General features: G+C 68.5%; 53 protein-coding genes. 33 read left to right on the plus strand and 20 right to left on the minus strand.

Annotated features, from left to right (window positions below; translation table 11 throughout):
• Nucleotides 1–138: 138 nt before the first annotated feature.
• The 5 genes from GV792_RS17620 to GV792_RS17640 all read right to left on the minus strand — a co-directional run bounded on the left by GV792_RS17620 (nucleotide 139) and on the right by GV792_RS17640 (nucleotide 5,086).
• The gene (locus GV792_RS17620) at nucleotides 139–591 is read right to left on the minus strand and encodes a hypothetical protein (protein WP_163825219.1); all 453 of its coding nucleotides are present in this window, start codon (nucleotides 589–591) and stop codon (nucleotides 139–141) included.
• A gap of 195 nt (nucleotides 592–786) precedes the next feature.
• Nucleotides 787–1,914, minus strand: coding sequence for a glycosyltransferase family 4 protein (locus GV792_RS17625; RefSeq protein ID WP_163825220.1), 1,128 nt, complete (start codon nucleotides 1,912–1,914; stop codon nucleotides 787–789).
• A gap of 346 nt (nucleotides 1,915–2,260) precedes the next feature.
• Entirely contained in the window at nucleotides 2,261–3,268 is a 1,008-nt protein-coding gene (locus GV792_RS17630; RefSeq protein WP_163825221.1) for a peptidase MA family metallohydrolase, read from the minus strand.
• A 6-nt stretch (nucleotides 3,269–3,274) separates the two neighbouring features.
• Nucleotides 3,275–4,339: an NlpC/P60 family protein gene (locus GV792_RS17635; protein WP_163825222.1), complete on the minus strand. Its 1,065-nt coding sequence runs from the start codon at nucleotides 4,337–4,339 to the stop codon at nucleotides 3,275–3,277.
• Between the two features lie 159 nt (nucleotides 4,340–4,498).
• Nucleotides 4,499–5,086 (minus strand): C40 family peptidase, encoded by a 588-nt coding sequence (locus GV792_RS17640; RefSeq protein ID WP_163825223.1) that lies wholly within the window; start codon nucleotides 5,084–5,086, stop codon nucleotides 4,499–4,501.
• A gap of 594 nt (nucleotides 5,087–5,680) precedes the next feature.
• Between GV792_RS17640 and GV792_RS17645 the strand changes: the two genes are divergently transcribed.
• Together GV792_RS17645 and GV792_RS17650 are read left to right on the plus strand one after the other, a co-directional pair.
• Nucleotides 5,681–7,432 (plus strand): DEDD exonuclease domain-containing protein, encoded by a 1,752-nt coding sequence (locus tag GV792_RS17645; RefSeq protein ID WP_163825224.1) that lies wholly within the window; start codon nucleotides 5,681–5,683, stop codon nucleotides 7,430–7,432.
• A 40-nt stretch (nucleotides 7,433–7,472) separates the two neighbouring features.
• Nucleotides 7,473–7,748, plus strand: a complete 276-nt coding sequence (locus GV792_RS17650) for an Lrp/AsnC family transcriptional regulator (protein WP_163825225.1) — start codon at nucleotides 7,473–7,475, stop codon at nucleotides 7,746–7,748.
• Between the two features lie 3 nt (nucleotides 7,749–7,751).
• Here the strand turns inward: GV792_RS17650 and GV792_RS17655 are convergent, their stop codons facing one another.
• Together GV792_RS17655 and trpD are read right to left on the minus strand one after the other, a co-directional pair.
• On the minus strand, nucleotides 7,752–8,051 hold the full coding sequence (locus GV792_RS17655; protein ID WP_163825226.1) for a hypothetical protein: 300 nt from the start codon (nucleotides 8,049–8,051) through the stop codon (nucleotides 7,752–7,754).
• A gap of 73 nt (nucleotides 8,052–8,124) precedes the next feature.
• On the minus strand, nucleotides 8,125–9,186 hold the full coding sequence (gene trpD / locus GV792_RS17660; protein WP_163825227.1) for an anthranilate phosphoribosyltransferase: 1,062 nt from the start codon (nucleotides 9,184–9,186) through the stop codon (nucleotides 8,125–8,127).
• A gap of 239 nt (nucleotides 9,187–9,425) precedes the next feature.
• Between trpD and ctaE the strand changes: the two genes are divergently transcribed.
• The 4 genes from ctaE to qcrB are packed head-to-tail and all read left to right on the plus strand — an operon-like array spanning nucleotide 9,426 to nucleotide 13,798.
• A complete protein-coding gene (gene ctaE / locus GV792_RS17665; protein ID WP_138446638.1) occupies nucleotides 9,426–10,034 on the plus strand; it encodes an aa3-type cytochrome oxidase subunit III in 609 nt (202 codons plus the stop codon).
• Nucleotides 10,035–10,092: 58 nt separating this feature from the next.
• Entirely contained in the window at nucleotides 10,093–10,956 is an 864-nt protein-coding gene (qcrC, locus tag GV792_RS17670) for a cytochrome bc1 complex diheme cytochrome c subunit (RefSeq protein WP_163825228.1), read from the plus strand.
• A gap of 20 nt (nucleotides 10,957–10,976) precedes the next feature.
• Nucleotides 10,977–12,158 (plus strand): cytochrome bc1 complex Rieske iron-sulfur subunit, encoded by a 1,182-nt coding sequence (qcrA, locus tag GV792_RS17675; RefSeq protein WP_375154468.1) that lies wholly within the window; start codon nucleotides 10,977–10,979, stop codon nucleotides 12,156–12,158.
• Nucleotides 12,155–13,798, plus strand: a complete 1,644-nt coding sequence (gene qcrB, locus GV792_RS17680) for a cytochrome bc1 complex cytochrome b subunit (protein ID WP_163825229.1) — start codon at nucleotides 12,155–12,157, stop codon at nucleotides 13,796–13,798. Before qcrA ends, qcrB begins: the two co-directional genes overlap by 4 nt.
• A gap of 103 nt (nucleotides 13,799–13,901) precedes the next feature.
• On the opposite strand, the gene GV792_RS17685 is transcribed toward qcrB, so the two are convergent.
• The gene (locus GV792_RS17685; protein ID WP_163825230.1) at nucleotides 13,902–14,390 is read right to left on the minus strand and encodes a polyadenylate-specific 3'-exoribonuclease AS; all 489 of its coding nucleotides are present in this window, start codon (nucleotides 14,388–14,390) and stop codon (nucleotides 13,902–13,904) included.
• A 159-nt stretch (nucleotides 14,391–14,549) separates the two neighbouring features.
• Between GV792_RS17685 and GV792_RS17690 the strand changes: the two genes are divergently transcribed.
• Nucleotides 14,550–15,938, plus strand: a complete 1,389-nt coding sequence (locus GV792_RS17690; RefSeq protein ID WP_163825231.1) for a class II 3-deoxy-7-phosphoheptulonate synthase — start codon at nucleotides 14,550–14,552, stop codon at nucleotides 15,936–15,938.
• A gap of 88 nt (nucleotides 15,939–16,026) precedes the next feature.
• On the opposite strand, the gene GV792_RS17695 is transcribed toward GV792_RS17690, so the two are convergent.
• Nucleotides 16,027–16,395 (minus strand): Rv2175c family DNA-binding protein, encoded by a 369-nt coding sequence (locus GV792_RS17695; RefSeq protein ID WP_163825232.1) that lies wholly within the window; start codon nucleotides 16,393–16,395, stop codon nucleotides 16,027–16,029.
• 158 nt (nucleotides 16,396–16,553) lie between these two features.
• Between GV792_RS17695 and pknB the strand changes: the two genes are divergently transcribed.
• A complete protein-coding gene (pknB, locus tag GV792_RS17700) occupies nucleotides 16,554–18,491 on the plus strand; it encodes a Stk1 family PASTA domain-containing Ser/Thr kinase (RefSeq protein WP_175584509.1) in 1,938 nt (645 codons plus the stop codon).
• Nucleotides 18,492–18,603: 112 nt separating this feature from the next.
• Complete coding sequence (locus GV792_RS17705) at nucleotides 18,604–18,804, plus strand: cold-shock protein (protein ID WP_163825234.1); 201 nt, start codon at nucleotides 18,604–18,606, stop codon at nucleotides 18,802–18,804.
• A 7-nt stretch (nucleotides 18,805–18,811) separates the two neighbouring features.
• Here GV792_RS17705 and GV792_RS17710 read toward each other — a convergent pair whose 3' ends face one another.
• From GV792_RS17710 to GV792_RS17725, 4 genes are all read right to left on the minus strand, one after another.
• On the minus strand, nucleotides 18,812–19,888 hold the full coding sequence (locus GV792_RS17710) for a phytoene/squalene synthase family protein (protein ID WP_163825235.1): 1,077 nt from the start codon (nucleotides 19,886–19,888) through the stop codon (nucleotides 18,812–18,814).
• Nucleotides 19,875–21,551, minus strand: a complete 1,677-nt coding sequence (locus GV792_RS17715) for an alpha-(1->6)-mannopyranosyltransferase A (RefSeq protein ID WP_256668105.1) — start codon at nucleotides 21,549–21,551, stop codon at nucleotides 19,875–19,877. Before GV792_RS17715 ends, GV792_RS17710 begins: the two co-directional genes overlap by 14 nt.
• Nucleotides 21,552–21,610: 59 nt before the next feature.
• Nucleotides 21,611–23,197, minus strand: coding sequence for a phytoene desaturase family protein (gene crtI / locus GV792_RS17720; protein ID WP_163825236.1), 1,587 nt, complete (start codon nucleotides 23,195–23,197; stop codon nucleotides 21,611–21,613).
• Between the two features lie 130 nt (nucleotides 23,198–23,327).
• Nucleotides 23,328–24,464, minus strand: coding sequence for a polyprenyl synthetase family protein (locus tag GV792_RS17725; RefSeq protein ID WP_163825289.1), 1,137 nt, complete (start codon nucleotides 24,462–24,464; stop codon nucleotides 23,328–23,330).
• 150 nt (nucleotides 24,465–24,614) lie between these two features.
• On the opposite strand from GV792_RS17725, the gene GV792_RS17730 reads away from it, so the two are divergent.
• The gene (locus tag GV792_RS17730) at nucleotides 24,615–25,616 is read left to right on the plus strand and encodes a methylenetetrahydrofolate reductase (protein ID WP_163825237.1); all 1,002 of its coding nucleotides are present in this window, start codon (nucleotides 24,615–24,617) and stop codon (nucleotides 25,614–25,616) included.
• A gap of 21 nt (nucleotides 25,617–25,637) precedes the next feature.
• Here GV792_RS17730 and GV792_RS17735 read toward each other — a convergent pair whose 3' ends face one another.
• Complete coding sequence (locus GV792_RS17735; RefSeq protein ID WP_175583173.1) at nucleotides 25,638–26,018, minus strand: hypothetical protein; 381 nt, start codon at nucleotides 26,016–26,018, stop codon at nucleotides 25,638–25,640.
• Nucleotides 26,019–26,349: 331 nt separating this feature from the next.
• Here GV792_RS17735 and GV792_RS17740 point away from each other — a divergent pair, with 331 nt between their 5' ends.
• The gene (locus GV792_RS17740) at nucleotides 26,350–27,063 is read left to right on the plus strand and encodes a hypothetical protein (protein ID WP_163825238.1); all 714 of its coding nucleotides are present in this window, start codon (nucleotides 26,350–26,352) and stop codon (nucleotides 27,061–27,063) included.
• An 88-nt stretch (nucleotides 27,064–27,151) separates the two neighbouring features.
• Here the strand turns inward: GV792_RS17740 and GV792_RS17745 are convergent, their stop codons facing one another.
• From GV792_RS17745 to GV792_RS17770, 6 genes are all read right to left on the minus strand, one after another.
• Complete coding sequence (locus tag GV792_RS17745) at nucleotides 27,152–28,213, minus strand: glycosyltransferase (RefSeq protein ID WP_375154467.1); 1,062 nt, start codon at nucleotides 28,211–28,213, stop codon at nucleotides 27,152–27,154.
• A 181-nt stretch (nucleotides 28,214–28,394) separates the two neighbouring features.
• Entirely contained in the window at nucleotides 28,395–29,144 is a 750-nt protein-coding gene (locus GV792_RS17750; protein ID WP_175584512.1) for an LppM family (lipo)protein, read from the minus strand.
• Nucleotides 29,145–29,246: 102 nt separating this feature from the next.
• The gene (locus tag GV792_RS17755; protein ID WP_163825240.1) at nucleotides 29,247–30,440 is read right to left on the minus strand and encodes a TerC family protein; all 1,194 of its coding nucleotides are present in this window, start codon (nucleotides 30,438–30,440) and stop codon (nucleotides 29,247–29,249) included.
• Between the two features lie 172 nt (nucleotides 30,441–30,612).
• Nucleotides 30,613–31,488, minus strand: a complete 876-nt coding sequence (locus GV792_RS17760; RefSeq protein WP_163825241.1) for a carotenoid biosynthesis protein — start codon at nucleotides 31,486–31,488, stop codon at nucleotides 30,613–30,615.
• Nucleotides 31,485–33,047 carry a phytoene desaturase family protein gene (locus GV792_RS17765; protein ID WP_163825242.1) on the minus strand — a complete coding sequence of 521 codons (1,563 nt, stop codon included), beginning with the start codon at nucleotides 33,045–33,047 and terminating at the stop codon, nucleotides 31,485–31,487. Before GV792_RS17765 ends, GV792_RS17760 begins: the two co-directional genes overlap by 4 nt.
• A gap of 7 nt (nucleotides 33,048–33,054) precedes the next feature.
• On the minus strand, nucleotides 33,055–33,666 hold the full coding sequence (locus tag GV792_RS17770) for a GNAT family N-acetyltransferase (protein WP_163825243.1): 612 nt from the start codon (nucleotides 33,664–33,666) through the stop codon (nucleotides 33,055–33,057).
• A 170-nt stretch (nucleotides 33,667–33,836) separates the two neighbouring features.
• Here GV792_RS17770 and GV792_RS17775 point away from each other — a divergent pair, with 170 nt between their 5' ends.
• From GV792_RS17775 to GV792_RS17885, 22 genes are all read left to right on the plus strand, one after another.
• A complete protein-coding gene (locus tag GV792_RS17775; RefSeq protein WP_256670692.1) occupies nucleotides 33,837–34,292 on the plus strand; it encodes an SAV_6107 family HEPN domain-containing protein in 456 nt (151 codons plus the stop codon).
• A gap of 111 nt (nucleotides 34,293–34,403) precedes the next feature.
• Entirely contained in the window at nucleotides 34,404–34,835 is a 432-nt protein-coding gene (locus GV792_RS17780; protein ID WP_163825244.1) for a DUF3040 domain-containing protein, read from the plus strand.
• A gap of 472 nt (nucleotides 34,836–35,307) precedes the next feature.
• On the plus strand, nucleotides 35,308–35,739 hold the full coding sequence (gene mraZ, locus GV792_RS17785; RefSeq protein WP_163825245.1) for a division/cell wall cluster transcriptional repressor MraZ: 432 nt from the start codon (nucleotides 35,308–35,310) through the stop codon (nucleotides 35,737–35,739).
• A 270-nt stretch (nucleotides 35,740–36,009) separates the two neighbouring features.
• Nucleotides 36,010–36,984, plus strand: coding sequence for a 16S rRNA (cytosine(1402)-N(4))-methyltransferase RsmH (rsmH, locus tag GV792_RS17790; protein ID WP_163825246.1), 975 nt, complete (start codon nucleotides 36,010–36,012; stop codon nucleotides 36,982–36,984).
• A gap of 130 nt (nucleotides 36,985–37,114) precedes the next feature.
• Entirely contained in the window at nucleotides 37,115–38,647 is a 1,533-nt protein-coding gene (locus GV792_RS29100) for a hypothetical protein (RefSeq protein ID WP_175584491.1), read from the plus strand.
• Nucleotides 38,644–40,518, plus strand: coding sequence for a peptidoglycan D,D-transpeptidase FtsI family protein (locus GV792_RS17805; protein WP_175584492.1), 1,875 nt, complete (start codon nucleotides 38,644–38,646; stop codon nucleotides 40,516–40,518). Before GV792_RS29100 ends, GV792_RS17805 begins: the two co-directional genes overlap by 4 nt.
• A 168-nt stretch (nucleotides 40,519–40,686) precedes the next feature.
• Complete coding sequence (locus GV792_RS17810; RefSeq protein ID WP_163825247.1) at nucleotides 40,687–42,273, plus strand: UDP-N-acetylmuramoyl-L-alanyl-D-glutamate--2,6-diaminopimelate ligase; 1,587 nt, start codon at nucleotides 40,687–40,689, stop codon at nucleotides 42,271–42,273.
• Nucleotides 42,270–43,784, plus strand: coding sequence for a UDP-N-acetylmuramoyl-tripeptide--D-alanyl-D-alanine ligase (locus GV792_RS17815; RefSeq protein WP_163825248.1), 1,515 nt, complete (start codon nucleotides 42,270–42,272; stop codon nucleotides 43,782–43,784). Before GV792_RS17810 ends, GV792_RS17815 begins: the two co-directional genes overlap by 4 nt.
• Nucleotides 43,781–44,857 carry a phospho-N-acetylmuramoyl-pentapeptide-transferase gene (gene mraY, locus GV792_RS17820; protein ID WP_014350122.1) on the plus strand — a complete coding sequence of 359 codons (1,077 nt, stop codon included), beginning with the start codon at nucleotides 43,781–43,783 and terminating at the stop codon, nucleotides 44,855–44,857. The genes GV792_RS17815 and mraY overlap by 4 nt, the downstream gene beginning before the upstream one ends.
• 49 nt (nucleotides 44,858–44,906) lie before the next feature.
• Nucleotides 44,907–46,349, plus strand: coding sequence for a UDP-N-acetylmuramoyl-L-alanine--D-glutamate ligase (gene murD, locus GV792_RS17825; protein WP_163825293.1), 1,443 nt, complete (start codon nucleotides 44,907–44,909; stop codon nucleotides 46,347–46,349).
• Complete coding sequence (ftsW, locus tag GV792_RS17830; RefSeq protein WP_163825249.1) at nucleotides 46,346–47,812, plus strand: putative lipid II flippase FtsW; 1,467 nt, start codon at nucleotides 46,346–46,348, stop codon at nucleotides 47,810–47,812. The genes murD and ftsW overlap by 4 nt, the downstream gene beginning before the upstream one ends.
• A gap of 125 nt (nucleotides 47,813–47,937) precedes the next feature.
• Entirely contained in the window at nucleotides 47,938–48,984 is a 1,047-nt protein-coding gene (gene murG, locus GV792_RS17835; protein WP_375154359.1) for an undecaprenyldiphospho-muramoylpentapeptide beta-N-acetylglucosaminyltransferase, read from the plus strand.
• Entirely contained in the window at nucleotides 48,981–50,483 is a 1,503-nt protein-coding gene (gene murC / locus GV792_RS17840; protein ID WP_163825250.1) for a UDP-N-acetylmuramate--L-alanine ligase, read from the plus strand. The genes murG and murC overlap by 4 nt, the downstream gene beginning before the upstream one ends.
• A 6-nt stretch (nucleotides 50,484–50,489) precedes the next feature.
• Nucleotides 50,490–51,182 carry a cell division protein FtsQ/DivIB gene (locus GV792_RS17845; RefSeq protein ID WP_163825251.1) on the plus strand — a complete coding sequence of 231 codons (693 nt, stop codon included), beginning with the start codon at nucleotides 50,490–50,492 and terminating at the stop codon, nucleotides 51,180–51,182.
• Nucleotides 51,183–51,546: 364 nt separating this feature from the next.
• A complete protein-coding gene (ftsZ, locus tag GV792_RS17850) occupies nucleotides 51,547–52,791 on the plus strand; it encodes a cell division protein FtsZ (protein WP_163825252.1) in 1,245 nt (414 codons plus the stop codon).
• Nucleotides 52,792–52,850: 59 nt separating this feature from the next.
• Nucleotides 52,851–53,588, plus strand: a complete 738-nt coding sequence (pgeF, locus tag GV792_RS17855) for a peptidoglycan editing factor PgeF (RefSeq protein WP_163825253.1) — start codon at nucleotides 52,851–52,853, stop codon at nucleotides 53,586–53,588.
• A 5-nt stretch (nucleotides 53,589–53,593) separates the two neighbouring features.
• Nucleotides 53,594–54,331 carry a YggS family pyridoxal phosphate-dependent enzyme gene (locus tag GV792_RS17860; protein ID WP_163825254.1) on the plus strand — a complete coding sequence of 246 codons (738 nt, stop codon included), beginning with the start codon at nucleotides 53,594–53,596 and terminating at the stop codon, nucleotides 54,329–54,331.
• 108 nt (nucleotides 54,332–54,439) lie between these two features.
• On the plus strand, nucleotides 54,440–54,589 hold the full coding sequence (locus GV792_RS17865; protein WP_163825255.1) for a hypothetical protein: 150 nt from the start codon (nucleotides 54,440–54,442) through the stop codon (nucleotides 54,587–54,589).
• A gap of 76 nt (nucleotides 54,590–54,665) precedes the next feature.
• Nucleotides 54,666–55,430: a cell division protein SepF gene (locus tag GV792_RS17870; RefSeq protein WP_163825256.1), complete on the plus strand. Its 765-nt coding sequence runs from the start codon at nucleotides 54,666–54,668 to the stop codon at nucleotides 55,428–55,430.
• Between the two features lie 89 nt (nucleotides 55,431–55,519).
• A complete protein-coding gene (locus tag GV792_RS17875; protein WP_163825257.1) occupies nucleotides 55,520–55,822 on the plus strand; it encodes a YggT family protein in 303 nt (100 codons plus the stop codon).
• 69 nt (nucleotides 55,823–55,891) lie between these two features.
• Nucleotides 55,892–56,740, plus strand: coding sequence for a DivIVA-like cell division protein Wag31 (gene wag31, locus GV792_RS17880; RefSeq protein ID WP_163825258.1), 849 nt, complete (start codon nucleotides 55,892–55,894; stop codon nucleotides 56,738–56,740).
• A 48-nt stretch (nucleotides 56,741–56,788) separates the two neighbouring features.
• On the plus strand, nucleotides 56,789–56,989 hold the full coding sequence (locus GV792_RS17885) for a hypothetical protein (protein ID WP_163825259.1): 201 nt from the start codon (nucleotides 56,789–56,791) through the stop codon (nucleotides 56,987–56,989).
• The last annotated feature ends 163 nt before the right edge of the window (nucleotides 56,990–57,152 follow it).

Here is a 57,152-nt window from a genome sequence, read left to right on the forward strand (position 1 = left end):
GCCGCTGCTTGCCTTCGGCTTGCGCAGCGGCAGCGGAGACGCGAGACGGCCCGCGAACTGTGGTGTTCGGTCTCGCTTCGCTCGAACCTTGTCGGTTATCGGCCCTTGTACCAGGGCATTTGCCTGGCTGCTATTCGGCTAGACGACGGTGTACTCGGCCGAGCAGTCCAGGGTGGAGACGTGCTGCCCGTCATCGGCGACGTTGTGCACCTGTGCCACGATCGCCAGCAGTCCGGGCTTGGTCTCCGTTGGCGGCAACGTCAACGTGGTGGTACCGGCATCGATGCGGGCCTCGGCCGAGGTCGAACCGTTGCGTCCGGTGTCGATATTGGCCCAGATGACCGTGGCGGTCTGGGTGTAGGCCTGCTCGGTGTTCGATGTCGTATCGAACCGGAAGGTCACGGTTCCCGGTGCGGTGACATCCGCCGATACCTTGCTGGTCTCCACGCGGGTGGGGACATTCGGGTCCGGATAGTCGACCGTGCACACGCCGGTGAACTCAGCCTGTGCCGGGCCCGCCGTGGCGATGAGCGAGGCTGCCGACACGGCACAGAGCGCGGCGGTGGTCACGGTACGAAGAGCGCTGGGCATGCGAGGTCCATTTCTTTCGAGGGGTGGTGGCCACAAATGACGCTGGACCGGGACATCCGTCGTGCCGATGTCGCCGGCCTCGCCCTCGCGCCCCGCCGGTGTCGTCCGGCAGGGCGCGAGCGCGACACCTACGTCGTACCTCGACCGGGAATCGTTACCGCCGTGGGTAATTCGCGCGCCGTGGGAACCGGGAGATCAGCGCAGCAGGTGGCGCAGGCGAGCGCCGAGGGTATCCCAGCGCCACTGCTGTTCGACCCAGTCGCGGCCCGCGGCGCCCATGCGGGCGGCGGCTTCGGGATCAGCGAGGATACCGACAAGGGCATCGACGATCTGATCGATCTTGCGGCCGTCGACCACACGCCCGGTCTTGCCCTCGATCACGGTTTCCGGTGCGCCGCCGGAACGTCCGGCGACCACCGGAACACCGGAGGCCGAAGCCTCCAGATAGACGATGCCGAGCCCCTCGACGTCCAGGCCCGCGCCACGGGTGCGGGACGGCATGGCGAAGACGTCGGCGAGGGTGTGGTGGGCGGCCAGTTCATCCGAGCGCACCCGTCCAGTGAACACGACATCGTCGGTGACGCCGAGCGCCTCGGCCAGCCCGCGCAGCTTCTCCTCATACGGCCCGCCACCCGCGATGACCAGCACGGCGCCGTCGACACGCTCACGGATATCGCGCATTGCCACGATCAGCGCGTCCTGACCTTTGCGCGGCACCAGCCGCGACAGGCACAGAATGGTCGGCCGGTCACCGAGCCCGTAGCGTTGCCGCAGCTCGGCCCGCGCGGCGGGATCGGGGCGGAACACGTCCGGATCGACGCCCGGCGGCAGGTATTCGAGTGCCGCGTTCGGCCCGAATGCCGACGAGAACCGCGCCCGCGTGTACTTGCTGACATAGGTGACCACATCGGTGTGGTCGCCGATGACCCGCAGCGCCTGCCGAGCGCCCGGCAGCATCGACCAACCCACCTCGTGCCCGTGCGTGCTGGCAAGAATGCGTTCGGCGCCCGCACGACGCAACACCGGCGACATCACCGCCAGCGGGGCGGCCGCCCCGAACCAGACGGTGTCGCAGTTCTCGCTGCGCAACAACTTCGCCGCCCGCCGCATCACCAACGGGGTGGGCAGCATCAACGTCGTGGGGTGGCGCACCACCTGGAACTTCTGTTCGGCATCGAACTTCACATGACTGTCGCCCCGCCACCGCGGTGCATAGACGACGAGGTCGTCGGGCGGCAGCTGCCCGGCCATTGCTTGCAGATAGGACTGGATACCCCCGGGACGCGGCGGGAAATCATTGGTAACCAGCAGAGTTCGAGCCATGCCACCAACCTACTGTGTTGAATTTGCGGTGCCTGCGGCACCGCGTGTTCGCGGCCCCTTTGTGTCTCGCGTCTCCGCTGCCGCTGCTTGCCTTCGGCTTGCGCAGCGGCAGCGGCAGCGGAGACGCGAGACGGGCCGCGAACCTTATGCTCGGTCTCGCTTCGCTCGAAAACGGGGTTTACCTACCGCTGTATCGGGTTGCGTCCAGTGATCGGCAAAACCGGGCATATCGGGCCGCCTTGATGAGGCGGCTCGCCGCTGGGGGGAGATCGCTCGGTGACGCGCGAAGTCATGTCAACAGCGGTCGGGCCGCTCGGCGCAGGTGGAAGCCGGCGCCGTTTGCGCCTCACGCAGTCTGAGTACGCAACCAGCCCTGCCAGGCGGTGATGACGTCGGTGCGGGAGGTGCCGAGAACTTCGCGCATGGCCGCATCTTCGGTGGTGGAGGATTGGGGGCCGGTGGCGAGGCGGCGGTAGAGGGCTACCAAGCGGTCGTCGCCGTAGGTGTCGGCGAGGTAGGCGCAGGTCGACCAGGCCAACTCGTAGGCGGTGGCGGCGTCGGGTCCGGTGAACTCGGCGTCGGTGGGCAGGTCGGCGGGGACGGTGCCGGTGGCCAGCCGGGTGGCCAGGGTGGGGGCTATAGCGGTGAAGGAACGGTCGCGGCCGCGGTGGGCGGCGTATTCGGCGAAGCCTTCCAACAGCCACTGCGGGGAGCCGTCGACCGTTGCGGACCTGGTGGCGACGTGGGTGAGTTCGTGACGTAGCAGCGCGCGCATGCCCTCGGGATCCAGACGGCGCCCGGCGTCGGGTCCGAACACCACGCGCTGGCCGGTCGGCTGAGTGCCCGGAGTGAACGGATCCGACACTGTCGCGGCGGCGATCTCGCCCGGCAGGTCGGTGCTCGCCCGGACCAGGGCGGCGAACTCGGCAGGTGCGGTGGACACCACGACGACGGCGGCACGCGACCAGTCCGGCCCCCACAGCTCGGTGACGGCCGTGCTCGCCTCGGCGAGTTCGTCGGCGAGGATATCGACCTCACGCTGCTGCCGGGGGTGTCCGACGACCAGCGCCGGTCGGGCACCGCCGGTGACGACCTGCCGGGTCACCATCGGACCGAACGGTTCCGCGATGCGCTGGATCTCGGTCAACCGCGAATCGGTGAGTGGCAGCTGTCCGGCGACAGGCGCGGTTGTGCTGCCCGCCTTGGCGGCTCGCAACGGGGCCATCACCGAATCGGGTAGGAGGAGCAGCGCGGCACAGGTGCCGGTCAGCAGGACCACCATGAGGGTGGTGAGGCAGAACTCGAAGCGCCGTCGCTCCGACAGCCAGTTACGGACGCGCCGCACACCGCTCATGGGTGCTCAGTATCGCCTGGCCGAGTGATAAGGCGTGGAACCCATGGGCGCAACGGCGACCGGCACACCGAACGTGGAGGCGTGCAGCATCAGCCCGTTGCCCGCGTAGATGCCGACGTGGGTGATGTCCGGATAGAAGAACACGACGTCACCGGGGCGCAGATCGTCCTTGGGGACCGGCGTGCCATAGGAGGCCTGCGCGGAACTTGTGCGCGGCACATCCTTGCCGACCTGCTTGAACGCCCACTGGACCAGGCCGGAGCAGTCGAACTGGTCGGGGCCGGTGGCGCCCCAGACGTAGGGATCGCCGACGCGGGTGAGCCCGGCAGCCAACGCGCTGGTGCCGCTGCCGGGGACGAGCCCGCGCAGCAAAGTGTCGCGATCGAATCCGGGTGGGAAGGGAGAACCTGCCAGCGCCGACTTGTCCGTGGCGGACAGGGTGCCCCACGCCTCGATGACCTGCACGATCGCGCCCTGCAGGTCGGCGCGCTTACGCTCGAGGTCGCCGCGGACGCTGTTGGCCTTGTCGGCGGCGGTGCGGGCGTCGTCGGCGGCGGTGCGTGCGGTGGTTTCGGCAGCGGTCGCGGCGTCGGTGGCCTTCTTGTACTGCTGCAGCTGAATCGAGGTCTGGGTGGCCACCACGTCGAGGGTGGACATCTGGTCGAGCAGTTGCTGTGGCGAATCGCTGACGAGGACGGAGAACAGGCGGTTGGTGCGCGCGCCCTGATAGGCGGCGATCGCGGTGCGGTCGATGACCGGCTGATATTTGCGGACCTCGTCGCGGGCGGCGGTGACGGCGGCGGTGGCGGTGCCGAGCTTGGCTTCGGCGTCGCGCTGGAGGGCGAACTTGGCGTCGAAGTCGGCCTGTGCGCCGAGGGCCTGCTGGTTGAGCTGCTCGGATTCGCGGGACAGGTCGATCATCCGCTGCACCGCGTCGCTCGCTGTGGTGGGCAGCGTGGCCGGATCGGCCCCGGCGGGACCGGCCCCGTACAGCGCCACGGCGAGAAGTCCTGCCGTGATCGTCGCGCCTGACAGGCGTTTCGTCCCTCGACTGCGGTGATGTGCTGCCACTGCCTGCCGTGCCCCGTTCTCGTGTGAAGCCGCGGAAAGGTCTCGATTAGGTTACGGAACGGCGACCGTCGGTGTCCAGTGGAGCACGAACCGATCACAGTCGCCGGACCGGCCGGGGCCCGCACCGTGCGCAACGGTGCGGGCCCCGAGGGGTGCGGATCAGAAACGAACCGCGCCGGCGACCGGCATGGAGGAGATCGGTGCGAGCTGCACCGGGGTGCCAGCGGTGGAAGCGTGCACGACGTTGCCGTCACCGGCGTAGAGGCCGGAGTGGCCGCCGCCGTAGAACGAGATCACGTCGCCGGGCTGCAGCTGATCCATCGACACCGGAGCGCCCGAAGCCAGCTGGGCGCCACTGGTGCGCGGCACGTCGCGGCCGGCCTGGCGGTAGGACCACTGCACGAGGCCCGAGCAGTCGAAGGCGTTCGGGCCAGCGGCGCCGTAGACGTAGGGCGAGCCGACCTTGCTCATCGCGGCGTCGAGGGCCGACTGGCCGAGGGTCTTGGTGGGTGCGGTGAAAGGCAGCGGCGCGGGGGCGGGGATCTGCAGACCCGGCACGGCGGGCAGGCCGCCGGGGATCTGGTTCACGATGTGGTCCGGAACGTCGAAGGTGCCGACGCCGGGGACGGTGACCGGTGCCGCCGCCGCGGGAGCGGCGGGAAGCAGGAACGCGCCGATGGTGGCAGCGCCGACGGCTCCGGCCGCAACGGCACGCTTGGCCTGTCGTTTGACGGTGGTGGACGCCATGATGCGGTACTCCCAATCTGCCTCACGACGCCGCACCGGGGTGGTGGGTCGGACTCCGTGAGGTCTCGATGAGGTTACGAACCGATCACGGTGGTTTGTAAAGCCGCGAACAAGCGAAACGGCAATGGTCAACAATTCCGCCCCCGCCGCCTGCGATATGCGTCACAACAATCACGAAACGATAACGACGCGCTGTTTTTCGGTTGAGCGCGAACCGCGAACAGGCGTTACTGTAAGTAACGGTAACTCATGCCGTCTCTCGATCGACGGGGATTCCTTGCAGTTCGCGGGACATTTTCACGGGCTAGCGGTGTGGTCGCGGCGGGGCGGGCGGCCCGATCGGTGCGCGATGGGGGTGCGGCGGGTCCGCAGCGGTATGGCTGGAATCCGACACGCCCGGTGATTGATACCAACGCGGTTTCTCTGTGAGCTACGCCGCTTTTCCGCATTGAAGATCATTTCGGGGGTACCAGAACGAAAATCTCACGCGTGCAATTCGAGCATTCCGTGCCGAAACCGCGCGCCCTTGTCGGCCGAAACCACTGCTCGCCGACCGGGCCGAACGTGTCGGACCCCGGTCGTACGCTGCACGCCGTGTCCGACTCCGTCCCGCGCCGCCGCGCCGCCGCGCAATTGGCCTTCGACGAGCTCGACACCCCGCTCTATGACACCGTCTTCGTCGTCGTCGACTTGGAGACCACCGGCACCAGCCCGGAATCGGACGCCATCACCGAGATCGGTGCGGTCAAGGTGCGCGGTGGTGAGGTGCTCGGCGAATTCGCCACCCTGGTCGATCCCGGCCGCGCCATCCCGCCCGCGGTCGTCCACGTCACCGGCATCACCACCGCCATGGTGTGCGCCGCACCGCCCATCGAGGCGGTGCTGCCCGGCTTCCTCGAGTTCGCCAAGGGTGCGGTGCTCGTCGCCCACAACGCGCGGTTCGATATGGCGTTCCTGCGCGCCGCGGCGGCCCGGTGTGAGACGCCGTGGCCCGCCGCCCAGGTGGTGTGCACGGTCCGGCTCGCCCGGCGGGTGCTGGCCCGCGACGAGGCGCCGTCGGTGCGGTTGAGCGCGCTGGCCCGGCTGCTCGGCGCGAGCACTCAGCCGACCCACCGCGCCCTCGCCGACGCCAGGGCCACCGTCGATGTGCTGCACGCGCTGATGGCGCGGGTGGGCAATCAAGGCGTGCACAGCCTCACCGAGCTGATCGACTACCTGCCCGACGTCACCTCGGGTCAACGCGCCAAACGAGGGCTGGCGGCGGACCTGCCCGCGCGTCCTGGCGTCTATCTGTTCCGCGGTCCGTCCGATGAAGTCCTCTATATAGGGACGGCGGTGAATCTGCGCCGCCGCGTCCGCACCTACTTCACAGGTTCGGAGACTCGCGGGCGGATGAAGGAGATGGTCTCGCTGGCCACCCGCATCGACCATGTCGAATGCGCGCACGGACTCGAGGCGGGGGTGCGGGAGCTGCGGTTGCTGGTCGCGCACGCACCGCCCTACAACCGGCGGTCCAAATTTCCCAAGCGCGGCTGGTGGATCACCCTCACCGACGAACCGTTTCCGCGCTTCGCCATCGTCCGCAATCCGACCGTCGATGCCCTCGGCCCGTTCGGCGGCCGGGCCGACGCGGCCGATGTGGCGGCGACGATCGCCGAGTTCAGTGGGCTCCGCACCTGCACAACTCGCTTGTCGCGCACGGCAATTCACGACTGCCCGCCCGCAGTGGTCGGCGGCTGTCCGGCCGCGGCCGGCGGGATACCCCTTAATAATAAGGAATACGCGCGGGCGCCGGACTCGGTACGCACGCTGTTCGCGGGCACCGATGACGCAGGCCTTCGAGCGATGCTCGAACGGATCCGAACCCACTCCCGCGCAGAGCATTTCGAGGCAGCGGCGCGCTCACGTGACCGTGCGGTGACGGTGATCCGCGCGCTGTATCGCACCCAGCGGCTGGCCGCGGTTGCCCGCATCGCCGAACTCGTCGCCGCCCACCCCGATGGGGGCGGCGGCTGGGAGTTCGCGGTGATCCGCCATGGGCGCCTGGCGGGCGCGGGGACGGCGCTCAGGGGAGTGGCGCCCATGCCGGTGGTGGAACGGATCGTGGCGGCCGCGGAGACGGTCGTCTGTGACGACGATCTGTCACCATTGCGTGGCGGGTCACCGGAGGAGATCGGTCTGGTGGCGCGCTGGCTGGCCCGGCCGGGTGTGCGCATCGTCCGTACCAGTGCCGGCTACTGGGAGCCGCTACACGGTGCGGGCCGTCGGCTCGCCTGGGCGGCAGCGGCCGAGGCGGCGGCAGCGTCGGAATCGGAGGCCGAGGACTACGCGCGAGTCTCCGGCTGACCGCGACTGTGCCGTGGCCCGAACGCTTAGGGTTGATCCCATGATTACCGCCATCGTCATGATCCACGCCGCCAACGCCCGGATTCCCGAAACCGCTCAGGCGGTCGCCGACATCGAGGGCGTCAGCGAGGTCTACTCGTGCGCGGGCGATGTCGACCTCATCGCGGTGGTCCGCGTGCGCGACCACGAGCAGATCGCCGAGGTGGTGACCGGCCGGATCGATAAGACCGACGGTGTCGTGCGCACGACCACGCACATCGCGTTCAAGTCGTACTCGCGCGCCGATGTCGAGGCGGGGTTCTCGCTGGGCGAATGAGGCTCAGGGGACCTGGATGGACGCGCCGGTGACCGTGCGGACCTCACGTGAGGCCAGGGTGGCGGTTATCTCGCCGCGGCAGCCGCGCCCGTAGTAGATGGTCACCGGGACGTCGGTGTGGTTCTCCAGCCTCAGCGTGCGGGCACCACCGCCGACCTCGACGCAGCCCGACGGATTGTGATGCACGGTGCCGTCGACCACCAGCCCGCCGCGCGCGGCCCCTGCGGGCCCGGCGCCGAGGACCGTCGCCGCCGCGAGTGTGGCGAGCAGAGCGCCGGAAACCACGGGCACACCGGGACTCATGCCTACCTCCAGACGACGATCGGACCGCGCAACTGTATAGCCCCGGCCGAAAGTTTGCTGGATAGGCCGCCGATCAGGAGTCGCCGAGCGTGTTGGTGAGCTTCGCCCACCGATCCAGCAGCGCCGCCGCTTGTCCGCTGTCGATCGCGGCGGCGGCCCGCTCGATCCCCGCGGCGAGCTGACCGTCCAGGTCGGCCTCCGGGTTCCCCGTTCCCTGGGACAGGTCGTAGGCCACGATGGCCGCCGCGGAGTTGATCAGCACCGCGTCGCGTACCGCGCCGGGCGTCCCTGCCAGCACATCACGTGCCACACCGGCGTTGACCTGCGCGTCTCCGCCGCGCAGTGCATCCAGGTCGACGCGCGGGAAGCCGAAGCGGGTCGGGTCGATGGTCGCCTCACGCATCCGGCCGTCCGAGACGATCCAGGCATCGGTGGTGTCGGAGGTGGTGATCTCATCGAGTCCGTCGTTACCGCGCACCACCAGCGCGCTGCTGCCGCGCCCGGCGAATACACCGGCGATCGTCGGAAGCAGATCGGCGAAGGCACAACCCACCAGGCCCGCGCGCGGCTGTGCCGGGTTGGTGAGCGGTCCGAGCACGTTGAACACGGTCGGAATGCCGATCTCTTTACGCGCGGGCCCCGCGAACCGCAGGGCGGGATGGAACAGCGGTGCGAAACAGAACCCGATGCCGACCTCGCGCACACAGCGGGCCACCGATTCCGGGCCGAGGGCCAGCCGCACACCGAGCGCCTCGAGCACGTCGGCGCCGCCGCTCTTGGAGGTGGCCGCCCGGTTGCCGTGCTTGATGACCGGGACACCCGCCGCCGCGACCACGATCGAGGACATGGTGGAGATATTCACCGAGCCCGAACGGTCACCGCCGGTACCGACGATGTCCACCGCGTCGCCGTCGATGTGAACGAGCCTGGCGTGCCCGAGCATGCCGGTGGCGAGCCCGGTCAGCTCCGGCGAGGTGGGGCCCTTGATCTTCATCGCGACACCGAATGCGGCGATCTGCGCCTGCGTCGCATTGTCGGAGAAGATTTCGTTGATCACCCATTCGGTGTCGTCCGCGGTCAGGTCGCCACCGTCGGCAAGGGTGCCGAGCACCTGGGGCCAGCTGCGCACGCTCATCAACATCTCCCATCACACTGGTACGCCCACCAGTCTCGTAGGCAACAACCCTAATGCGCCCACCCGGACGCGGTCTCCCGATATCCGCCCGCGACCCCCCGCACACGTCCCCTGAACTTGATCTTCGCGACCGATTTCCCGGCGTTGTCCCTGGAAGGGGCACCACGAAATCCGACACGCACGGGCAAGTTTCGTACCCGGGTACTCCTGTCGTACTACGACGAGTCATACTTACCCCCGTGACGACCGCAGTAGGCACCCCAGGATCGGCCATTACCCAGCGTGTGCATTCGCTGAACCGGCCCAACATGGTCAGTGTCGGCACCATCATCTGGCTGTCCAGTGAGCTGATGTTCTTCGCCGGCCTGTTCGCGATGTACTTCGTCGCGCGTGCTCAGTCGACCGAATGGCCGCCGGAGCCGACCGAGCTGAACATGAAGCTGGCCGTTCCGGTCACCGCCGTGCTGATCGCGTCGTCGTTCACCTGCCAGCTGGGTGTCTTCGCCGCGGAGCGCGGTGACGTCTTCGGCCTGCGCCGTTGGTACGTCCTCACCCTCGCTATGGGCACCTTCTTCGTGCTCGGCCAGGGTTACGAGTACTACAACCTCGTCCACGAGGGCACCTCGATCTCGAGCAGCTCCTACGGCTCGGTGTTCTACATCACCACCGGGTTCCACGGCCTGCACGTCATCGGTGGTCTGATCGCGTTCGTGTTCCTGCTGGTGCGCACCAAGCTGAGTAAGTTCACTCCGGCGCAGGCCACCGCCGCGATCGTCGTGTCCTACTACTGGCACTTCGTCGACATCGTCTGGATCGGGCTGTTCGCCACGATCTACTTCGTCCGCTGACCCGGGCTCAGTGGAAGCTTTTGCACAAGTCGGTTCCGTCTACTCCAAAGGGACACAGATGAGTTCATCTCCCCCATCAGCGCCAGAGCCCGCCAGCCCCGGGCACGGCCAGGCCAGCAAGACGCGCAGGCAGCGCCGCGTCCGCCGCCGCATCGCGGGCGGGCTCGCGCTTCTGGTGGGTCTCGTCGGAGCCGGCTTCCTCGCCTCGGCCCTCACCCCCGAGCCGCAGATCGCGACGGCGAACGAGGACAAGTCGGCACTGATCCGCGAGGGCCAGCAGCTGTACGACACCTCGTGCATCACCTGCCACGGCGCGAACCTGCAGGGTGTGCAGGATCGCGGACCAAGCCTGATCGGCGTCGGCGAGGCCGCGGTGTACTTCCAGGTGTCCTCCGGTCGTATGCCGATGACGCGCAACGAGGCACAGGCCGAGCGCAAGCCCGCCAAGTTCGACGCCCACCAGACCGACGCCATCGGCGCCTACGTGGCCGCCAACGGTGGCGGCCCGACGGTCATCCGCAACGCCGACGGCACGGTCGCCCAGGAATCGCTGCGTGGCGCGGACATCGCCCGCGGTAGCGAGCTGTTCCGCATGAACTGCGCCTCCTGCCACAACTTCACCGGCCGCGGTGGCGCGCTGTCGTCCGGTAAGTACGCGCCGCCGCTCGAGCCCGCGTCCGAGCAGCAGATCTACGCCGCGATGCTGACCGGCCCGCAGAACATGCCGAAGTTCTCCGACCGGCAGCTGAGCCCGGAGGAGAAGCGCGACATCGTCGCCTACGTCAAGGACTCGGTGGAGGCCAATTCGCCCGGCGGCTACGGCCTCGGCGGTTTCGGCCCCGCGACCGAAGGCCTGGCCATCTGGGTGGTCGGCATCGTGCTGACCGTCGGCGCCGCGATGTGGATCGGATCGAGGTCATGACAGACAAGGAGCGAGACGACATGGGGCGCCCGGATGAGGGATCCAGTGCCGAGCTGTCGAAGGAGACGGTGAAGCCCACCGGTCACGCCGCCGCGGAGCCCACCGAGGCCGAGCTGGACGCGATGTCGCGGGACGACCTGGTCAAACTCGGCACCGAAATGGACGGCGTCGACGTCGCCTACCGGCGTGAGCGGTTCCCGGTTCCGGGTACCCGCGCCGAGAAGCGCGCCGAGCGTCAGGTGGCGCTGTGGTTCGCCATCTCGGGTCTGGCCGCGGCCGCACTGGTCGGTGTCTTCCTGTTCTGGCCGTGGGAGTACAAGGGCAAAGAGTCCGAAGGACACGACCTGTACTCGCTGGCCACGCCGCTGTACGGCATCACCTTCGGTGTCTCGATCCTCGCGATCGGCATCGCGGTCGTGTTGATCCGCAAGAAGTTCATCCCGGCCGAGCTATCGATCCAGGAGCGCCACGACGGCCGTTCCAGTGAGGTCGACCGCAGGACGCTGGTCGCCCAGCTGTCGGATGCCGGGGATACCTCCACGCTGGGTCGTCGCAAGCTGATCACCCGCACCGCGGGCGCCGGTCTCGGCGTCGTCGGTCTCGGATCGGCCGCGCTGTTCGTCGGCGGCATGATCAAGAACCCGTGGGCCAAGGGCGACAAGTCGCCGCTGTGGGTGTCGGGCTGGACCCCGGACTGGGAGGGCCAGACCATCTACCTGCGTCGCGACACCGGCCGTCCCGAGGACATCGTGCTGGTGCGCCCGGAGGATCTGGACGCGGGCGGCATGGAGACGGTCTTCCCGTGGAAGGAAGCCTGGCGGGGCGACGAGCACGAGACCCTGCAGTCGCTGCGTGGCATCCGCAACGCCGTCATGCTGATCCGCCTGCGCACCGAAGATGCGCAGAAGGCCATCAAGCGTAAGGGCCAGGAGAGCTTCAACTTCGGCGACTACTTCGCCTACTCGAAGATCTGCACCCACCTCGGCTGCCCGACCTCGCTCTACGAGCAGCAGACCAACCGGATCCTGTGCCCCTGCCACCAGTCGCAGTTCTCGGCGACCGAGTGGGGTAAGCCAGTCTTCGGTCCTGCCGCGCGGGCGCTGCCGCAGCTGCCGATCACCGTCAACTCCGAGGGCTTCCTGGTCGCCGCGAGCGACTTCATCGAGCCGCTCGGCCCGGCCTTCTGGGAGCGTCGTTCATGAGTTCTGGAACAGCAATCGGCCGGAAGGTCGGTGCCCACGCCGACGCCGTGGACGAGCGGTACCGCGCTGCCGCGTTCATGCGCCGGTCGATCAACAAGGTCTTTCCGACCCACTGGTCATTCCTGCTCGGTGAGATCGCGCTGTACGCGTTCATCATCCTGCTGCTGTCGGGTGTGTACCTGACGCTGTACTTCGACCCGTCGATGAGCCACGTCGTCTACGACGGTGCCTACCAGCCGTTGCGCGGTGTTGGCATGTCGCGGGCCTATGAGACGGCGCTGAACATCTCCTTCGAGGTGCGTGGCGGTCTGTTCGTACGCCAGGTGCATCACTGGGCGGCGCTGCTGTTCGCGGCCTCGATCATCGTGCACCTGCTGCGCATCTTCTTCACCGGCGCGTTCCGCAAACCGCGTGAGGCGAACTGGGTGATCGGTTCGCTGCTGCTGATCCTGGCGATGTTCGAGGGCTTCTTCGGCTACTCGCTGCCCGACGACCTGCTCTCGGGTACCGGCCTGCGGGCCGCGTTCTCCGGTATCACCATCGGTGTGCCGGTGGTGGGTACCTGGTTGCACTGGTTGATGTTCGGCGGCGACTTCCCCGGTGAGATCATCATCCCGCGTCTGTACATCGCGCACGTGCTGCTGTTCCCCGGCATCATGCTCGCGCTGATCGCGGCGCACGTGGCCATCGTCTGGTACCAGAAGCACACCCAGTTCCCCGGCCCCGGCCGGACCGAGAACAACGTCGTCGGTGCTCGCATCGTCCCGGTGTTCGCGGCGGATCAGGGCGCGTTCTTCGCCTTCACCCTCGGCTTCGTCGGCATCATGGGTGGTGTCCTGCAGATCAACCCGATCTGGAACCTCGGCCCGTACAACCCGTCGCAGGTGTCGGCCGGTTCGCAGCCCGACTTCTACATGATGTGGACCGACGGTTTGGCACGTCTGATGCCGCCGTGGGAGCTCTACCTGGGTCGCTACACGGTCCCGGCCGTGTTCTGGGTCGCGTTGGTCATGGGCCTGGTGTTCACGCTGCTGATCGCCTACCCGTGGATCGAGAAGCGGCTGACCAAGGACACCGCGAACCACAACCTGTTGCAGCGTCCGCGTGACGTGCCGGTGCGTACCGCGATCGGTGCCATGGCGATCACCTTCTACGTGATCTTGACCCTGGCCTGCGTCAACGACATCATCGCGCTGAAGTTCAACATCTCGCTGAACGCGACCACCTGGGTCGGTCGTATCGGTCTGCTGCTCGGGCCGCCGATCGCGTACTTCCTGACCTACCGGTTCTGCCTCGGTCTGCAGCGCAGCGACCGAGCAGTGCTCGAGCACGGCATCGAGACCGGCGTGATCAAGCGGCTGCCGCACGGTGAGTACATCGAGGTGCACCAGCCACTGGGTCCGGTCGACGAGCACGGCCACCCGATCCCGCTGGAGTACCAGGGTGCTCCGGTGCCCAAGAAGATGAACCAGCTCGGTTCGGCCGGCCAGCCGGGTACCGGCAGTTTCATGCGGGCCGACCCGTGGCAGGAAAGCGAGCAGCACTTCGCCACCGAGTTGGAGGAGGAGCACAAGCAGCTCGCCGTCCTGAAGAAGGCACAGGACAACGCCAACGGCAATGGTGGCAAGCACAGCCACTGATCGCTGAACGCGAAGCAGGCCCCGAGTCGATGCGACTCGGGGCCTGCTGTTCGTTATGCGCACTATGGCCGTAGCGCAACTCGTAAGGGGCGGCGTACGGCCCTCAGCGGCGGCGCGCAGCCTCGATCGCCTCGTACTTGGCCAAGTTGTGGCGGGCATCGGCGAGCGCGTCGTGGGCGTCGGCGGGGATCGGCGGCAGTTCCGGCCGTCCGTGGGCATCCCAGTGCTGACGCAGTTCGTTGGTGTAGCGGGGCAGCGCGGGCGGCAGATCCACCATCGACCCCCACAGCTGGCACAACACCACATGGTCGTAGGCCCCCACCCAGGCCCACAGCTCGGGTCGCACCGTCGGGCGCGGCACCAGGAACTTGTAGAGCTCGTCGCGGATCTGCCTGCGGCTGCGCCACAGCGGTGACGACGGCGACGGCAGCTTGGGTAGCACGTTCTTACGCACCCACGGCCCGGCGCGCTCGGCATCGAATTCGGTGGATACGGCGTAATATTCGCGGCCGTCCTCGCTGACCACCGCGATCGATACCAAGTCGATCACCTTCCCGTCCTCGATGAATTCCGCATCGTAGAAGTACTTCACAAAGCCGGTCTCCTCCCGAAAATTGGTCCGCCCGAGGGTACGGCCTGGTGGTATGCCGACCGAACGACGGCCCGCCCGAACACCGGGTGCGGCACCACCCGGAAGCGAAGTTGGCCGCGCGGATGCCCGGTGCCGGGAGTAAGTCCGTATTCTGAACGGGTGAACTGGACCGTCGACGTACCCATCGATCGTTTGCCCGAGCTGCCGCCGCTGCCCGCGCAGCTGCGCAAGCGGCTGGACGACGCGCTGGCTCGGCCCGCGTTGCAGCAGCCGTCCTGGGATGCCGGGCAGGCGGCGTCGATGCGGACCGTGCTGGAGAGCGTCCCGCCGATCTGCGTACCGGCCGAGGTGGAGGAGCTGCGCGAGCGGCTGGCCGAGGTGGCGCGTGGTGAGGCCTTCCTGCTCCAGGGCGGTGACTGCGCGGAGACCTTCGCCGACAACACCGAGCCGCATATCCGCGGCAATATCCGCACCCTGTTGCAGATGGCGGTGGTGCTCACCTACGGAGCGAGCCTGCCGGTGGTGAAGGTGGCGCGGATCGCGGGCCAGTACGCGAAGCCACGCTCTTCCGATACCGATTCTCTCGGCCTCAAGTCCTACCGTGGCGACATGGTCAACTCGCTGGCCGCCGACGCCGCGCTGCGTGAGCACGACCCGTCGCGGCTGGTGCGCGCCTACGCCAACGCCAGCGCCGCGATGAATCTGGTGCGCGCCCTGACCGACGCGGGCATGGCCGATCTGCACCGGGTGCACGACTGGAACCGCGACTTCGTCGCCCAGTCCCCGGCGGGCGCCCGCTATGAGGCGCTGGCCGAGGAGATCGACCGCGGCCTGCGGTTCATGACCGCCTGCCGGGTCAACGATCCGAGCTTGCAGTCGGCGCGCATCTACGCCAGCCACGAGGCCCTTGTCCTCGATTACGAACGCGCCATGCTGCGCCTGGGGGAGAGCCCCGCGACCGGTGAACCGGTGCTCTACGACCTGTCGGCGCACTTCCTGTGGATCGGTGAGCGCACCCGTCAGCTCGAAGGGGCGCATATCGCGTTCGCGGAACTGCTGGCGAACCCGATCGGCCTCAAGATCGGGCCGACCACAACGCCCGATCAGGCCGTGGAGTACGTCGAGCGGCTCGACCCGAACAACGAGCCAGGCCGGTTGACCATCGTCTCGCGGATGGGCAACGGCAAGGTCCGCGAGGTGCTGCCGCCGATCATCGAGAAGGTTCAGGCCACCGGTCACCAGGTGATCTGGCAGTGCGACCCGATGCACGGCAACACCCACGAATCGTCCACCGGTTTCAAGACCCGCCACTTCGACCGTGTCGTCGACGAGGTGCAGGGCTTCTTCGAGGTGCACCACGCTCTCGGCACCCATCCCGGTGGTCTGCACATCGAGCTGACCGGCGAGGACGTCACCGAATGCCTCGGTGGCGCTCAGGACATCTCCGATCTGGATCTGTCCGGACGCTACGAAACCGCCTGCGACCCGCGCTTGAACACCCAGCAGTCGTTGGAGCTGGCGTTCCTGGTCGCGGAGATGCTGCGCTGAGTTCGGTTCCGGTGCGCCTCGCCCTCAGGTGAGGCGCACCGTGCCAGGACAGATTGCTCGAACGGTAGACGGGGCTGTACCGGGTCGGTCAGAACGGGTCGGCCGCCGCGCGACGCAGCACCTCGCGGGCCAAAGGCCCGTGCAGCGCCTCGACCGGCTTACCGGGCAGGCTGTCGTCGTCGGTGAAGATCCACTCCAGGATCTCCTCGTCGGTGTACTTCGAATCACGCATGACGGTGATCAACCCGGGAAGGAACCTGGTCACGGTGCCGTCCTGGTCGAAGAAGAGTTCCGGCACACCGGCGACTCCGTCGCGGCGGACGGCCAGGAGTTGATGGTCGCGCAGCATCTGATGCACCCTGGTCACCACGATGCCGAGCCGTTCTGCCACATCGGGTAGTGGCACCAGGGTCACCGAGGCGGGCAGAACATCGTCACTGCAGGGAAATGCGCTCACCCGGATAACGGTAGACGCTGCACTCACCACGTCGTGAGACACCCGGGGGCGTTCGGTCGATACCATCGTGGGGGCCGCAGGGCGCGGCTGCTCTTGTCGCGCGCAGCGAGGGGTGGAGAGGGTTTGTGAAAGCCGGAGGACATCAATTGATCGGCCACATGCTGGAAGGGCGCTACCGCATCGATGCGCCGATCGCTCGGGGTGGGATGTCCATGGTGTTCCGGGGCGAGGACACGCGTCTGGATCGCCCGGTCGCCATCAAGGTGATGGATCCCAAATTCGCCGGTGATCCACAGTTCCTGTCCCGGTTCGAGTTCGAGGCCCGCGCGGTCGCCAAGCTGAAACACCCGTCGCTGGTCGCGGTGTACGACCAGGGGGTCGACGGCGATCATCCATTCCTGATCATGGAGTTGGTCGAGGGCGGCACCCTGCGTGAGCTGCTGCGCGAACGCGGCCCCATGCCACCACATGCGGTGCGGGCGGTGGCCGAGCCGGTGCTGGCGGCGATCGGTGTCGCCCACGCGGCCGGGTTGGTGCATCGCGACATCAAACCGGAGAACGTGCTGATCTCCGATTCCGGCGAGGTCAAGATCGCCGACTTCGGGCTGGTGCGCGCTGTCGCGGCGGCCAACACCACCTCGGCGAGCGTCATCCTCGGAACCGCCGCCTACCTGTCGCCGGAACAGGTCACCTCCGGCACCGCCGATGCACGCAGCGATGTGTACTCCTTCGGCATCTTGATCTTCGAACTGCTCACCGGGCAGGTCCCGTTCACCGGTGACACCTCGCTGTCGGTGGCCTATCAGCGCATCGAGAAAGATGTGCCGAGCCCGAGCCAGTTCATCGCCGGTGTGCCGCCGGAATTCGACGCGTTCATCGCGCGCGCCACCGCCCGCGAGCCCTCGCACCGGTTCGCCGACGCCAACGAGATGGTCGCCGAACTGCGTGCGATCAGCGCGCTGCTGGACCTGCCCGCCTATCGGGTGCCCGCGCCGCAGGAGTCCGCCGAACATCTCAGTTCCTCGTACCGGGCGGTCCCGCCGCCGGACAGCCCTCGTCCTCCCGAGCAGCGCCCGCATCCGGTGCCCGCCCCGCCACAGCACACCAAGGTGGTGACCGCGCAACGGCCGCGCACCGATTTCGAGGCGCCACCGCCACCGCAGCAGCTGCGGCCGCACCCGCACTCGGCGCCGGCGCCGGCCTTCATCGATGACCGGCAGCGGTCCAGGCGTACCGCGGCGGTGTGGATCGCCATTGTCGCCGTGCTGACGCTGCTGGTCGGTCTCGGCGGCTGGTGGCTCGGTGTCGGCCGGTACGAGGCGGTGCCGAGTATCGCGGGTATGGACGTCGACCGCGCGACCTCAGTGCTCAGCGGCGCCGGATTCGAGACCACGACCCGGCAGAAGGCCTCCGACACCATCCCGGTGGGCGGCGTGGTCGGCAGCGATCCGTCGGCGGGCTCACGGGTCACCAAGGGATCGACGGTCGCCGTGCTGATCTCCAGCGGTAAACCGCGGGTCCCCGAGCTGGCGCCCGGCGCCGATATCTCCGAGGTCAACCAGCTGATCCGGGACCAGGGGTTGCAGCCGGTGAACGCCGGTGACGCGCCGAGTGCCGCTCCGGAGGGCACCCTCGCCAAGGTCGAGCCCGCGCCCGGCACAGTGCTGCCGATGGGCGCGCAGGTGAAGGTGTACAGCAGTAAGGGCTCGCGGCCGGTGCAGCTGCCCGACCTGCGTGGGAAGACCACCGCCGAGGCCGAGCAGATGCTCACCGATCTCGGTATCACCGTCGGCGAGCACCGCCCGCGGTTCGACCGCGGCGTTGCCGCGGGCCAGGTCGTCGGCACCGATCCCGAGGCGGGCACCACGGTCGATGCGGGGACGTCGGTGGTTCTGCTCGTCTCCGATGCGGTGAAGATGCCCGAGGTGCTCGGGAAGTCGGTCGCCGAGGCTCGCGAGGTGCTCGAGGAGCTCGGCCTGACGGTTCAGGTCCGTCAGCTGGCTCCGTTGGACTCCTCGGTGGTCGTCTCGCAGACTCCGTCGGTGAACGCCAACGTGCAAGAGGGCGCCACCGTCACCATCGTCGCTCTTCCATGACCGGCCGACTCGCCCGGAACGCCGCCGGTCCGAGCCTCGTCCGAAACGATGCGCGGGCGCATGGTGATGTACCGGGTAGGGCTGGGGATGGTGTTCGAGGAGGAAATGTCTGATGGTGCGAGGCACCGTGCGATGGTTCGACCGAGAAAAAGGATTCGGGTTCATTGCCCGCGCCGGTGGGGATGACGTGTTCGTCGAGTACTCGGTAATCCTTGGGGAGGGCTTCCGGTCCTTGGAGGCCGGCCAGCAGGTCGAGTTCGATGTGGAGGAGGCACGGCGAGGGCCGGAGGCTCGGGCGGTCCGGCCGGTCTGACGCCCGCTCAGCGTCCCGACAGATAGGCGCCTGCGGCGACACGCAGCCTGCGATGGACGGGCACGACGGCGCGCTGTTCGAAGACGGCGAAGTCGCAGTCCTCGATGCGGTCGAGAATCGCGGCGTACAGGGTGGCCGCGGTACGAATGGCCGGGCGCACCCGCGGTTGCAGCAACTCGATGCCGGGTGTTGCGGTGCGGTAGAGGTCCCGATTGACCGCGATCAGGTGGGCGAGCGCACGGCGGACCCGTCGATCGGTGTGGCCGCGGCGGCGGCAGTGGCGCAGTAGCTCGTCATCGACCCCGAACGCGGCGAGGTCGTCGGCGGGCAGATAGATCCGGCCGCGATCCAGATCCTCGCCGACATCGCGCAGGAAGTTCGTGAGCTGAAAGGCGTTGCCGAGCGCGGCTGCCGCAGGCTCGGCCTCGGCCACCGGAACGACCGTGCCGAGCACCGGCAGCAGTTGCAGTCCGATCGCGGCGGCCGAACCACGCATATACCGGTGCAGTTCCGCCATATCGGCATACCGGTCGCGGAACTCCGGCGTGCCGGGGATGTCCATGCGCATGGAATCCAGGAATGTCCAGAAATGGCCGGGCGCGATCCGGTAGCGCCGGATGGTGTCGGTGAGGGCGAGCAGTATCGCGCCTCGTCGGCGGTTGTCGGCGTCGGGCGCGGGGCCATCGTTCGGTCTGTTCGAGTTCAGCGCCGATCGCAGCTGCCGCTCGATCAGGTCGATCCGCGCGGCGAGCGGGACAGCGGTCGTGCCCCGGTCCATGCCCGCCCCAGCGGTCGGCGACACCGGGCGCAGGGCGAGGTGTGGGGCCGAGCCATGAGGAACCCCATGGTCGTCGACGATGTCGTCCACCATGCGTGCGAACGCGTACAGCGCGTGCACCGCAGGCCGCTGTGGTGCCGACAGCAGCCGGGTGGCCAGGAAGTAGGTACGGCCGTGCTCGGCTGCGATACGGCCACAGAGCCGGTAGGCGTCGGCAAGCTCCGTCGGACTCGACCGCCTGACGTGATCGGTGCGGTCCGGAGGTGCGGCGGTGTCGTGCTCGAGGGCGATCTCAGTGCCGGTCATGGGTGGTGGGCTCGGCCGGTGCGGCGACCGTGCGGGTACTGCGCAGACGCAGCGGATCGACCGTTCGCAGCGACAGTGCCGCCACCACCGCCGCGAACGTCGCGGCCGCCACATGCCAGAAGTTGTACAACCCGATCGAGCCGCCGGGCTGGAATACCAGCATCAACCAGGTGCACAAACCCACCAGCACCATGAGCGTCCTGGTGGACAACGCGAACGCGGCGGCCAGCGCCAGCGGCCACGAGTAATACCAGGGCAGGGCGGCAGGGGACAGGATGACGATGGCGACGAAGGCGATCAGGATGCCGAGCACGGCCTCTCGCTCGCTGTGCCGGAAACGCCACCAGGTCCAGGCCAGAATCGCAACCAGCGCGAAGGCACACAATGCGCGCGTCACCGTGAGGACCGGATCGAACGGTAGCGGGCCGATCCAGGTCATGCCGTGCGCCATGATCGTCGGCAGCGACAGCCAGTTGATGATCTTCTTCGACCCGGACAGGGCCGTCAGCCAGCCGATGCCGACACCTGCGGCCGCGGAGGCGAGCACGAAGACCGCGGCGAACACGCACAGGCCGAGTCCGGCGATCTTGGCGAACAGCAGGGTGGGGTGGGGCAGCGTCGCCCCGGATTCCTTCGGCGCCTGTTCGGCACGCCGTTCGCGTTCGTGCAGCATCCAGATCCACACCAGGAACGGCAGGGCGATACCGGCCGTGGCCTTGATGGCGACCGCGATCGCGACGACGACGATGCCGAGCACATGCCTGCGCTCGAGCACGAGTGCGATACCGGCGCACATCAGCCCGACCATCAGCAGCTCGTTGTGCACGCCGCCGATGAGGTGGATCAGCACCAGCGGATTGAGTACCGCCAGCCACAGCGCAACGGTGGGCTTGCCGCCGAGATGTTTGGTCAGATACGGGATGGCCCACATCATCAGCGCCAGGCCCGGCAACATGACCAGCCGCAGAGCGATGGTGCCCGTGACGACATTGTCGTCGGTGATCGAGGTGATCGCCCGGCCGATCAGCAGGAAGATCGGGCCGTACGGGGCGGTGGTGGTGGTCCAGACGGTGCTGACATTGTCCAGCAGCACACCGGGATTGGCGACCGGGCCGACCTTGTACGGGTCGAAACCGTCGCGCAGCAGCGCACCCTGTGCCAGATAGGAGTACGCGTCCTGGCTGAACATCGGCACGGCGAACAGCATCGGGAAAACCCAGATGCCGACGATCGCGCGCAGCTCGTTCAATGTGACGCCCGCGCCCGAGTAGTTGCCCCGGCCGAGCGTGGCCCGGCCGAGACGCACCCAGGCGGTGATCATCAGCAGCACGCCGATCCAGATGAAGATCGTCGACAGCGCGTAGCCGTGCCCGAAGCGCAACCAGGACAGGTGCATCGCTTCCAGCAGCGGATCGCGTTTGCGCACCGCGCCCGCGCCGAAACCGCCGAAGGTGATCATGATCGCGCCGACGAGGCCGAGCAGCGCCGCATGTCCCTCGGGACTGCGGGCGAAATCGGCCGTGGTGCGCAGCCAGGACCGCAGCGTCTGCGGGCTACCCGCGGCCGGCGCGGTGGTGGTTGTGGTGGGTCGTGTCGCGGGTGTCGGGGACACGGCGGCCGGTACCGGGGAAGTCACTTGGGCAGTCGTTTCCGGGGGTGGCATGTGGTGTCGTTCCCCCCGGTGTGGTCGGCGGTCGCAACCGCGAGCTGATAGGTCGGCGCTTAGTTTACGGCTTGTTCGCGCGGGGCTGTCCCGATGGTGCGCGGGGTTTCGCTTCGGCGGGGTTTCTGCGTGCCGATGATCCGGTTTGCCGCGAGTTTTCCGGATAGTAGCGCGGTCGGCACGCCGACGCCCGGCGTCGTGCCGCAACCGGCGATAACCACGTTGTCGCTGCCGCGCGGCAGGTTGCGTGGCCGGAACGGCCCGGTTTGGCGGAAAAGATGGGCTGCGGAGAACGGCGTGCCGCTCAACATGCCCTGCTCGAGCCAGGTCTGCGGGGTGTCGAGGTGGTCGAGCCGGAAGTGCTCGGCGATGCCGTGGTAGCCACGTTGCTCCAGGACCGCGAGCAGCTCCCGTAGATAGGCGGGGCCGAGTGCGGGCCAGTCCAGTGACGCCGAATCCAGGTTCGGGCAGGGGGCCAGCAGCGAGAACGGCTCGTAGCGGCCGTCGGCGCGGTCCAGATACAGGCCGGGGTCCGACAGTGCGGGCCTGGTCAGCAGCAACGACGGGTCGCTCATCAACCGGCCGCCGCGGGGTGCGGCGATCTCGGCGAACGTGCGTTCCCAGGCCGCACCGAAGTCGATGGTGTGATGCGCCTGGATCGGCCAGGTCGCGGCGACGGCCGCCGGAATGGTGCCATGGGCGACCACTGCCGACGGCGAGGCCCGCAGACCCCGCCTGCGTCGCAGGCCGAAACGTTCGATGCCACCGAGGTCGGCGGTGACGACGACCGCGTCGCAGTCCACCGTCGCACCGCCGGCCAGCCGGACCCGGCTGGCTCGTTTCGCGGCGTATTCGATGCCGGTGACCTCAACGCCGAGCTCCAGCCGCCCGCCCGCCGCGACCAGCGCCTCCGCCATGGTCTCTGCGACTGCGCGCATCCCACCTTCTGGGAAATACACCCCGAGCGAGGTATCCATGTGGGGGATTGCGCCGTAGACCGCCAATGCCTTGGCCGGTGGCACACCCGCGTAGAGCGCCTGGAAGGTGAACAGCCTGGTCAGCCGGGGATCGCGCAGGTAGTGCCGCACACGCGGACCGAGCCTGCCGAACCCGCCGAGGCGCACCAGTTCCAGCAGGGCGGCGCGTTTGCGCGGCAACCGCACCATATCCAGCGGCGAGTCGAAGTTGGTGTCCATGAACTCGCCGAACTCGGCCCGGTAGATCCGGGCGAGCCACGTACGCAGCCGTCGATAGTTGCGGGCTTCGCCGGGACCGCAGGTCCGCTCCACTTCGGTGGCCATCTCGTCCGGGTCGGCGAAGACGCGAATATCGGAGCCGTCGGCGAAACGTGCGTGATAGGAGGGCGCGAGCTGGTGGATGCGCAACGGCCGCGCACCGGATTCACGGTCGTGGCCGACGGCGGCAAGCGCATCGTCGATCAGCTCGGGCAGCGTCAAGACCGTTGCACCGGAATCGATCTCGTAGTCGTCGAAGCGGTATCGGCCGACCCGCCCGCCGATATGGTCGGCCCGCTCCAGCACAGTGACGGCGCGGCCGGCACCGGCCAGGTACAGCGCGGCGGCGAGACCGGACAGTCCCGCACCGACGACGACGACACTGTCGGTGACCCCGTTGACGGTCTTCATCGGGCATTCCCCGTCGGAGGGTATGACACAGGGACGACCGATGCCACGGCCGCGGCAAGTCCGGCTGGTGCGAGGTACACCGGCAGCTGGGAGGACCGCTGTGTCCGGAGACGGCCCAACATCGACCCGATCATGCCGTGCGGCGGGTGGCAGCCAGCGCCATGGCGTGCAGATGGTCCTTGGCGGCGGCGGTAGCCGAGCTGCTGTCGATGGCGGCCAGCGCGCGCTCGGTCAGCTCGCTGATGCGGGCTTCGACCGCCTCGACGGCGCCGAGCTCCACCAGCACCTCGCGTAGCCGGTCGACCTCGGCGACGCCGAGGTCGGTGCCGACGCTGGTGCGCAGCAACTCGGCCGCGGCCGGATCGGATGTGTCACCGCGCTGCAACGCCTCGGCGATCAGTACGGTGCGTTTGCCCTCGCGCAGATCGTCACCGGAGGGTTTACCGGTCACCGACGGGTCACCGAACACGCCGAGCAGGTCGTCGCGCAGCTGGAAGGCGATCCCGATGTCGGTGCCGAAATCACGGTAGGACCGGATCAGCTCGGGTCCGGCGTCGGCGAGCGCCGCTCCGAGGTGCAGCGGACGCTCCACGGTGTAGGCGGCCGTTTTGTACCGATTGATCCGCAGCGCCGCCGCCACCGATTCGTCACCGCTGGCTTCGCCGTGGATATCGAGCAACTGCCCGCCGAGCACCTCGGTGCGCATTTTCGCCCAGACGGTCGCGAATCGCGCGACGGCCCGCGGGGCGAGTCCGGAGGCGTGCACCATGTCATCGGCCCAGGCCAGGGCCAGATCACCGATGAGGATGGCCACACCGGTGCCGAAGCGGGGCGCGTCACCCGCCCAGCCGCGGTCGCGATGACGCTGCTCGAAGTCGACGTGCACGGTGGGGAAGCGGCGCCGGGTGCGCGAGGCATCGATGATGTCGTCGTGGATGAGGGCGCACGCCTGCACCAGCTCCAGCGCGGCACACGCGTTGAGCACGGCGGGCGCGTCGGGGCCGTGGGGGTCGCCACCCGCGCCGAGCCAACCGGTCCACGCGAAACCGGGTCTGGTGCGTTTGCCGCCGCGCAGCACGAACGACTCCAGTGCTTCGGCCGCATCGACGAAGATCGGTCCGAGCTCGCCGACCGTGTCACGCCGGGTGGCGAAGAAAGCGGTCAACGCCTGTTCCACGGCGGCGGCGAAGGCGGGCGTCCCTGGGGTCGCCGAGGTCGGGCTCGGCCTGGTCGGGGTACCGGGTCCGGCGGACAGGATGGCCTCCAAGGATGTCCGGGGAAAGGGGTCGGCTCGGCGGATGGCGGCCCACGCGCCGGTGGCGGCGCGGACGGCGGTGCACCCGCTCATGGCTCGAACAATACGCGTCCGTCCCCATGACGCTCAGGGCCGGAGGCCGCTCACCTCTACACTGAACCGGTGACTTTCGACAACGTGCGGGGACGCTCGACCCCTGGCCGGCCGTCCTCGACACCACCGATCGTCTCGGGGACGCCATCGGTAGTGCAGAGTTTGCGGCTGCACTCCAGCAGGGCGGTGCCGTTCTCCGTCGAGTTCAACCCGCCCCGTGACGCCGCCGGGGAGGCCAGGCTCTGGCGTGCGGTGCGGACCTTCGAACGTATGCATCCGGCGTTCGTGTCGATGACCTACGGTGCGGGCGGGTCGACCAAGGACCGTACCGTGCGGGTGACCGGTGAACTGGCCGGTGAGACCACTCTGCTGCCGGTGGCGCATCTGACGGCCGTCGGGCACAGCGTGGCCGAGCTGCGCTCGCTCGTTGGCGCCTATGCCGACTCGGGTATCCGCAATATCCTCGTGCTGCGCGGCGACCCGCCGGGCGATCCGCTCGGCGAATGGCACAAGCACCCCGACGGCGTCGAGTACGCCGAGGAGCTGGTGCGCATCGTGCGCGATCTCGGCGATTTCCATGTCGGCGTCGCCTCGTTCCCGCAGGGTCATCACCGCTCGCCCGATCTCGACCACGACACCGAGTTCCTGGCGGCGAAACTGCGTGCGGGCGCGGAGTATTCGATCACGCAGATGTTCTTCGACGTGGAGCACTATCTGCGGTTGCGGGACCGGATCGTCGCTCTCGACCCGGTCGAGGGCGCCAAGCCGATCATTCCCGAGCTGATGCCGATCACCTCGCTGCGCACGGTCAAACGAGCCGAGGAACTCTGTGGCCGCGCGCTGCCGCGGTCGGTGGTCGAGCGGTTGGAACGGGCTGCAGGCAGCGGCCCGGAGGAAGACACGGCAGCGGTGCGCGCCGCCGGCATCGAGATCGCCACCGAAATGGCCCAGCGTCTCATCGACGAGGGCGCGCCGTGCCTGCACTTCATCACCCTGAACTTCGCCAAGGCGACCGGCGAGGTGCTCACCAACCTCGGCTACGGAGTCACCGCGGCGCCGATCAGCGCCTGATCGGCCGGTAGCCGAACGACGCTAGCTCGCGCGGTGGCTGTTGACGGCAGCTGCCGATTCGTGCACGCGTACCGCAACCCGCCCGCTCCGCTGGATCACTTCGAGAACACGGTCCTCATGTCTGATGAGTACACCGGGCGCACCGTCGACGAGGGCACGGATGTGCACACCGGCGATCCGATCGCCGTCGTGGTCGAGCCGGTCACCGGGTTTGGCGGTGACGAAGACGCGGTCGTCGACGACCCACCAGGTACCCGGTACGCCCGCCAGCTGTTCGGGCTGGTCGGTGAGCCAGTGCACCGCTGTGGGGCCGATCGAGGCGAGCGACTCGCGCAGGGTTTCCACTGGCGCCCCGGGCCGTGCGAACCGGGCGGCGACGGAGTGAGTCGTGGCGGCGGTCATCGAGTGAGTCCTCCTGCATGTCCAGGTGTTTCCGGATGAGCATCCGCAGCGGCGGTCGGGCAGTGGGTGCTGTCCGGGCCGGGCGTGGTGGCGCATCGGCCGGGTCGGCTCATCTTGCTCCGCAGCGAAACAGCAGCACAACGGTAGGAATCAGGGTGAGTTCAGAGCTTGTCCGAAGCCGCGCCGGCGACGCGCCCGACTCGAGCGGGAGCGAATTCGCCGGTGCCGCGCGGTAGCGGGAGTACCGTGAGCTTCCGCCTGTGCGCGCGGCGTCTACCGACACACGGGCAGGCATAACCACACCGTGGGCCGAGGATGAGGAGTCTTCGCTGTGACCGTGTTGCGCCGTCTGACCACCTGTACCGCCATCGTGTCGTGCACGCTCGGGTTCGCCCTGGCCGCGCCTGTGCTCGCGACGGCCGCACCCGACCCCGCTCCCGCGGCGGCCGTCGATCTGCCGGGCACCGTCCGTACCGCCACGCCGGGCGATCTGCTCGGTGCCTATCAGTCGGCGGTCGAGGCGCTGCGCGCCCTCGGCGTCGAGCCGTTCCTGTATCCGACCGCCGCCGCGTTCTGTCACGACACCAACGCCCTTGGCCTGGTTCCCGCGGTAGCAGGCGCTGTACCGGGTCCGTGGCCGACGATGCCGTTCACCGTGCCCGGTGTCGACCTCAGCGCCGTCAAGGCCGGGCAGACCATGTTCGCGTTCGTGCCCTACGGCATCACCGAGGACGGTACGAACACCACCGGAATGCAGGTCGCCTGGCTGAATATCAGCAATGGCCGCGGCGGGTCGGCCGCGATGGGCCCGATGGCCGAGGTCGTCACCGGCATGATCCCGCCGCAGATCCCGGTCGAACTGCGGCCGACGGTCGAACGCATCATCAGTGACTTCTTCCTCGCGGCACTGCCCGCCGGCGGCGTCCGCGCCGTCCCCGTCGACACCGGTTCCGGCACCGTCCTCGCCGCCGTCTTCGGCACCGTCCAGAACGGTGACCGCTCGTGCTTCTTCCTGCCGACGGTCGGTATCACCGAGGTGCCATGAGCGGCAGACGTTTCGGCGTGGCCAGGTGGCTGGTAGCGCTGTTCGGCGAGGGCCGTCCGGTGCGGCGAGCGCGGTGTAGTTCGGGCGACTACGGCGTTAGCCGGCGGCCCTTCCAGGCAAGCGTCCTGTGCCGTCGGGCGCGGCGCGACCTCGCCCACAGATAGAGGTAGGCCGCGACCGACAGCGGATGCGCCAGCGACGCGACCACGTCGTCGCCGCGCGGCGCCCCGCCGGTTTCCAGGCAGCGGGTCAGCACGCGGCCCGTCACTGCCGCCGTATAGCCGACCAGACCGATCCGGCGGATATCACCACGCCCGGCGACGGCGGCCAGTGGCGGCAGCCAATAGGCCAGGGCGGCAACGGCTCCCACTGCGAGACCGCCCGCCGCCGACCCGCCGTACGCGGACCAGAGCCACCGCGTGTAGCCGGCCTCGAGCTCGGCGGCGTCGCGGTACATGCGGGTGCTCGCCAGTCGTCCTGACGCGACCACGGCGGTGCGCATGCCGTATCGGCGCAATGTCCGGGCGATATCGAGATCTTCGGTGACACTGCCCGCCACCGCCGCATGACCGCCGATGGCCCGGTAGGACCGGGCGTCGAAGACCAGGAACTGCCCGCACGCCACCGCCATCGACGGCCGAGTTCCCCGGTCGGCCACCGACACCGGCAGCGTGGTGGCCCACGACCAGCACAGCAGCGGCTGGACCAAGCGTTCGGCGGATGAGACCGCGCGCTGCCGCGGCCACGGCGACACCAAAGCCATCTGACGCGCCCGCAGCTCGGTCACCGCCGCCGCGATCGCGGTGGGCGCCAGTCGCACATCGGCGTCGACGAATACCAGCACCTCAGCGTCCGCTGCTGCGGCAAGCCGGTCACATGTGGCCGCCTTACCGGTCCATCCCGGTGCGGGTTCGTCATGGCAGCGCAGCACCGTGAACCGCGGGTCGCCATCGGTCGCGTGCAGTGCGGCTTCGTAGGTTCCGTCGGTTGACCCATCGTCCAGAATCAACACTCGCAGACCCGGAACCCCCGTCTGCGCACGCAGATCCGCGATCAACTCCGGTAGCCGCTGCGCCTCATCGCGCGCCGGAACACAGACGGCGACCACCTCGTCGACCACTGTGCCGGGAACCAGCCGCCGAACGGTCACCAGATTCCACACCGCGACAGCGCATCCCGCGGCTGCGATCGCCGTGCCCGCCCGAATAGCGGTATCGGCCGCCGACCTCCACCGTCTCGGATCGCGCGGTGCCCAAGGCCCGGCGTCAGCGGATCGGCGCCGCATCACGGCCACCGCGTTCGGCCCGCCGCCGCGCTCGCGGCACCAGAGATCACCTCACCTTGCTGCGTACTTCGCGCCACCAACGCGCGATATCGAAGCTGGGAGCCGGCGCGTTCGGCGGGGCCGGGTTGCGGTTGACGTAGGCGAGGGCCGCGACGACGGCGGCGACGGCGAGGGTGATGCCGCCGACGATCCCTGCCCAGCCCGCGAAGGATCGGGTGTTGGGGTCGGCGTAACTGACCTCGGCGCGCATATTCGTCACATCGCCGGGCGGCAGCTTCCACGACACCACCGAATCACCCTCGCGGGTGCCGTTGGTCTTGGCGATCCTGGCCGGGAACGCGATGCTGAACTGCACGTCCGAGCCGTGCGGTGGCACCGATTTCAGATCCACCCGGCCGTTGAGGCTGACCAGGTCGCCGGTGCGCTGGAACTGCAACTGGAACATGCCCTGGGTCTGTTCGGACAGCTGGCCGAGCTGCTGCACCTCACCGAAAGACAGATCGTCGAAGAACACCTGGCTGCCGACGTAGCCGTCCTGGGTGTAGGGCTCGACCCGCATCTTCGTGGCAAGCGTTTCCGGTGCCTTCAGCTGCGGGCCCTTGTCCTCGGGGTTGGCCGGGATCACCGCGGCAACGATGCGTCCGGACACTCGGTCGTTGGACGACACACCCATCGATGCCTGCACCCGCAGGCATCCGGCCAGCACCGGCACCAGCAGGGCCGCCAGCAGCACGGCCGCCGTCACCCGGATCCCGGGGCGGGGTGAACGTGGCGCGGTGACCGGAGTGTCGGGCATCGTGGTGTCGGGACTCGGCTGCACGGGTGACATCGTGCCAGGCGCGTGGTCCGCGATGCACGCGACACCGCGGATCGGCGCCGTAGTCGCTGGTCGGGCCGGCTACCGGCGCGACGCCACCGCGTCATCGTGGCGGCGATGGGCCCGTCGCAGCAGATCCATCAGCTCGTCCTCCTGCCGGATCCGGCGGCGATACTTCTCCGGCAGCGCCCGCAGCCGCTGTTCCTCGCTGCGCAACAGCCCGAAGACGCGGTCACGTTCGGCCTGGTCGGTGGTGTAGCCGAGGTCGAGATATTCGGTGGCGTGCCTGCGTGCGTTGGCCACGGCCTGCTGGGCGCGTCCGCGCGCGCTGACCACCGAGGCGACGACGGTGATGACGAGAACACCGAGAATCACCAGTAGCGAGGCGCCCGTGCTGATCTCGACGACGTGCACCGGGTCGCCGTTGTTGATGAACGGCAGATTGTTCTCGTGCAGCGCATGCAGGATCAATTTGACGCCGATGAAGCCGAGGATGACCGCCAGCCCGAACGACAGGTAGATGAGACGGTCGAGCAGCCCGTCGATCAGGAAGTACAGCTGCCGCAACCCCATCAGGGAGAACGCTGTCACGGTGAACACCACGTAGACGTTCTGAGTGAGGCCGAAGATGGCGGGGATGGAGTCGAGCGCGAACATGACATCGGTGCCGCCGATCGCCACCATCACCAGCAGCATCGGGGTCAGCATGTGCTTGCCGTCGCGCACCGTGAACAGTTTGTCGCCGTCGTAGTCGGGGGTGGTCCGGAACCACGCCTTCGCCACCCGGATCACGATATTGTCCGCCGAGCGGCCCTCGGTTTCGGCCGGCGCGAGCATATTGCCCGCGGTCACCAGCAATAGGACGCCGAAGATATAGAAAACCCAGGCGAAAGCATTGATCAGGGTGGCGCCGAGAAAAATGAATCCGGTCCGCGCCAGCAGCGAGAATACGATCCCGACCAGCAGCACCTTCTGCTGATACTCCCGCGGCACCCGGAAACTGCCGATGATGACGAGGAATACGAACAGGTTGTCCACCGACAACGCCTTCTCGGTGACATAGCCGGCGAAATACTCGGTGCCCATCTGCACTCCGCCGAAAATCAGGACCCCCAGTCCGAACAGCACCGCGATCCCCACATACAGCGCGGACCAGATCGCCGCTTCGCGCAGTGTGGGGGTATGTGACCGGCGCACATGGAAGAAATAGTCGAACAGCAGCAGTGCGATGATGACGGCGACGGTGGGGATCCATACCGCGGTGGATACCTGCATCTTCCCTCCGGATCGTTGACGACGAAGCCGATCGGGCGTCGGGGCTGCGCGTGTCCGTCACGATCGGCCCGCGCGATACCGCGTCCGGGCCTGTCCGTTCATACAGCCGACGAGTCCGAACCTACTCGATCCGTGCCCCGACGTGGGCGAACCCGACCGGAACTGCTCGACCTCACCCGGCGTTCGAGCGCGCCCCCTTGCCCCCGTGAACCAGCCGCACCAGCAGCGGAACGCCGAGCAGCGCCATACCCGTCGCGCCGTACAAGGCCGAGGCGGGCAGATCCAGAAACACCGCATGGGCCAGCGCTGACCCGAGCCAGGTCCACAGAAATACGGCGACAGGCACGGCGACACCACCATGTCGCGGTGGCGCCGTCCGCTCCCATCCGGTGAGCAACACCGCCATCACCAGCGCGACGATCAGCCAGCCCAGATAGTTGGTGAGCGGAATATGCTCGACGCCCGGCAGCCCCGCATCGGTGACGCACCACTGCCATTGACCATCGGCGACCATCTGCGGGTCGAGGAACAGATCCCAGCCGACCGCACCGATAGCCATCAGTGCCGTTCGTACCAATGCCCGTTCGGTCAGCAGGCCGGCCACCACCCAGATCGGATAGATCCCACCGGTCCATGCCAGCGGCACCACCAGCGGCACCGCGGCGACCGCGAGTCCGAGTCGATCGGTCGCGTACTCGTAGCAGCCGAACGGCATTCCGGTGGCGGTGCCGATGATCTCGGCGAGCAGACCGAGCCCGGAAACGATCACAAGGAAGCCGAGCGCATAGCGCGGGCCCCGGGTGTAGGCGGCGTGCGCAAGGGCGGTGGCGGCGGACAACAGCACCACCGCCACCGTCACCCGATCCCTGGCGGCGCCGCTGGTCAGCGGATACGCGATCTGGGTGAGCAGCCATAACGCGGCGAGCACACCGGGTAGCAGCGCAGCGAATCCGGCCTGGCGGATCTGCTGGAATGTGCGCGAAGCAACGCCCCACCCGGCTGCGCCTTCAGACTTGGCCGGGCGACGATCCGGTGCACCGGCATTCATCGCCCGCGCAGCCGCGCGAACCGACCACGGTCGCGCAGCACCAGACGTGCGGCGGTGCGGCCGCTGGCGCCGGAGACACCGCCGCCGGGATGCGTCGACGCCCCCGTCAGATATAGCCCCGGTGCGCCGGGCACCCGCTGACCCGACAGCTCGGGCAGCGGCCGCCACAGCATCATCTGGTCCAGCGACATCTCCACATGCATGACATTGCCGCCGAGCAGCCCGAGCTCCTGCTCCAGATCGGCCGGAGTCTGCACGAACCGGCGCAGCACCGACGCCGCGAAGCCGGGTGCGTAGGAATCGACTTCACCGATGATCCGGTCGGCCTCCGCGTCCGCGTGTGCGGCCCAGTCGCTGCCGTCGGCCAGCCGATAGGGATGCCATTGCGACCACAGCGACAGCTGATGCTCGCCCGGCGCGGCAATGCTCGGATCGACGGCGCTGAAACTCATCGCCAGCACCACCGGCCGCGGCGGCAGCTCTCCGGCCAGCGCGGCGCCGTGCGCGGCACGCAGCTGCCTGCGCTCGGAGACCAGGAATTGCAGCCCGTGCGCGGATTCGGCCGCTGCACTGCCGGGATAGGTCGGCAGCGCGTTCGTTGCGGCCCGCACCACCATTCCGATACCCGGCCCCACTCGGATCCGCCTGCGCCAGTCGTCGAGCGTGGCGGCATCGAAACCGCCCGTGCCGAGCAGATCCAGCGTGGTCAGGATGTGGGTCCCCGCGACGACGGTACGCGCGGCGAGTTCACGCCCGGACGCGGTGCGAACCCGCCAGCCGTCACCATCGCGGCGCAGCGTGGTCACGGCGTCGCCGGCGCTCACCACACCACCATCGGAACGCAGTCGCGCCACCAGCGCCGTGGTCAACGCCCCGCTACCACCGACGGCCCGGCCCGGCGGCAATGTGTGCATGAGCGCCGCGAACCCCACCATCGGCGCGGTGCCCGGTTCCGACATCGGTGGACCGGACTGTGCGCCGAACCATGCCAGCGATGCCTTGAGTCGCTCGTCGTCGAACAGGCTGTCCAGCAGCGCGTCACCGGATTGCAGGAATTCGTGGGAGAGCGCGCTGCCGCCCGCACTAGCGTCCAGACCCCAGAACGAGCGCAGCAGATGCCCCGGTGTCGGGCCGCCGCCGAAAGCGCGCATCACCCGCGCGCTGCGCGGGCCCCACTCCCGCACGAAACGTCGGTAGGCATCGGCATCATGCTCACCACAGGCCGCGGCGACCGACCCGCAGGTGCGATCCAGATCGCGACGGAAGACGATCGGCGCCGCGCCGTCCGGGCCCGCGGGGGTGAAACCCCATGGATCGCAGTCGATATAGCGCAGGCCGAAGCGCGCCAGCTCCAGCTCCTCGACGATCCCGGTATGCCGGATCATGATGTGCGCAGAAGAACCACGATCGACCAGGTGCCCGGGAAAGCGCTGCACGGTCGACACCGCACCGCCGAGCACCTCGTCGCGTTCGAGTACCTCTACCCGTTGCCCGGCTCGCGCCAGATAGCAGGCCGCGACCAGCGCGTTGTGGCCGGAACCGACGACAACGACCGTCATCGCGACCTCACAGCGGCAGCCGCCTGCCGAGGATCGCGAATTCCCTGTTATCGCCTGCGAAGACGAAATGCCTGACCACATCGCCGAACCCGGCCCTGCGATACAGCCGCCAGGCCCGGTTGTCCTCGGCGTCGACCTCCGGGGTCGACAGCAGTACGGCCCGTTCGGTCCGCTCGCCCACCAGACGGGTCAGCAGCGTCGAACCGATGCCGCGGCCCTGCGCCGCCGGATGGACGTGCAGTTCGGTGAGCTCGAAATAGTCCGCGAGCAGCTCGCGCGCCGAATGTTCCGGCCAGCCCGAGCGGCGCATACCCGTATACACCTGCTGCTGCCACCACTGATGCGGCGCGCCGCGATATCCGTAGCCGATCGCCACGAGCGGTGCGGTGCGCACGTCGAAGTATCCGGAGTCGTCCGGGATCAGCGCGGCGACGGCCTGCCAGCCCGGACGCGTGGTGTGCTCGGTCCACATCGGCGCGCGATGGTGTTCGGTGCCGCGCGGATAATCCATCGCCGCGACGTATACCGCGAGCGCGTCGTGCAACCGGGCGCGCAGTGCCGTGACCGAGAGGTCGACGACGACTGGGGCGGGGGTGTGATGTGGCTTGACGGCGGTCATGGCTCTCGTGTGGGGGAACGCTGTGCGCGCGTGCGGACAACTTGTCGGTGGTCGACTCTATATTCACACTCAATTCAAACGTTCGAATACCTGTTCGGTTCGTGCGGTGCCGACCGTCCGGTCGGCCATCGGTCTCGGGCCGGGGTGTGCGACTGGCGGAGGGACGGCTGATGTCTGGTCGAAACGTTCATCCGGGCCGGCCCGGGCGTGCGGGCATGTTGCTGCGGCGCGCCGACGGGCTGTTGATGGAAGCGGCGGGGGAGCACGATCCGCGGGAACGATTCCGCACCGCCTACCTGGCCGCCTTGCGTGGGGCCGGTGCGGTCCTCGCGGCCACCGGAGCCGATGCCGCGCCGCGGGCGCGCTCACGTAATGCGTGGGTGATGTTGCAGCGCGCCGCTCCGGAGTTCGTGATGTGGGCCGACTACTTCAGCTCTCATTCCGAGACGCGGGCGGCGCTGGAGGCGGGTCTGCCGCGCGAGATAGGACACACCCAGGCCGACGAGTTCTACTCGCGAGTGGGTGCGTTCCTGCACGATGTGGAGGATTTGATCGCGCCGGAGGCCCGATTGCGTGGTCCGGCGGAGCCGGAGTTGCGGATCGGCCCGCGAGTTATCGGCGAGTAGGTGGTACGGCCTTCATCGAACTCGTATCATTGGTGACAGATAGCCGCCAAGGTCGGCTATCTGTCGCCTACCCGGAGGCGACAGCCACGTCCTAGTGCCGGGGGAGGTACCGTGCCACTCTCCGAGCACGAGCAGCGCATGCTCGAACAGATCGAGAGCGCTCTCTATGCTGAGGATCCGAAGTTCGCCTCGTCCGTCCGCGGCGGACGCCTTCGTACGACCTCGAGTAGACGCAGACTCCAGGCCGCCGCTTTGTTCGTCCTCGGCCTGTTCCTACTCGTCGCCGGCATCGCCGCGCCAGTGAAGCCCGGCGGCTTCCCGATCATCAGCCTGATCGGATTCATCGTCATGTTCGGCGCCGGAGTGCTCCTGCTGCTCGGCGGCTCCAAGAAGGCCGGCGGCAGCAGCGACCGCGGCGGCGATGCGCCGTCGAGTGGTCCGTCCGGCGGCAGCACTTCCGGTGGGCGTGGGCGCCAGCGCCGATCCGGCGGCTTCTCCGAGCGTATGGAAGATCGCTTCCGTAGAAGGTTCGAACAAGAGTAGCTACCCGGTCGCCCGAGGTTTGACGAACGGCGGTGCGGCATCGGATTTCCGGTGCCGCACCGCCGTTCGTCTGTCTGTCCATACCCCTTGCCGCTGACGGCGTGTCGTCCCGACCGGTCGGCACGGGCAACGGTGGTGCGCTGAACCCCCACATCGCCCCACGGCGGTGCCCCACCTTCCCCCACCGGTCGACGCGATAGGCCACACCAGGGCGTTTGCTGGTTGTTGTCGGGCACCGTGTCTTCTGACGCGCGCGGGGAGGTGGGACACCCGAAAAGTTCTTCCACACAGTGATAGCTGGGATGACCTGCGGAATCGCCGAAGCGGGGAGCCAGATCACCCCGTGTTTCGATTGAAAGTGGGGGAAAGTGGGGTAATGTGGAGCGCGCACTACAGGAGAGACCGTAAGGCGCTCGGCTGGAGCGAGTTCCGGCCATGCGTGTTCGAGGTGGTCCGGTAGGGAGGTATCGAGATGTTTCTCGGTACCTACACACCTCGATTGGACGACAAAGGGCGACTCACGTTGCCTGCAAAGTTTCGAGACGATCTGGCGGGAGGGTTGATGGTCACGAAGGGTCAGGACCACAGCCTTGCCGTGTATCCCAAAGAAGAGTTCACCGCGCTCGCGCGGCGGGCCGCGGCGGCGTCTCGAAGCAATCCGCAGGCACGAGCGTTCGTCCGGGCTCTCGCGGCAGGCACGGACGAACAACGTCCGGACGCTCAGGGCCGGATCGTGCTGTCGGTAGACCATCGTCGCTACGCCAACCTGTCACGGGACTGTGTGGTGATCGGCTCGGTCGATTTCCTCGAAATATGGGACAAGCAGGCGTGGGAGTCCTACCTCGCCGAACACGAGGAGGACTACGCACAAGCGAGAGACGAGTCGCTGGGCGGGATCTTCTAGCCCCGAACGAGTGCCACGCGGCCTCTGCCCGGATGTGGACCCTGACGTACTTCCCCGACGCCAGGTGCCGCTTCGGTCAGAGACCACGGGGCATTCGTCACCGATACCCGGTCCGAGTCCCGCAGCGTTCGCTGCCGACAGCAATCACCGCAGAGCAATCACTCAACACAGCACTACCCATCTACCCGCAGTGTTCGCCGAAAACACTGTGGAACAAGGCGACCCGATATCGGTGCGTTGACGAAGCGAGGCAAGATCCGGGAGGTCGAGGTGAACCGTGAACAGCACGGCCCGCGCCATGTCCCGGTCCTGCTCGAGCGCGCCGACGAGCTATTGGGGCCGGCCCTCGGCGAGCCCGGCTCCGTCTACCTGGACGCAACCCTTGGATTGGGCGGTCACGCCGAACATTTCCTGCGCACCTACCCGGACATCCACCTCGTCGGGCTTGACCGCGACACCGCCGCACTCGAGCTGGCGGGGGAGCGGCTGCGACCGTTCGAGGACCGAATCACGCTGGTGCACACCCGATACGACGGCATCGCCGACGCGCTCACCCAGGCGGGACTGCCCACTGTCGGCTCGGTCAGCGCGATCCTGATGGACCTCGGTGTCTCGTCCATGCAGTTGGACGAGACCGACCGCGGCTTCGCCTACTCGGTGGACGCGCCGCTGGACATGCGGATGGACCCCACCACCGGGCCCACCGCCGCCGACGTGCTCAACACCTACAGCCACGGCGATCTGGCCCGGATCCTGAAAACGTATGGGGAGGAACGCTTCGCGGGCCGTATCGCCAGTGAGATCGTGCGGCGCAGGCAGCAGCGGCCGTTCACCACCAGCGCACAGTTGGTGGACCTGCTCTACGACGCAATCCCCGCGGCGACCAGGCGCACCGGTGGTCATCCGGCCAAGCGCACCTTCCAGGCGCTGCGGATCGAGGTCAACGGTGAGTTGGAGTCGCTGCGGGCCGCGCTGCCCGCGGCGCTGAACGCGCTGCGTGTCGGCGGGCGGATCGTCGTCATGTCGTATCAATCGCTCGAGGATCGGGTCGTCAAACACGAACTGGCGCAACGCGCGGCCTCGCGCACACCGGTCGGCCTTCCGGTCGAACTGCCGGGGATGGGGCCGGAGTTCCGGCTGCTCACCCGTGGCGCCGAACAGGCCACCGAACACGAGATCGAGGAAAACCCGCGCGCGGCCCCGGTACGGATGCGTGCGGCAGAACGGATTCAGGAGGTTGCATGAGCACGGCGACGACGCTCGCGCAGCCTCTCGTGGGGAAACCGGCGGCCGTCCGCAGCAGCGGATCGGCGTCCGGAGGCGGCAGCTCTCCTGAGCACGGAGAGCGGCCCGGTCATGCGAAGGAGGACGCAGCGTGAGCGTGCGGACACGGACCGTCGCCGAACCCGGGCGGATCGCCCGCCGAGTGCAGGCCGCCGAACGGGTGAAATCGGGTGCGGCGCAACGCGCTTATGCCCGTCGCAGGCTGCGTGCCGAGGGGGCCGGAGGTGCCGATGCGGTGCTGCCCCGTACCTCGATCATGGCCACCCGCATCCCGTTCGTGGCGGCGATCCTCGCCATGCTCGCCTGCGGACTCGCACTCACGCTGCTGCTCACCACCCGCGCCGCCGAGGACAGCTACCTGCTCAGTGACGCAAGGAAGCTGAACCAGACCTTGGCCGATGAGCGGGCAGCGCTGCAACGCGAGGTCGAGGCGGCCGATTCGGCGCCCGAACTCGCCTCGCGCGCCAGGGAACTCGGCATGATCCCGGCCAAGGACCCGGCCCGCCTTGTCGTCGCTCCCGACGGCACCGTCACCGTGATCGGCGACCCGAAGCCGGCCGAGGGCGCACCCGTGCCGCCGCTGAACCCGCCGCCGACCCGAGCTTCGGATCGCCCCGGCGCACCGCAGAACCAGGGAGAGCGGGTCGTCCCGGTCACCACCGCGCCCCGGCCCGCCTCCGAACGGCCGGGCGGCGCCCAGACCAACGCCGCGCCGCCGGTCGGTGCGGGGATGACTCCTTCCCCTGACCTGCCCAACCCGACGACGCCGAACGGCACCGCCCCGGCGGCCGGCGCGCCGAACCCCGCGCCCGCCGGTGTGGCCCCAGCGCCTGCTGGTGTACCGGCTCCCGCTCCGGCCCCGGCTCCCGGACTGGACGGAGCCACTGCTCCGGCACCGGCCGCACCACCGGCGGACGCCCCAGCCCCCGCGCCCGCCGATCCGGCGGCAGGCCCTGCGCCTGTTCCGGCTGCGTCGCCTGCCCCTGCGGCGGAGGTTCCTCCGGCTCCGGCCGAGGGGGCTCCCGCGCCTGTCGCTGCTCCGGCCCCTCAGGGAGCACCGGCAGCCGCTCCGGCGCCTGCCGACGCACCTGCGCCCGCAGCAGCGCCCGCACCGGAGGCTCCGGCGCCGCCTGCTGCCGCGGCGACACCTGCTGCGGTCCCTGCTTCCGCTCCGGAACCTGCGGCAACACCGGCTCCGGCCCAGATGCCGGGACAAGTCGCTGCCTCGGCCCCAGGCCCGGCGGCCGTCGCTGGACCGGCCGCAGATGGGCAGCAGCCGGCGGTCGAAGTGCCTGTTCCCGCACCCGCGGGGAGCGCCGTCGCGGCACCTACGCCCGACACCGCCATCGCCGTCGGTGGTCAGCCTGCAGGTGCTCCAGCCGCAGACCCTGTCCCGGCGGCAGCCCAGAATGCGCCCGCTGCGGCTCCGGCCGCCGCAGGCACCCAGCCGGCCGCACAGCCGGCCCCCGCACCTGTCGACCCCACACAACCGGCCCCGGCCGCCGTTCCCGCCCAACCCCCCGCTGAATCCGCACCCGCCGCACCGGCGCTCATCGAGAACGCGCCAGGTCAGCCAGCCGTCGCGCCGATGGCGCGGCCGACCTCGGGGGAGGCCACACGATGAGGCGGCCCGGACCCGCGAAGCGTTCGCGTCGCGGGCCGGTGAGAAGACGCGGATCGGCGCCGCGGCTGGACCGGCCGATCCGGATGCGGTTGGGCGCGGGACGGATCGCGATGTTCGGCGCACTCGCCGTCGTCGCGATCCAATTGTTGTGGGTACAGAGCATTTCCGCGCCTGGCCTGTCTGCGCAGGCGGCCAGCCAGCGCACCGCGCACTGGGTCGACGAGGCCATGCGCGGGCCGATCACCGACCGGAACGGCAAGGCCCTCGCGTTCACCGTCACCGCGAAGGAGTTGCACTTTCAGCCGATCAAGGTGCGTAAGGACCTGGCGGAGGCCAAGGCCGAGGACGACTCCGCACCCGACCCGGAACAGCGCCTGCGCGATATCGCCGCGACCATCCACGACAAACTCGGCGACAAGGGCCCCAGCGAGAAGAAGCTGCTGGAACTGCTGAACAGCGACGAGCAGTTCGTCTATCTGGCGCGCAATGTGGACCCACGGATCGCCGCCGAGATCGTCGTGGAGTTCAGCGAAGTCGGCGCCGACTCGCAGAACCCACGGGAGTACCCCGGCGGATCGTTGGCCGCCAACGTCATCGGTGCCACCGGTTGGGACGGGCACGGCCAGATCGGGCTGGAATCGTCGCTGGACTCCGTGCTCGCGGGCACCGATGGTTCGCACACCTACGATCGCGGCGCCGACGGTGCCGTGATCCCCGGCAGCTGGCGTGACCGCGTACCCGCGGTGAACGGCTACGGCGTCGAGCTGACCCTCGATTCGGACCTGCAGTACTACGTCCAGCAGCAGGTGCAGCAGGCAAAAGACATGTCGGGAGCGAAATCGGCGTCCGCTGTGGTGCTGGACGCCAAAACCGGCCAGGTGCTGGCGATGGCGAACGACAGCACCTTCAATCCGTCACTGGGCCCGGAACATTGGAAGCCGGAGGACCTGGACAATCCGTCGATCACCAAGCCATTCGAACCCGGCTCGGTGAACAAGATCGTCACAGCCGCAGCGGCCATCGAATACGGGCTCACCAATCCGGACGAGGTGCATCAGGTTCCCGGCCAGATCCACATGGCCGGTGTCACCGTCGGTGACGCGTGGGACCACGGCGTCGCGCCCTACACCACCACCGGAATCTTCGGAAAGTCCTCCAATGTCGGCACTCTGATGCTCGCGCAGCGCGTCGGTGAAGACCGCTTCGCCGATATGCTCACCCGGTTCGGCCTCGGCCAACGCGCCGGTGTCGGCCTGCCCGGTGAGAGCCCGGGTCTGCTGCCTGCCCGCGACCAGTGGTCCGGCGGTACATTCGCGAACCTGCCGATCGGCCAGGGGCTTTCGATGACGACTCTCCAGATGACCGGCATGTACCAGGCCATTGCCAATGATGGCCTGCGGATCCCGCCACGCATCCTCAGGGCGAAGATCGCGCCCGACGGCACCCGGACCGAGGAGCCGACCCCGGAGGGTGTGCGGGTGGTGAGTCCGCAGACCGCGCAGACGTTGCGCACCATGTTCCAGGCGGTGGTCCAGCGCGACCCGATGGGCGTGCAGATGGGCACCGGCGTCCCCGCCGCGATCGAGGGCTATCAGATCGCGGGCAAGACCGGCACGGCGCAGAAGGTCGACCCGGCGTGCGGCTGCTATTCGACCTCGTCGTACTGGATCACCTTCGCCGGTATGGCGCCGGCCGACGACCCGCGCTACGTCATCGGGATGATGCTCGACGCACCGGTGCGCAGCGCCGATGGCAGCGGTGGTCAGTCCGCGGCACCGCTGTTCCACAACATCGCCTCCTGGGCGTTGCAGCGCGATCGCATTCCGCCGTCCACCGAGCCCACCAGGCGCTTCGTGCTCCAGGCCTCGTGAGCTCGTGCCGCTGCCGTCACCCGCTGGACCTGCCGCGACCCATCGCACGGTGGGTCGTCACGAGTGCGGCGGACCCGAATCCGTGAACCGCGTTGCCTGCCCTGAAGTGGGCGTCGGTAACCTGACTCGTCGTCGGTGTATGCACCATAAATCGCAGAGAGGAACCTTGTGCCCGCGCAGTCCAGCCAGCACGCGCTACGACCGGCCGAGCCGAAGTCGTCGCCGCTGTCCGACCTGCTGGATCTGACCGGCGCCGAGCCGTGCTCGGACCTGCCGTCGGGTGTGGTGATCACCGGTATCGAACAGCGTTCCGATGCTGTCGTCCCTGGTGATCTCTTCGCCGCTCTGCCGGGGTCTCGGGCCCACGGTGCACGGTTCGCCCGTGCCGCCGTCGACCGCGGCGCGGTGGCCGTGTTCACCGACGCTGAAGGCGCTGAGCTCGCCGGTGAGCTCGGCGTGCCGGTACTGGTGCGGGAACGTCCGCGCGAGGTGCTCGGCGAGCTGTCGGCGGCGATCTACGGCCATCCGTCGGATCGGCTCCGCATCGTCGGCATCACCGGAACCTCCGGCAAGACCACCACCTCCTATCTGGTGGAGGCGGGATTGGCCGCCGCCGGGTTGTCCACGGCGCTGGTCGGCACCATCGAGACCCGGATCGGCGGTCGCCGGGTGCCGAGCGCGCTTACCACACCGGAAGCCCCGCAGCTGCACGCGATGTTCGCGCTGATGGTCGAGCAGGGGGTGGATGCGGTGGTGATGGAGGTGTCCAGTCACGCGCTGGCGTTGGGCCGGGTCGACGGCGTGCGTTTCGCGGTGGGTGCGTTCACCAATCTGTCCCAGGACCACCTGGATTTCCACGCCGATTTCGAGGACTACTTCGCGGCCAAGCGCAGGCTGTTCGAGCCGCAGTCGCCGGTGGCCGCGCGCACCAAGGTGATCTGCATCGATGACGAATGGGGCAGGCGCCTGGCCGACGGGCTGGCCGACCCGGTCACCGTCGCCACGACCGGTCCGGCCGATTGGCAGCTGTCCGGCACAGTGCGCACCCATGGCGGCGAACAGGACTTCACCGCGGCCGGTCCGCACGGCGAAACCGATGTGCGGCTGCGTCTTCCGGGCCGCTACAACGTCGCCAACGGCCTGCTGGCGGTGGCGGTGTGTGTAGCCGCGGGCGTCGACGCGGCCGTTGCCGGGCCCGCGCTGGCCACCGTCGATGTACCGGGCCGCATGCAGCGCGTGGAACGCGGCCAGGACTTCCTCGCGCTGGTCGACTACGCGCACAAGCCCGCGGCGGTGGAGTCGGTCATCGCCACCCTGCGCGCCCATCTCACCGAATCCGCCACAGGCGGCAGGCTCGCGGTGGTGGTCGGCGCGGGCGGCGACCGTGACGCGGGCAAGCGTGCACTGATGGGAGCGGCCGGAGCGCGCGGAGCGGACCTACTGATCATTACCGATGACAATCCGCGCACCGAGGACCCGGCGGCCATCCGTGCCGCCCTGCGCGAAGGCGCGCTCGGTGTGGCGGAATCCGACCGCGGCGAGATCCGCGAGATCGGCGACCGGGCCGCGGCCATCAACGCGGCGGTGGCCTGGGCCCGCACCGGTGACGTGGTGCTGGTCGCGGGCAAGGGACACGAGGCAGGGCAGGAGATCCACGGGGTGAAGCACCCGTTCGACGACCGCGAGGTACTCGCGGCGGCGATACAGCAGCGAAGTCCGCAGAGTTCGGACGCGGAGGACTTGACGGTTTCATGATCGAGATGACACTGCGGGATATCGCGGACGTCGTCGGCGGCACGCTGCACGACGTCGCGGACCCGGAGGCGAAGGTGACCGGTTCGGTCGAATTCGATTCGCGCCGTATCGGTTCCGGAGATATTTTCCTCGCCCTGCCCGGCGAGCGCGCCGACGGCCACGATTACGCGGCGGTAGCGGTCGAGGCCGGTGCCGTCGCGGTGTTGGCAGCGCGTCCGGTGGGTGTGCCCGCGATCGTGGTCGCGCCGAGTCCCGGTACCGTGCCCGCGAATTCGGCGGTGGTGGCCAATGATCCCGACGGTTCGGGTGCCGCGGTGCTGTCGGCGCTGGCGAAGCTGGCGCGCGCCAGCGTCGAAGGTCTGGTCGCGGCAGGCGGTTTGACCGTCGTCGGCGTGACCGGATCCTCCGGCAAGACCTCCACCAAGGATCTGCTCGCCGCGGTGCTCGCGCCGCTCGGTCCGGTGGTGGCGCCGCCCGGCTCGTTCAACAACGAACTGGGACATCCGTGGACGGCGTTGCGTGCCGATGCCACGACCAAGTTCCTGGTATTGGAGCTGTCGGCTCGCGGGCCCGGGCATATCGCCGCGCTCACCGAGATCGCACCGCCGAACATCGGCGTCGTGCTCAACGTCGGCACCGCGCATCTCGGCGAGTTCGGTAGCCGTGAGGCCATCGCGCAGACCAAGGGCGAACTGGTCGAAGCACTACCGTCGACCGGCCTCGCGGTGCTCAACGCCGACGATTCGCAGGTAGCCGCGATGTCGGCGCGTACATCGGCGCGGGTCGTCATGGTGGGGCAGGCCGAGCGTGCCGATATCCGCGCGACCGACGTGATGCTCGATGACGAGGCCAAAGCACAGTTCACGCTGCACACCCTGGCGGGCAGCGCGCAGGTGCGCCTGTCGGTGCACGGCGAACACCAGGTCGGCAATGCTCTCTCCGCGGTGGCCGTCGCCCAGGAATGCGGCGCCGACCTCGACACCATCGTTGCCGCACTGTCGGGCGCACGCGCGGCCTCGGCCCGCAGGATGGATGTGCGGACCACCGCCGACGGCGTCACCGTTGTCAACGACTCGTACAACGCCAACCCTGATTCGGTGCGCGCCGCGCTCAAGGCGCTGGTCACCATGTCCAAGGCAGGTGACACCCCGCGCCGCAGCTGGGCGGTGCTCGGTGAGATGGCCGAACTCGGCGAGGAATCGGTGATCGAACACGACGCCATCGGACGGCTCGCGGTCCGCCTGGATGTGGACCGGCTCATCGTGGTCGGTACCGGGCGGCCCTCCCGGGCGATGCACCAGGGTGCGGTGATGGAAGGCTCATGGGGCGAGGAATCGGTCCTCGTTCCCGATATCGGTGCGGCGATCGCGCTGCTCGACGATGCGGTCGAGCCGGGTGATGTGGTGCTGGTCAAGGCATCGCAGTCGGTCGGCCTATGGGCCGTCGCCGAACATCTGACCGGTGACACCCGGCCGGATGGACGCAGGGGTAGCGCGGAGGCAGTGCGATGAGACAGATTCTGTTCGCGGCGGGGATCGCGCTTGCGGTGTCGATTCTGTTGACGCCGCTGTTGATCAAGATGTTCGCCAAGCAGGGCTTCGGCCAGGAGATCCGGGTCGACGGCCCGGCCAGCCATCAGGCCAAGCGCGGTACGCCGACCATGGGTGGCGTCGCCATCATCATCGGTATGTGGGCCGGTTACCTCGGTTCGCACCTGATCGGTATCGGTTACGACGCCGAAGGTCCGTCGGCGTCGGCGCTGCTGGTGCTCGGGCTGGCGACCGCACTCGGCGCGGTCGGCTTCGTCGACGACTTCATCAAGATCCGCAAAGGCCGCAATCTCGGCCTGACGGCCGCGGGCAAGTACATCGGTCAGCTCACCGCCGCGGTGGTGTTCGGCGTGCTGGCCCTGCAGTTCCGCGGCGACAGCGGGCTGACCCCGGCCAGTAGGCATCTGTCCTATGTCCGCGACATCACCACGGTGTCGATGGGCGTGATCGTGTTCCTTGCCTTCGTCTGCCTGCTGGTGGTGGCCTGGTCGAACGCGGTGAACCTCACCGATGGCCTCGACGGTCTCGCCGCCGGATCGATGAGCCTGGTGCTCGGCGGCTACGTGATCATCACGTTCTGGCAGTACTACCACGCCTGCGAGACCAAGCCGGAGACCGGTTGCTACAACGTGCGTGACCCGCTGGATCTGGCTCTGGTGTGCGCCGCGGGCGCCGCCGCGTGCATGGGCTTCCTGTGGTGGAACGCGGCACCGGCCAAGATCTTCATGGGCGATACCGGGTCGCTGGCACTGGGTGGTCTGCTCGCGGGCCTGTCCATCACGACCCGCACCGAGCTGCTGATGGTGGTCATCGGCGCGCTGTTCGTCGCCGAGGCGGCGTCGGTGGTGCTGCAGGTCGCGGTGTTCCGCACCACGCGCAACCGCTTGTTCAAGATGGCGCCGTTCCATCATCACTTCGAGCTGAGTAAATGGGCCGAAACGACGGTGATCATCCGGTTCTGGCTGCTGGCCGCGATGGCCTCCGCGGTCGGACTCGGCCTGTTCTACAGCGAATATCTTTCCGCGGTCGGGTGAGCTGATTATGGTCGAACATTCTCCGCGGGCCCTGCGCTCGCCGGGTCCCATGCTCGAATTCCTGCGTGGCCGTGAGGTGCTCGTGGCCGGCTGGGGTGTGTCCGGGCGTTCGCTGATCGAGCCGCTCCAGGACATCGGCGCCAAGCCGGTCGTCACCGACGGCGGCGCCAAGGCCTTGACCGAGGCCGCCGAACTTGGCCTCGAGGTCGCCACCACCGCCGAACTCGAACACACCGACTGGAGTCGTTTCGCGCTGGTGATCACCAGCCCGGGCTGGCGCCCGGACTCGCCGGTGCTTGTCGCTGCGGTGTCGGAAGGTATCCCGGTCTGGGGTGATGTGGAGTTCGCCTGGTGGGTCGATCAGGCCCGCATCTACGGCGAAGTCCGCAAATGGCTGGTAGTGACCGGCACCAACGGCAAAACCACCACCACCTCGATGGTGCACTCCATCCTGCGTGCCGCGGGCATTGCCAGCGTGGCCTGCGGCAATATCGGGCTGCCGATCCTGGACGCGCTGCGCCGCAATCCGGGCCCGCAGGTGCTCGCGGTGGAACTGTCGTCGTTCCAGCTGCATTGGGCGCCGTCGGTGCGGCCGGAAGCCGGTGTGGTGCTCAATGTCGCCGAGGATCACCTCGACTGGCACGGCGGACTCGACGCCTACGCCGCCGCGAAAGCGCGTGCGCTGGTCGGCCGGGTCGGTGTGGTCGGCCTGGACGATCCGGTAGCCGCTTCGCTGGCCCGCAAGTCCAAGGCCAAACGCACCGTCGGTTTCCGGATCGGTGTCCCCGCCGACGGTGAATTGGGTGTCGTCGACGGCAAATTGCTCGATCGCGCGTTCACCAAGGCGGCGATCCTCGCCGAAACCAAGGAAATCAGCCCGCCCGGACCGGCCGGTGTCGCCGACGCCCTCGCCGCGGCCGCGCTGACCAGGGCCATCGATGTGGCGCCGCAGTTCGTGCGTGAGGGCCTTGTCGAGCACAAGGTTGGCCCGCATCGGGCGGCGTTCGTGCGCGAACTGGGCGGCGTCGAATTCATCGACGACTCCAAGGCGACCAACCCGCACGCTGCGCGATCGTCGATCCTGGCGCATCCGCATGTGGTGTGGGTGGCAGGCGGTCAGCTCAAGGGCGCCGGCGTCGAGGACCTCCTCGAGGAGGTCGCCGACCGGCTCGTCGCCGCCGTGCTGATCGGTACCGATGCCGAAGTCATCGCGGCCGCATTGGCGCGACACGCGCCCGAAGTCCCCGTGGTCGAGCTGGCCTCGGGAGACTATGCAGGCATGGGTGACGATGATTCGGGCAGAGCCGGCGCCGATGAGGTGATGGCGCAGGCCGTGCGCGCGGCGGCCGGATTGGCCCGTCACGGCGACACCGTGCTGCTCGCGCCTGCCGCAGCCTCACTGGACATGTTCGCCGACTACACCCATCGTGGCCGTAGCTTCGCCGCCGCGGTGCACACCCTGGAGGACGGGGACATCGGGCGGCGGTTGTGACCCCGGCGCGGGCGCCACGGCCGGGGACTCGGTTCGGCGTCTGGCTGGCGCGCCCGCTGGCGTCGTTCCACCTGGTCGTCACCATCGCCACCCTGCTCACCGTGCTCGGGCTGGTGATGGTGCTGTCCGCGTCGAGTGTGGAGGCCTACGCCGACGGCGGTTCGGCGTATTCGCTGTTCGTGCAGCAGGCGATCTACGCCGCTCTCGGTGCGGTGCTGTTCTATCTGGCGTTGCGGATACCGCTGCGGCGGCTTCGCCAGTTGTCGTTTCCGCTGTTCGCGCTGTCGGTGGTCGGGCTGGTGCTTGTGCTGATCCCCGGAATCGGTTCGCGGGTCAACGGCGCGCGACGCTGGATCGACCTGGGTGTGTTCTCGATTCAGCCGTCCGAGATCGTCAAGGTGACGCTGGTGGTGTGGGGTGCGCATCTGCTCGCCTCACGCCGCTCCGAGCACGCCTCCCTCAAGGACATCCTGGTGCCGCTGGTGCCCGCGGGCCTGCTGGTGTGTCTGCTGATCGTGTTGCAGCCCAACCTGTCCACCACCATCGCGGTCGGCATCGTGCTCGCGGCGCTGCTGTGGTTCGGCGGACTGCCGGTGCGGCTGTTCGTGACGATCGCGATCTCCGGTGTGATCGCGGCAGCGGTGCTCGCGTTGTCGGCCGGCTACCGCTCCGACCGGATGCGCGCCTTCTTCAACCCCGGCGACGACCCGCAGGGCGCCAACTATCAGGCCATGCAGGCGAAGTTCTCCCTCGCCGACGGCGGTATCTGGGGCCGAGGTCTCGGGCAGAGCCGCGCCAAATGGAACTATCTGCCCAACTCCCACAACGACTTCATCTTCGCCATCATCGGTGAGGAACTCGGCTTCCTCGGCTGCGCGCTGGTGCTCGGGCTTTTCGCGCTGTTCGTCTACACCGGACTGCGCATCGCCGTCCGTTCCGCCGATCCGTTCCTTCGACTGCTGACCGCGACGGCGACCACCTGGATCACCGGACAGGCATTGATCAATATCGGCTACGTCGTCGGGCTGCTCCCGGTGACCGGTCTGCAGCTGCCGCTGGTGTCGGCGGGAGGCTCCTCGTTGGCGATCACCCTGCTGATGTTCGGCATCATCGCCAACGCCGCTCGTCACGAACCCGAGGCTGTCGCGGCCTTGCATGCGGGCCAGGACGGCCGATTCAGTAGATTGCTACGACTGCCCAAACCGGAGGTGTACGCACCGGCCAAGGCCGAGGCGGCCCGCGCCCGGTCGGCGGCCCGCGGCAAGCCGGGGCAGCGCGGTGGACAGCCGCCCGCACGCAAGCCACGCTCAGGTGGGCAGCGCTCGGGCTCGGGCAGGCAAGGCACAGCCGAACCGCGCCGCCGGTCGGCGCAGAGCCGGGGCACCAGCTCGGCGCGCGCGACCCGCGCCTGGGAACCGAACTATCCGGTCACACATGCGAGAGAACGAGGAAGATCCAGGTGAGTGCAAGCCAGTCCGCGAACGAGAACTCCGCAGTGAGCGGGGCGAGCAGCACCGCGGGCGCGAAGGGATCGGCACTCTCGGTGATCGTGGCGGGCGGTGGCACCGCCGGGCATATCGAACCGGCCATGGCTGTCGCCGACGCCCTGCGCCGCCTGGATCCGTCGATTCGGGTGACCGCGCTCGGCACCGAGCGCGGACTCGAGACCACGCTGGTGCCCGACCGCGGCTATCCGCTGGAACTCATCCCGCCGGTTCCGCTGCCACGTAAGCCAAGTGCCGATCTGCTCCGTCTGCCCGGCCGGGTACGGGCCTCGGTGGCCAAGGCGCGTGCCGTGATCGACGCCGTCGACGCCGACGTGATCATCGGTTTCGGCGGCTACGTCGCACTCCCGGCGTACCTGGCCGCCGGCCGCGGTGCGCTGCGGCGTCGGCGATCGGTGCCGGTGGTGGTGCACGAGGCCAATGCCAAGGCAGGTATCGCGAACAAGGTCGGCGCGCGGGTGGCCGCGCGGGTGCTGGCCGCGGTGCCGGATTCCGGGCTGCCAGGCGCCGAGGTCATCGGTATCCCGGTCCGCTCGGCCATCACCTCACTCGACCGTGCCGCGCTGCGCGCGCAGGCCCGCGAACACTTCGGCCTGCCCGCCGACGGCCCGGTGCTGCTGGTATTCGGCGGCTCCCAGGGCGCGCGCACCCTCAACGACGCGGTCTCCGGTGCGGCGAAGGAACTAGCCACGGCCGGTATCCCGGTGCTGCACGCGCACGGCCCCAAGAACACCCTCGACCTGCCGCCGGGCACGTCGTCGGCACCCTATGTCGCCGTGCCGTATCTTTCCCGGATGGATCTGGCATACGCCGCCGCCGACGCGGTGGTGTGCCGCTCCGGTGCGATGACGGTCGCGGAGGTGTCCGCTGTCGGGCTGCCCGCGGTGTACGTTCCGCTGCCACACGGCAACGGTGAGCAGGAGCTCAACGCCAGGCCCGTCGTCGCCGCGGGTGGTGGCAGAATTGTGGCCGACTCCGCGCTGACGCCGACCTACGTGATCGATGAGGTGATCCCCCTGCTCATGGACCCCGCACGGCTGACCGAGATGGGCCGCGCCGCCGCAGGCGCCGGACACCGTGACGCCGCCGACGAGGTTGCCCGCATCGCCCTCCGGGTGGCGGGCCGATGACCGGGGATCCGAGCACCGACGCGCGGTCGGCGTTGCCGCCCTCGCTCGAGCGCGTGCACATGGTTGGCATCGGCGGAGCGGGCATGTCCGGGATCGCGCGCATCCTGCTCTCGCGCGGTGGCGCGGTGTCCGGCTCCGACGCCAAGGAGAGCCGCGGTGTACTCGCCCTGCGCGCTCGCGGCGCCCAGGTGCGGATCGGCCACGACGCCAGTGCGCTCGACCTGCTGCCCGGCGGCCCGACCGTCGTCGTCACCACCTACGCGGCCATTCCCAAAACCAACCCCGAACTTGTAGAAGCGAATCGGCGCGACATCCCGGTGCTGCTGCGCCCGGCCGTGCTCGCCTCGCTGATGAGCGGTCACCGCACGCTGCTGGTCTCGGGCACTCACGGCAAGACCTCCACGACGTCGATGCTGATCGTGGCGTTGCAGCACTGCGGACTCGATCCGTCCTTCGCCGTCGGCGGAGAACTCAACGAGGCCGGCACCAACGCCCACCACGGCAGCGGCGACATCTTCGTCGCCGAGGCCGACGAGAGCGATGGCTCGCTGCTGCAATACGACCCCGACGTCGCCGTGGTCACCAATATCGAATCCGACCACCTCGACTACTTCGGCTCTGACGAGGCCTACACCCAGGTCTTCGACGATTTCGCCGACCGCCTCGCCCCCGGCGGGCTGCTGGTGGTGTGCCTGGACGATCCGGGTTCGCTGGCGCTGGCAGGCCGGATCGGCGACCGGCTGGCGGACAAGGGCGTCCGGGTACTCGGCTACGGCTCCGGCGATCTCAGGGACGCTCCCGTGCCGGTCGGTGTCCGGTTGCACAGCTGGGAACCCCGCGACGTCGGCGGGCTGGCGCAATTCCAGCTCGAGGGCGAGGCCGCGCCACGCACCCTGCGGATGTCGGTGCCGGGCAGGCATATGGCACTCAACGCGTTGGCCGCACTGCTCGCCGCACGCGCGGCCGGCGCCGACATCGACGAGATCATCCAGGGCCTGGAGGGATTCGGCGGCGTGCATCGCCGGTTCCAGTTCGTCGGGCGCGAGAACGGCGTTCGGGTCTTCGACGACTACGCCCACCATCCGACCGAGGTGCGTGCGGTGCTCGGTGCCGCGGCGGCCCTGGTCGAGCAGGAAGCCGCCGATGGTGCGCGCTCGCGTCGCGGCCGGGTGATCGTGGTGTTCCAGCCGCACCTCTACAGCCGCACGGCCACTTTCGCCGGTGAGTTCGGCGCCGCGCTCGGCCTGGCCGACGAAGTGGTGGTGCTCGACGTCTTTGGGGCACGCGAGGAGCCGCTGCCCGGCGTCAACGGCGCGCTGGTGGCCCAGTCGGTCACCAAACCGGTGCACTACCAACCCGATATGTCCCGGGTGGGACGGCAGGTCGCCGGTCTGGCGCTGCCCGGCGACGTGGTCATCACCATGGGTGCGGGCGATGTGACCATGCTCGGCACCCAGATCCTCGACGGACTACGCGCGCGTCCGCAGTTCGGGCGGTGAGCGCGGGTGCGATCCGGAGCCGAGCTGTTCGGTGCGCGTCGGTGGCGCCGGATCCGGCTGTGGGGATTGCCCGCGGTGTGCCTGCTGGTGACGCTGTTCGTGGCGGCCTGGTTCACGCCGTTGCTGTCGGTGCGCACGGTGGAGGTCGATGGCTTGTCCGCGGTGCCGGAGGACCGGGTGCGGGAGTTACTCGAGATTCCGCAGGGCCAGTCGATGCTGCGCATCGATACCGCCGCGATGGCCTCGCGGGTGGCGGGCATTCCAAAGGTGCAATCGGTGCGGGTGCAGCGCTCGTTCCCGTCGACGGTGCGGGTGACGGTCATCGAGCGCACGCCGGTGTTGTTCTATACCAGCGAGCGGGGCGCCCATCTGCTGGATGCCGAGAGCGTCGAGTACGCGATCGAACCGCCGCCCATCGGCGTGCCGGAACTGAAGGCCGAACATCCCGGCGGTGCCGACCCGTCGACCCAGGCCGCGGTCGCGGTCATGGCGGCGCTGCCCCAGGTGCTGAGTTCGCAGGTGGGCGAGGTTGCGGTGCGGTCGATTTCGGATATTTCGCTGAGACTGCGCGATGGCCGCACGGTAGTGTGGGGCGGGGCGGACGACGCCGAGCGCAAGGTTGCGGTAGTGCAGCCGCTGCTGACTCGTCCCGGAACGGTGTTCGACGTGTCGAGCCCGAACCTGGTGACGGTAAAATGATCTACGAACACCGAACTCGGCGCGATACCGCTTGTGTCCGGCGAGTTTTCGGTGAGGATTCCGGAGGCATCCCAGTAACGGGATTCCCGCCGGGGGGCAACCGACCACGATACGACGTCCGGCGTGTCGGCACGAGCGGGATCACACAAGATTCTGATTCTCGTCTCGGCGCGCCTGCGCGCGGATCGCGTCGGCTGCGAATAGCGTTCGGCACCAGTCGGATACTTGACATAACGCCAACCCTATGGTTGAGGTTTAGGGTTTGCTCGAATCGCGGACCGCTGGGAGACACGGCCCGGCCGATGCGGATCGATGCCGAGCATCCGAAAACGACAGGCTTTGGATCGAAGGAAGGCGAGAGCCCATGACGCCCCCGCACAACTACCTTGCAGTGATCAAGGTCGTCGGTATCGGCGGCGGCGGCGTGAACGCCGTCAACCGGATGATCGAACAGGGACTCAAGGGAGTCGAGTTCATCGCGGTCAACACCGACGCCCAGGCGCTGCTGATGAGTGATGCCGACGTCAAGCTCGACGTCGGCCGCGAACTCACGCGCGGCCTCGGAGCCGGCGCCGATCCCGAGGTCGGCCGCAAGGCCGCCGAGGATCACAAGGACGAGATCGAAGAGGTGCTCAAGGGCGCCGACATGGTCTTCGTCACCGCGGGCGAGGGCGGCGGCACCGGCACCGGTGGCGCCCCGGTCGTCGCCAGCATCGCGCGCAAGCTCGGTGCGCTGACCATCGGTGTGGTCACCCGCCCGTTCTCGTTCGAGGGCAAGCGGCGCGGCAACCAGGCCGAGGTCGGCATCAATATGCTGCGCGAGTCCTGCGACACGCTGATCGTCATCCCGAACGACCGGCTGCTGCAGCTGGGCGATGCGGCGGTGAGCCTGATGGACGCCTTCCGCTCCGCCGACGAGGTGCTGCTCAACGGTGTTCAGGGCATTACCGACCTGATCACCACCCCTGGTCTGATCAACGTCGACTTCGCCGACGTCAAGAGCGTTATGTCCGGGGCGGGTAGCGCGCTCATGGGGATCGGCTCCTCGCGCGGTGAAGGCCGATCGGTGAAGGCGGCCGAAGCGGCGATCAACTCGCCACTGCTGGAAGCATCAATGGACGGCGCACACGGCGTGCTGCTCTCGATCGCGGGTGGATCCGATCTGGGTCTGTTCGAGATCAACGAGGCGGCCTCGCTGGTGCAGGAAGCCGCCCATATCGAGGCCAACATCATCTTCGGTACCGTCATCGACGATTCGCTCGGCGACGAAGTGCGCGTCACCGTCATCGCGGCGGGCTTCGACGGCGGCGGGCCGGCCAGGCGCACCTTCGATGCGGCGACCACCCGCGGCACCATCGGCTCGGGTCGAGCCGGCGAGATCGGACAGAGTCGTGCGAGTGAGGTGAGCGCGCGCCCAGCGGAGACCACCTCGACCGCGTCTGCCAGCAGCGTGAGCCGGGGCCCGGCGCCCAGCTACCGCGATGTCGAACGGCCGCGTCCGGCAGCCGATCCGATCGCTTCGCACACCAGCCGCTCGCATACCCCGCCGCCCGACACCGGCGACGATGACGACGACGATGTCGACGTCCCGTCGTTCATGCGGCGTTGACCACATCCGGCACCCTGCGCTGACCCGGGTGTGAGCCGGAGCCGACTACTCTCGTCGGCATGACATCGGTTTCGGTTCGCACTGTCCGGCGGGTGGTGACGACGCGGGCCGGAGGCTTCTCCGCCGCGCCCTACGACTCGTTCAACCTCGGCGACCATGTCGGTGACAATCCGGAGGCCGTGCGGCGCAATCGTGAGCGCCTGGCCGAGACCATCGGCCTGCCGCCGCGGCGGCTGGTCTGGATGGAACAGATCCACAGTCGCACCGTCGAGATCGTCGACGGACCGCGCGACGAACCGGTGCCCGCGACCGACGCGCTGGTCACTACCGTGCCGGGACTGGCGCTGGTGGTGGTCACTGCCGATTGCGTGCCGATCCTGCTCTCCGATGACGAGGCCGGGGTGATCGCCGCCGTGCATGCCGGACGTATCGGTGCCCGGATCGGCATCGTGCCCCGCGTCCTCGATGCCATGGTGTCGGTCGGCGCCCGCATCGACCACATCGGCGCTTTCCTCGGACCGGCGGCCAGCGGGCGTCAGTACGAGGTGCCCGCCGAGATGCGCGCCGATGTGGAACGGCATCTACCCGGCAGCGCGACCACCACCGAGCGTGGCACACCTGGACTCGACCTACGGGCCGGGCTGCGTCGTCAACTCACTACCGCAGGCGTCGGCGCCGTCGCCGTCGACCCGCGCTGCACGATCGAGGACAAAACATTGTTCAGCCACCGCCGTGGCGCGCCGACCGGCCGACTCGGTGGGGCGATCTGGATGGAGGAAGGGGAACCGCCCGCGTGAGCCCGATGAGCACTGCTCAGACCCTCGACCGCCGCACCACCGAACTGGCCGCCAATCTGGCCGGACTGCTCGACCGCATCGACGCCGCCTGCGCCGCGGTGGGTCGTGATCCGGCGACCGTGCGCCTGCTACCGGTGACCAAGTTCTTCCCGGCCGCGGACGTGGAGATCCTTTATAGCCTCGGGCGTCGAGAGTTCGGTGAATCACGTGAGCAGGAGGCCGCCGCAAAGGTGGCCGAACTCACCTCGCACCCAGATGTGCGCTGGCACATGATCGGTCGGCTGCAGCGCAACAAGGCCAAGGCCGTGGCGCGGTGGGCGCATGCGGTGCACTCGGTGGACAGCGAACGGCTGGCAACGGCCCTTGACGTCGGGGCCGCCGCCGCGCTCGACGCGGGGGAGCGCACTACGCCGCTGGAGATCCTCATCCAGGTCAGCCTGGACGAGGACCCGGCGCGCGGCGGTGTTGCGCCGGATGCCGTTGCGGCACTTGCCGATCAGATCGCGCAGGCGCCTGCGCTGCGGCTGTCCGGCCTGATGGCGGTGCCGCCGCTGACTGTCGAACCGGCCGCTGCCTTCGCACGTCTGGCAGCCGTACACGCCGAGCTGACCGAAGCTCACCCAGGCGCGTCGGAATTGTCCGCCGGAATGTCGGGAGATCTGGAATCGGCGATCGAATACGGATCCACGTGTGTGCGTGTCGGTACCGCCCTCATGGGCGCTCGACCGATAACCTCGGCGTAGCAAAGAAACCTCATCAGTCACATTCGACACATATGCTGGGACCGACGAGGGGCTGAGCAAGACTTCAACACCCGGTGCCTCACCGGGGCCGAAGGAAGGTCGACCAGGATGAGCGAGCGAAGTGAGCGAGCGATACACACCGCCACCATCGTGGTCACGGCGGAGTCGAGTGTCGGCAAGGGGGAGGAAATGAGCGAGCGTGGGACCAGGGCCGTCGTGGCCATGCCCGAGGCGAGCGTTAGCGAGGTGGAAGCATGAGCGAGCGGAGCGAGCGAGCAATAGACACTGCTACGAGAGTGCTCGTGCTGGAGCCGAGCGTTAGCGAGGTGGAAGCATGAGTACTCTGCACAAGTTCAAGGCTTACTTCGGCATGGTTCCACTCGAGGATTACGAAGACGACTACGTCGACGATCGTGGCCCTCGGCCCATGGACGAGCGCGGCTCGCGGCGGCCCCGTGAATACTCCGAACGTCCCGGCTACGGCACCGACCGCTACGCCGACGACCGCTACGACGACGCCGAGTTCGAAGAGCCGGCCTACAAGTCGCCGTACCAGGCCGGCTACCCGGCCGCGCGCCGCGACGACTACACGCCCGACAGCTACGGCGAGGATCGCTACGAGGCGCCGCGCCGCCCCACGCGCATCGACGCCGCAGGCGCCGGCCGGTTCCGTGCGGGCGGCAGCGCGCCGATGATGCGTGGCGCCACCCGTGGTGCGCTCGCCGTCGACCCCGAGGCCGAGGAACGGCGACTGGAAGAGCGGATGCGTCCCGACCCGGTCGCCGCCCGCCGTCCTGCGATCTTCGAGGACGGAGGTCCCTTGTCCAAGATCACGACGCTGCGCCCGCGTGACTACAGCGAGGCCCGGATCATCGGCGAGCGGTTCCGCGAGGGCAACCCGGTGATCATGGACCTGGTCGATCTGAGCAATGCCGATGCGAAACGGCTGGTCGACTTCGCCGCAGGCCTGGCATTCGCGCTGCGCGGCTCGTTCGACAAGGTCGCGACCAAGGTGTTCCTGCTCTCACCTGCCGATGTCGACGTATCGGCCGAGGAACGCCGCCGGATCGCCGAAACAGGCTTCTACAACCAGAAATAGGACGATGAACCGGGGGGAGAGTCGGATGCGGGTCGAACTGGGCGGCGCGGTCATTTTGCGCGACGCCGATTTTGCGGCAGAGTGAGGTCGTGGCCTTGTTCGCGGTGCTGTACTTCGTGCTGTTCATCTTCTGGCTGTTGCTCATCAGCCGGGTGATCGTCGAGTTCATCCGTAGCTTTGCCCGTGACTGGCGCCCCAGTGGCATCGTGGTCATCATCCTGGAGGTGATCTTCACGATCACCGACCCTCCGGTGAAACTCCTGAGGCGGTTGATCCCACCGGTGTCATTGGGGGGAATTCGGCTCGATCTGTCGATAATGGTCCTGCTATTCATCGTCTTCATCCTGATGTCGATCGTGAGCAGGCTCGGGCAGCCGGTAGCCCCGGTGTGACAGAATGGGCCGAGGACACAGCTCGCCAGATCTGCTAGATCTCCAAAAGACGCGTGAAGGGATCCTTCCATGCCGCTGACCCCAGCCGATGTGCACAACGTCGCGTTCAGCAAACCGCCGATCGGGAAGCGCGGCTACAACGAAGACGAGGTAGACGCCTTCCTGGATCTTGTGGAGCAGGAGCTCTCTCGCCTGATCGAGGAGAACGCGGATCTGCGCCAGCGGGTTGCCGAGCTCGATTCCGAGCTGGCCGATGCGAAGAAGAATCGCGGTAACGCGGCGGTTGCCACCGCGAAACAGCCGGTCCAGCAGGCACCTCCGCCAGAACCGGTGAAACCGCCGGTGCCGGCGGCGCCGCCGGCACCGATTGCTGCGCCTGCGCCGGCTGCCAAGGATCCCGCGGGTGCGGACTCGAACCTGCAGGCCGCCAAGGTGCTCAGCCTCGCCCAGGAGATGGCCGATCGCCTCACCAGTGACGCCAAGAGCGAGTCCGAGAGTTTGCTGTCGAATGCGCGGGCAAATTCCGAGCGACTCGTCGGCGATGCCCGCACCCGGTCCGAGGCGATGATCGCCGACGCCCGTCAGAAGTCGGACGCGATGCTGTCGGACGCCCAGACCCGCTCGGACAACCAGCTGCGGCAGGCCAAGGAGAAGGCCGACGCCCTGCAGGCCGACGCCGAGCGCAAGCACACCGAGATCATGGCGACCATCACCCAGCAGCGCAGTGTGCTGGAGAGCCGGATCGAGCAGCTCAAGACCTTCGAGCGCGAGTACCGCGTGCGACTGAAGTCCTATCTGGAATCGCAGCTCGAGGAGCTGGAGAACCGCGGTTCCGCGGTGCCTGTCGACGGCGGCGAGGCCTTCGACACCGCTTCGAACAACCTCGCGCCCGCGTCGTTCGCCAAGGGTGGCAAATAGCCACACCTCAGACGCAGTCGGGCCGCCTGGCATCCCCTGGGGGTCACCATGCTCGTCTTGACGCTTGTCCTCGCCGCGATCGGCTTCGCCCTGCTGGTAGCAGCACTGACCACCGGTTCGGTGGTCTGGGCGTGGGGCTGCATCGTGGTGTGTGTGGTCGGTGCTGTGTTGTTGCTGGTGAGCGCATTGTCGATGCGTAAACCCGAAAGCGACGACCGGCCCCCGCAGGGTAGGCATGCCAAGCGCTGAGCGTTTGCCGGTTCGTCTGACCGCCGCCTCGTCGCGGCACCCGAAATACTGGTTTGACCGAACTGGTTAGAATCAAACATGAATACGGCGTCGATCCGGCCATCACCGGGGAGTCTTCGGAAGAACGGTGTGTCCGCCCTGGTAGGGGCCATGGCACGCTCAT

The sequence above is a fragment of the Nocardia cyriacigeorgica genome (genome assembly GCF_010868145.1).
Taxonomy (GTDB): domain Bacteria; phylum Actinomycetota; class Actinomycetes; order Mycobacteriales; family Mycobacteriaceae; genus Nocardia; species Nocardia cyriacigeorgica_D.

Excerpts from the sequence above, each read along its gene's own strand:
- GV792_RS17620 (WP_163825219.1), bottom strand. The coding sequence starts at position 591 with ATGCCCAGCGCTCTTCGTACCGTGACCACCGCCGCGCTCTGTGCCGTG.
- GV792_RS17625 (WP_163825220.1), bottom strand. The coding sequence starts at position 1,914 with ATGGCTCGAACTCTGCTGGTTACCAATGATTTCCCGCCGCGTCCCGGG.
- GV792_RS17630 (WP_163825221.1), bottom strand. The coding sequence starts at position 3,268 with ATGAGCGGTGTGCGGCGCGTCCGTAACTGGCTGTCGGAGCGACGGCGC.
- GV792_RS17640 (WP_163825223.1), bottom strand. The coding sequence starts at position 5,086 with ATGGCGTCCACCACCGTCAAACGACAGGCCAAGCGTGCCGTTGCGGCC.
- GV792_RS17650 (WP_163825225.1), top strand. The coding sequence starts at position 7,473 with ATGATTACCGCCATCGTCATGATCCACGCCGCCAACGCCCGGATTCCC.
- GV792_RS17655 (WP_163825226.1), bottom strand. The coding sequence starts at position 8,051 with ATGAGTCCCGGTGTGCCCGTGGTTTCCGGCGCTCTGCTCGCCACACTC.
- trpD (WP_163825227.1), bottom strand. The coding sequence starts at position 9,186 with ATGAGCGTGCGCAGCTGGCCCCAGGTGCTCGGCACCCTTGCCGACGGT.
- qcrC (WP_163825228.1), top strand. The coding sequence starts at position 10,093 with ATGAGTTCATCTCCCCCATCAGCGCCAGAGCCCGCCAGCCCCGGGCAC.
- qcrA (WP_375154468.1), top strand. The coding sequence starts at position 10,977 with ATGGGGCGCCCGGATGAGGGATCCAGTGCCGAGCTGTCGAAGGAGACG.
- qcrB (WP_163825229.1), top strand. The coding sequence starts at position 12,155 with ATGAGTTCTGGAACAGCAATCGGCCGGAAGGTCGGTGCCCACGCCGAC.
- pknB (WP_175584509.1), top strand. The coding sequence starts at position 16,554 with ATGCTGGAAGGGCGCTACCGCATCGATGCGCCGATCGCTCGGGGTGGG.
- GV792_RS17705 (WP_163825234.1), top strand. The coding sequence starts at position 18,604 with ATGGTGCGAGGCACCGTGCGATGGTTCGACCGAGAAAAAGGATTCGGG.
- GV792_RS17710 (WP_163825235.1), bottom strand. The coding sequence starts at position 19,888 with ATGACCGGCACTGAGATCGCCCTCGAGCACGACACCGCCGCACCTCCG.
- GV792_RS17715 (WP_256668105.1), bottom strand. The coding sequence starts at position 21,551 with ATGCCACCCCCGGAAACGACTGCCCAAGTGACTTCCCCGGTACCGGCC.
- crtI (WP_163825236.1), bottom strand. The coding sequence starts at position 23,197 with ATGAAGACCGTCAACGGGGTCACCGACAGTGTCGTCGTCGTCGGTGCG.
- GV792_RS17735 (WP_175583173.1), bottom strand. The coding sequence starts at position 26,018 with ATGACCGCCGCCACGACTCACTCCGTCGCCGCCCGGTTCGCACGGCCC.
- GV792_RS17750 (WP_175584512.1), bottom strand. The coding sequence starts at position 29,144 with ATGCCCGACACTCCGGTCACCGCGCCACGTTCACCCCGCCCCGGGATC.
- GV792_RS17755 (WP_163825240.1), bottom strand. The coding sequence starts at position 30,440 with ATGCAGGTATCCACCGCGGTATGGATCCCCACCGTCGCCGTCATCATC.
- GV792_RS17760 (WP_163825241.1), bottom strand. The coding sequence starts at position 31,488 with ATGAATGCCGGTGCACCGGATCGTCGCCCGGCCAAGTCTGAAGGCGCA.
- GV792_RS17765 (WP_163825242.1), bottom strand. The coding sequence starts at position 33,047 with ATGACGGTCGTTGTCGTCGGTTCCGGCCACAACGCGCTGGTCGCGGCC.
- GV792_RS17770 (WP_163825243.1), bottom strand. The coding sequence starts at position 33,666 with ATGACCGCCGTCAAGCCACATCACACCCCCGCCCCAGTCGTCGTCGAC.
- GV792_RS17775 (WP_256670692.1), top strand. The coding sequence starts at position 33,837 with ATGTCTGGTCGAAACGTTCATCCGGGCCGGCCCGGGCGTGCGGGCATG.
- mraZ (WP_163825245.1), top strand. The coding sequence starts at position 35,308 with ATGTTTCTCGGTACCTACACACCTCGATTGGACGACAAAGGGCGACTC.
- GV792_RS17805 (WP_175584492.1), top strand. The coding sequence starts at position 38,644 with ATGAGGCGGCCCGGACCCGCGAAGCGTTCGCGTCGCGGGCCGGTGAGA.
- GV792_RS17815 (WP_163825248.1), top strand. The coding sequence starts at position 42,270 with ATGATCGAGATGACACTGCGGGATATCGCGGACGTCGTCGGCGGCACG.
- mraY (WP_014350122.1), top strand. The coding sequence starts at position 43,781 with ATGAGACAGATTCTGTTCGCGGCGGGGATCGCGCTTGCGGTGTCGATT.
- murD (WP_163825293.1), top strand. The coding sequence starts at position 44,907 with ATGCTCGAATTCCTGCGTGGCCGTGAGGTGCTCGTGGCCGGCTGGGGT.
- murG (WP_375154359.1), top strand. The coding sequence starts at position 47,938 with ATGGCTGTCGCCGACGCCCTGCGCCGCCTGGATCCGTCGATTCGGGTG.
- murC (WP_163825250.1), top strand. The coding sequence starts at position 48,981 with ATGACCGGGGATCCGAGCACCGACGCGCGGTCGGCGTTGCCGCCCTCG.
- ftsZ (WP_163825252.1), top strand. The coding sequence starts at position 51,547 with ATGACGCCCCCGCACAACTACCTTGCAGTGATCAAGGTCGTCGGTATC.
- pgeF (WP_163825253.1), top strand. The coding sequence starts at position 52,851 with ATGACATCGGTTTCGGTTCGCACTGTCCGGCGGGTGGTGACGACGCGG.
- GV792_RS17860 (WP_163825254.1), top strand. The coding sequence starts at position 53,594 with ATGAGCACTGCTCAGACCCTCGACCGCCGCACCACCGAACTGGCCGCC.
- GV792_RS17865 (WP_163825255.1), top strand. The coding sequence starts at position 54,440 with ATGAGCGAGCGAAGTGAGCGAGCGATACACACCGCCACCATCGTGGTC.
- GV792_RS17870 (WP_163825256.1), top strand. The coding sequence starts at position 54,666 with ATGAGTACTCTGCACAAGTTCAAGGCTTACTTCGGCATGGTTCCACTC.
- wag31 (WP_163825258.1), top strand. The coding sequence starts at position 55,892 with ATGCCGCTGACCCCAGCCGATGTGCACAACGTCGCGTTCAGCAAACCG.
- GV792_RS17885 (WP_163825259.1), top strand. The coding sequence starts at position 56,789 with ATGCTCGTCTTGACGCTTGTCCTCGCCGCGATCGGCTTCGCCCTGCTG.